The organism is Acidovorax sp. ST3 (assembly GCF_003231145.1).
Classification (GTDB): domain Bacteria; phylum Pseudomonadota; class Gammaproteobacteria; order Burkholderiales; family Burkholderiaceae_C; genus Acidovorax.
In genome coordinates this window covers 911,992-960,070 of record NZ_QKVP01000002.1, presented here as the reverse complement: position 1 = coordinate 960,070, position 48,079 = coordinate 911,992, and the positions used below count along the sequence as shown (strand labels likewise).

Annotated in this window: 41 protein-coding genes and 1 pseudogene (1 of these 42 cut by a window edge); 23 read left to right on the top strand and 19 right to left on the bottom strand. The window is 66.1% G+C overall.

Annotation, left to right across the window (positions count from 1 at the left end):
* Positions 1-134: pseudogene (locus tag DNK89_RS24725) on the top strand (electron transfer flavoprotein subunit alpha/FixB family protein); the annotation flags it as partial.
* A gap of 126 nt (positions 135-260) precedes the next feature.
* Positions 261-1,244: a tripartite tricarboxylate transporter substrate binding protein gene (locus tag DNK89_RS09290; protein ID WP_110959800.1), complete on the top strand. Its 984-nt coding sequence runs from the start codon at positions 261-263 to the stop codon at positions 1,242-1,244.
* A gap of 35 nt (positions 1,245-1,279) precedes the next feature.
* Here the strand turns inward: DNK89_RS09290 and DNK89_RS09285 are convergent, their stop codons facing one another.
* Entirely contained in the window at positions 1,280-2,125 is an 846-nt protein-coding gene (locus DNK89_RS09285) for a MurR/RpiR family transcriptional regulator (RefSeq protein WP_015012602.1), read from the bottom strand.
* A 255-nt stretch (positions 2,126-2,380) separates the two neighbouring features.
* Between DNK89_RS09285 and DNK89_RS09280 the strand changes: the two genes are divergently transcribed.
* From DNK89_RS09280 to tal, 4 genes are all read left to right on the top strand, one after another.
* The gene (locus DNK89_RS09280) at positions 2,381-3,409 is read left to right on the top strand and encodes an ABC transporter substrate-binding protein (RefSeq protein WP_108626587.1); all 1,029 of its coding nucleotides are present in this window, start codon (positions 2,381-2,383) and stop codon (positions 3,407-3,409) included.
* Between the two features lie 99 nt (positions 3,410-3,508).
* Complete coding sequence (locus DNK89_RS09275; protein ID WP_238990748.1) at positions 3,509-5,659, top strand: iron ABC transporter permease; 2,151 nt, start codon at positions 3,509-3,511, stop codon at positions 5,657-5,659.
* Positions 5,660-5,687: 28 nt separating this feature from the next.
* Complete coding sequence (locus tag DNK89_RS09270) at positions 5,688-6,770, top strand: ABC transporter ATP-binding protein (protein WP_110959798.1); 1,083 nt, start codon at positions 5,688-5,690, stop codon at positions 6,768-6,770.
* Positions 6,771-6,777: 7 nt separating this feature from the next.
* Positions 6,778-7,731 carry a transaldolase gene (gene tal, locus DNK89_RS09265; protein WP_110959797.1) on the top strand — a complete coding sequence of 318 codons (954 nt, stop codon included), beginning with the start codon at positions 6,778-6,780 and terminating at the stop codon, positions 7,729-7,731.
* Between the two features lie 80 nt (positions 7,732-7,811).
* Here tal and DNK89_RS09260 read toward each other — a convergent pair whose 3' ends face one another.
* The 4 genes from DNK89_RS09260 to DNK89_RS09245 are packed head-to-tail and all read right to left on the bottom strand — an operon-like array spanning position 7,812 to position 14,816.
* Positions 7,812-9,116 (bottom strand): NAD(P)/FAD-dependent oxidoreductase, encoded by a 1,305-nt coding sequence (locus DNK89_RS09260; RefSeq protein ID WP_110959796.1) that lies wholly within the window; start codon positions 9,114-9,116, stop codon positions 7,812-7,814.
* Entirely contained in the window at positions 9,113-10,633 is a 1,521-nt protein-coding gene (locus tag DNK89_RS09255; protein ID WP_110959795.1) for a TolC family protein, read from the bottom strand. The genes DNK89_RS09260 and DNK89_RS09255 overlap by 4 nt, the downstream gene beginning before the upstream one ends.
* Positions 10,634-10,647: 14 nt before the next feature.
* The gene (locus tag DNK89_RS09250; RefSeq protein ID WP_110959794.1) at positions 10,648-13,710 is read right to left on the bottom strand and encodes an efflux RND transporter permease subunit; all 3,063 of its coding nucleotides are present in this window, start codon (positions 13,708-13,710) and stop codon (positions 10,648-10,650) included.
* Entirely contained in the window at positions 13,707-14,816 is a 1,110-nt protein-coding gene (locus tag DNK89_RS09245; RefSeq protein ID WP_153064275.1) for an efflux RND transporter periplasmic adaptor subunit, read from the bottom strand. The genes DNK89_RS09250 and DNK89_RS09245 overlap by 4 nt, the downstream gene beginning before the upstream one ends.
* 440 nt (positions 14,817-15,256) lie before the next feature.
* Here DNK89_RS09245 and DNK89_RS09240 point away from each other — a divergent pair, with 440 nt between their 5' ends.
* Positions 15,257-16,342 carry an AraC family transcriptional regulator gene (locus DNK89_RS09240; RefSeq protein WP_203422224.1) on the top strand — a complete coding sequence of 362 codons (1,086 nt, stop codon included), beginning with the start codon at positions 15,257-15,259 and terminating at the stop codon, positions 16,340-16,342.
* A gap of 56 nt (positions 16,343-16,398) precedes the next feature.
* Here DNK89_RS09240 and DNK89_RS09235 read toward each other — a convergent pair whose 3' ends face one another.
* Positions 16,399-17,808 carry a sensor histidine kinase gene (locus tag DNK89_RS09235; RefSeq protein WP_110959792.1) on the bottom strand — a complete coding sequence of 470 codons (1,410 nt, stop codon included), beginning with the start codon at positions 17,806-17,808 and terminating at the stop codon, positions 16,399-16,401.
* A gap of 156 nt (positions 17,809-17,964) precedes the next feature.
* A complete protein-coding gene (locus tag DNK89_RS09230; protein ID WP_015012608.1) occupies positions 17,965-18,681 on the bottom strand; it encodes a response regulator transcription factor in 717 nt (238 codons plus the stop codon).
* Between the two features lie 175 nt (positions 18,682-18,856).
* On the opposite strand from DNK89_RS09230, the gene DNK89_RS09225 reads away from it, so the two are divergent.
* The 7 genes from DNK89_RS09225 (at position 18,857) to DNK89_RS09195 (ending at position 26,028) form a co-directional block, all read left to right on the top strand.
* Positions 18,857-20,107 (top strand): ABC transporter substrate-binding protein, encoded by a 1,251-nt coding sequence (locus tag DNK89_RS09225; protein ID WP_015012609.1) that lies wholly within the window; start codon positions 18,857-18,859, stop codon positions 20,105-20,107.
* 123 nt (positions 20,108-20,230) lie between these two features.
* Complete coding sequence (locus DNK89_RS09220; RefSeq protein WP_015012610.1) at positions 20,231-21,349, top strand: carbohydrate porin; 1,119 nt, start codon at positions 20,231-20,233, stop codon at positions 21,347-21,349.
* Between the two features lie 200 nt (positions 21,350-21,549).
* Positions 21,550-22,428 carry a carbohydrate ABC transporter permease gene (locus tag DNK89_RS09215; protein WP_015012611.1) on the top strand — a complete coding sequence of 293 codons (879 nt, stop codon included), beginning with the start codon at positions 21,550-21,552 and terminating at the stop codon, positions 22,426-22,428.
* Positions 22,418-23,287 (top strand): carbohydrate ABC transporter permease, encoded by an 870-nt coding sequence (locus tag DNK89_RS09210; protein WP_110959791.1) that lies wholly within the window; start codon positions 22,418-22,420, stop codon positions 23,285-23,287. Before DNK89_RS09215 ends, DNK89_RS09210 begins: the two co-directional genes overlap by 11 nt.
* 3 nt (positions 23,288-23,290) lie before the next feature.
* Complete coding sequence (locus DNK89_RS09205; protein WP_110959790.1) at positions 23,291-24,352, top strand: ABC transporter ATP-binding protein; 1,062 nt, start codon at positions 23,291-23,293, stop codon at positions 24,350-24,352.
* 273 nt (positions 24,353-24,625) lie between these two features.
* Positions 24,626-25,603, top strand: coding sequence for a glucokinase (gene glk, locus DNK89_RS09200; protein ID WP_110959789.1), 978 nt, complete (start codon positions 24,626-24,628; stop codon positions 25,601-25,603).
* Entirely contained in the window at positions 25,600-26,028 is a 429-nt protein-coding gene (locus DNK89_RS09195; RefSeq protein ID WP_110959788.1) for a VOC family protein, read from the top strand. Before glk ends, DNK89_RS09195 begins: the two co-directional genes overlap by 4 nt.
* Before the next feature lie 85 nt (positions 26,029-26,113).
* Here DNK89_RS09195 and DNK89_RS09190 read toward each other — a convergent pair whose 3' ends face one another.
* The 6 genes from DNK89_RS09190 to DNK89_RS09165 all read right to left on the bottom strand — a co-directional run bounded on the left by DNK89_RS09190 (position 26,114) and on the right by DNK89_RS09165 (position 31,675).
* On the bottom strand, positions 26,114-27,118 hold the full coding sequence (locus tag DNK89_RS09190) for a transketolase family protein (protein WP_110959787.1): 1,005 nt from the start codon (positions 27,116-27,118) through the stop codon (positions 26,114-26,116).
* A complete protein-coding gene (locus tag DNK89_RS09185) occupies positions 27,115-27,969 on the bottom strand; it encodes a transketolase (RefSeq protein ID WP_110959786.1) in 855 nt (284 codons plus the stop codon). Before DNK89_RS09185 ends, DNK89_RS09190 begins: the two co-directional genes overlap by 4 nt.
* A gap of 37 nt (positions 27,970-28,006) precedes the next feature.
* Positions 28,007-29,266, bottom strand: coding sequence for a TRAP transporter large permease (locus DNK89_RS09180; RefSeq protein ID WP_110959785.1), 1,260 nt, complete (start codon positions 29,264-29,266; stop codon positions 28,007-28,009).
* Positions 29,267-29,295: 29 nt separating this feature from the next.
* Entirely contained in the window at positions 29,296-29,811 is a 516-nt protein-coding gene (locus DNK89_RS09175) for a TRAP transporter small permease (RefSeq protein ID WP_110959784.1), read from the bottom strand.
* An 83-nt stretch (positions 29,812-29,894) separates the two neighbouring features.
* Complete coding sequence (locus DNK89_RS09170) at positions 29,895-30,881, bottom strand: TRAP transporter substrate-binding protein (protein ID WP_110959783.1); 987 nt, start codon at positions 30,879-30,881, stop codon at positions 29,895-29,897.
* A gap of 44 nt (positions 30,882-30,925) precedes the next feature.
* On the bottom strand, positions 30,926-31,675 hold the full coding sequence (locus DNK89_RS09165; RefSeq protein WP_110959782.1) for an SDR family NAD(P)-dependent oxidoreductase: 750 nt from the start codon (positions 31,673-31,675) through the stop codon (positions 30,926-30,928).
* 177 nt (positions 31,676-31,852) lie between these two features.
* Here DNK89_RS09165 and DNK89_RS09160 point away from each other — a divergent pair, with 177 nt between their 5' ends.
* Entirely contained in the window at positions 31,853-32,737 is an 885-nt protein-coding gene (locus DNK89_RS09160) for a LysR substrate-binding domain-containing protein (protein ID WP_110959781.1), read from the top strand.
* 59 nt (positions 32,738-32,796) lie between these two features.
* On the opposite strand, the gene zwf is transcribed toward DNK89_RS09160, so the two are convergent.
* Positions 32,797-34,251 (bottom strand): glucose-6-phosphate dehydrogenase, encoded by a 1,455-nt coding sequence (gene zwf / locus DNK89_RS09155; protein ID WP_110959780.1) that lies wholly within the window; start codon positions 34,249-34,251, stop codon positions 32,797-32,799.
* A gap of 174 nt (positions 34,252-34,425) precedes the next feature.
* On the opposite strand from zwf, the gene pgi reads away from it, so the two are divergent.
* The 3 genes from pgi (at position 34,426) to DNK89_RS09140 (ending at position 37,828) form a co-directional block, all read left to right on the top strand.
* Positions 34,426-35,994: a glucose-6-phosphate isomerase gene (pgi, locus tag DNK89_RS09150; protein ID WP_110959779.1), complete on the top strand. Its 1,569-nt coding sequence runs from the start codon at positions 34,426-34,428 to the stop codon at positions 35,992-35,994.
* 113 nt (positions 35,995-36,107) lie between these two features.
* Positions 36,108-37,340 carry an AGE family epimerase/isomerase gene (locus DNK89_RS09145; protein ID WP_110959778.1) on the top strand — a complete coding sequence of 411 codons (1,233 nt, stop codon included), beginning with the start codon at positions 36,108-36,110 and terminating at the stop codon, positions 37,338-37,340.
* Between the two features lie 77 nt (positions 37,341-37,417).
* The gene (locus tag DNK89_RS09140) at positions 37,418-37,828 is read left to right on the top strand and encodes a GFA family protein (protein ID WP_370220890.1); all 411 of its coding nucleotides are present in this window, start codon (positions 37,418-37,420) and stop codon (positions 37,826-37,828) included.
* A 54-nt stretch (positions 37,829-37,882) separates the two neighbouring features.
* Here the strand turns inward: DNK89_RS09140 and DNK89_RS09135 are convergent, their stop codons facing one another.
* Positions 37,883-38,815, bottom strand: a complete 933-nt coding sequence (locus DNK89_RS09135) for an SMP-30/gluconolactonase/LRE family protein (protein WP_110959776.1) — start codon at positions 38,813-38,815, stop codon at positions 37,883-37,885.
* Between the two features lie 101 nt (positions 38,816-38,916).
* On the opposite strand from DNK89_RS09135, the gene edd reads away from it, so the two are divergent.
* From edd to DNK89_RS09120, 3 genes are all read left to right on the top strand, one after another.
* Positions 38,917-40,686 (top strand): phosphogluconate dehydratase, encoded by a 1,770-nt coding sequence (edd, locus tag DNK89_RS09130; RefSeq protein ID WP_110959775.1) that lies wholly within the window; start codon positions 38,917-38,919, stop codon positions 40,684-40,686.
* Complete coding sequence (eda, locus tag DNK89_RS09125) at positions 40,677-41,333, top strand: bifunctional 4-hydroxy-2-oxoglutarate aldolase/2-dehydro-3-deoxy-phosphogluconate aldolase (protein WP_056640906.1); 657 nt, start codon at positions 40,677-40,679, stop codon at positions 41,331-41,333. The genes edd and eda overlap by 10 nt, the downstream gene beginning before the upstream one ends.
* 230 nt (positions 41,334-41,563) lie before the next feature.
* The gene (locus tag DNK89_RS09120) at positions 41,564-41,863 is read left to right on the top strand and encodes a DUF805 domain-containing protein (RefSeq protein WP_015012623.1); all 300 of its coding nucleotides are present in this window, start codon (positions 41,564-41,566) and stop codon (positions 41,861-41,863) included.
* A gap of 124 nt (positions 41,864-41,987) precedes the next feature.
* Here the strand turns inward: DNK89_RS09120 and groL are convergent, their stop codons facing one another.
* The 3 genes from groL to argC all read right to left on the bottom strand — a co-directional run bounded on the left by groL (position 41,988) and on the right by argC (position 45,160).
* The gene (gene groL / locus DNK89_RS09115; protein ID WP_015012624.1) at positions 41,988-43,634 is read right to left on the bottom strand and encodes a chaperonin GroEL; all 1,647 of its coding nucleotides are present in this window, start codon (positions 43,632-43,634) and stop codon (positions 41,988-41,990) included.
* Between the two features lie 96 nt (positions 43,635-43,730).
* Positions 43,731-44,021 (bottom strand): co-chaperone GroES, encoded by a 291-nt coding sequence (locus DNK89_RS09110; protein WP_015012625.1) that lies wholly within the window; start codon positions 44,019-44,021, stop codon positions 43,731-43,733.
* A gap of 203 nt (positions 44,022-44,224) precedes the next feature.
* A complete protein-coding gene (argC, locus tag DNK89_RS09105; protein WP_110959774.1) occupies positions 44,225-45,160 on the bottom strand; it encodes an N-acetyl-gamma-glutamyl-phosphate reductase in 936 nt (311 codons plus the stop codon).
* A gap of 101 nt (positions 45,161-45,261) precedes the next feature.
* Here argC and DNK89_RS09100 point away from each other — a divergent pair, with 101 nt between their 5' ends.
* Complete coding sequence (locus tag DNK89_RS09100) at positions 45,262-46,149, top strand: LysR family transcriptional regulator (protein WP_110959773.1); 888 nt, start codon at positions 45,262-45,264, stop codon at positions 46,147-46,149.
* Positions 46,150-46,195: 46 nt separating this feature from the next.
* On the opposite strand, the gene petA is transcribed toward DNK89_RS09100, so the two are convergent.
* Positions 46,196-46,822, bottom strand: coding sequence for a ubiquinol-cytochrome c reductase iron-sulfur subunit (petA, locus tag DNK89_RS09095; protein WP_110959772.1), 627 nt, complete (start codon positions 46,820-46,822; stop codon positions 46,196-46,198).
* A 366-nt stretch (positions 46,823-47,188) separates the two neighbouring features.
* Here petA and DNK89_RS09090 point away from each other — a divergent pair, with 366 nt between their 5' ends.
* On the top strand, positions 47,189-48,079 hold the 5' portion of the coding sequence (locus DNK89_RS09090) for a sigma-54-dependent Fis family transcriptional regulator (protein WP_110959771.1). 489 nt of this gene lie beyond the right edge of the window; only the first 891 of its 1,380 coding nucleotides appear in the window; it begins with the start codon at positions 47,189-47,191; its stop codon lies off the right edge, out of view.

Below are 48,079 nucleotides of genomic sequence, written 5' to 3'. Positions count from 1 at the left end.
TGGCTGGGATGAAGGACTCCAAGGTGATCGTGGCGATCAACAAGGATCCTGAGGCACCGATCTTCAGCGTGGCTGACTATGGGCTGGAAGCGGATCTGTTCACGGCTGTGCCGGAACTGGTCAAGGCGCTCTGAGCCCCCGCAAATCACAGGCACAGCCCATTCGATGGGATCTGGTTGCTACCAAAAAAAGAGCTATCGACGCTTATGGAATAAGCGCTTTGGCTGCTTTATGCATAAAAATTATCAGGAGACAAAACCATGAGCACATTCCTTTCCCGTCGCAGGCTTGTTCAGGCCACCGGCGCAGCGCTGGCCGGTGCGGTATTGCCAGCGCTGGCCCAAACCAGTTGGCCCAGCCGCCCGATTCGCATCATCGTGCCTTACACGGCGGGTGGGTTCACCGACCAGATGGCGCGTCTGCTGACGGTGGGCCTGCAAAAGCAATTCGGCCAGCCGGTTGTCATCGACAACAAACCCGGTGCGAACAGCATCATCGGCGTGGATGCCGTCGCCAAGTCCGCCCCGGACGGTCACACCTTTGGTGTGGTCATTCCGGCCTTTACCGCCAACACCACGCTCTACCCCAAACTGCCCTACAACCCGCGCAAGGACCTGATGGGCGTGTCGCTGCTGGGTGTTTCTCCGTTGGTGGCGGCGGTGGCGCCCAATGCACCGTTCAAGACGGTGAAGGAACTCGTGGCCTATGCCAAGGCCAACCCGGGCAAGGTGAGCTTTGCTTCGTCCGGCACAGGCTCGGCTGCGCACCTGACCAGCGAGTTGCTCAAGTCACTGACCAAGACCTTCATGGTCCACATTCCCTACCGCGGCGCAGCCCCGGCACTGACGGACTTGCTCGGCGGCCAGGTGCCCTTGTTCCTCGACCCTCCGCCCAACCTGATCCAGCCCGCCAAGGCAGGCCGCATCACCCTCATCGGCGTGGCCAGCGAAAAGCGCTTGCCCATGTTGCCTGACGTGCCGACCTTCATCGAGCAAGGCGTGCCCGGCATGCTGGGCAGCACCTGGGCCAGCATGATTGCACCCGCCGGGACGCCGCGCGACATCGTCAAGCGCATGTCGGACGCGGTGAACGCCATCATCCAGAGTGATGAAACCAAGGCCAAGCTCGACACCATGGGCACCTTTGGTGAGGGCACCACGCCCGAGGCGTGCGACGCCTTTTTGGCGGCCGAGACGACCAAGTGGGGCAAGGTGATCCGCGACGCGGGTGTCACGCTGGACTGAGAAGGCGTGCGCCGGCCTGGCCTGACGGCCAGGATTTACGCGTAGCGCTTGGCCCGCAGGTTCTCTTTCATCTGCTGCAGGATGGGCTGCAGCGAGCTGCCAATGCGCAGCGCCACGCAGGTGGCCAGTACGTCGATGATGAGCAGGTGCATGAGGCGCGACACCATGGGGCTGTAGCGGTCGTAGCCCTCGGGGTGGTCGGCGGCCAAGTGGATCTGGCAGGTGCTGGCCAGGGGCGAGCCGCTGGCGGTGATGACGATGGTGGTGGCACCGTTGCGGCGGGCGATGTCGGCCGCGTCCATCAGGTCGCGGGTGCGGCCCGAGTTGGAGATGATCACTGCGCAATCGCCCGGGCCCAGCAGGGTGGCGCTCATCACCTGCATGTGGCCGTCGCTGCTGGAGATGGAGGTCACGCCCAGGCGAAAGAACTTGTGCTGCGCGTCCTGCGCCACGATGCCCGAGTTGCCCACGCCGTAGAACTCGATGCGCTTGCCCTTCTTCCAGGTGTCCGCAATCGCGTCGGCCGCGCGTTCGATGGCCACGGTGCTGGCCGCGTTGCGGTATTGCAGGAAGGCCGCCACGGCGTTGTCCACCACCTTCACCAGCACGTCGCCGGTCTTGTCGTCGGCATCCACGCTGCGGTGGATGAAGGGCACGCCCTCGCTCACGCTGCCGGCCAGTTTGAGCTTGAAGTCCGCCAGCCCGTCGTAGCCCATGCTCCGGCAAAAGCGCACCACGGTGGGCTTGCTCACGTGCGCGCGCTCGGCCAGCTCGCGCACGGGCAGGCGGGCAAAAGTGCGCGGGTCGGTCAGCACCAGCTTGGCCACGCGCTGTTCGGCGGGGGCCAGCGAGGGCAGGGAGGCGGTGATGCGGTCGAGCATGTCAGTCTGTGAAGGCAGGGCAGGCTGCGCTGGGGGCCTTGGAAAGGGCTTGGGTGGGCGCTTCTTCTACCGGCTGTGTGCGCGGTGGTGGGGCCATCTGCGTTTAATGTAACTCGGTTCCCAAACCTGCGGGGCCCGCGCAATCCCTGCCTTTCAACCTGCTTGCACCGACCCTGGGCGTTTCCCCCCTGGCCCGGGCGGGCCCTGCACGCATAGCATCCTCCACCACGTTATCCAGATACTGAGGAGCCTTCCATGCGCAAACCCTTGCTGACAAAACTTCTGGCCGGTGCGGCCCTGGTGGCTGCTGCGTCGGGCAGCTGGGCCCAGGGCCAGGTCAACATCATTTGCTCGGTACAGGCCGAGTGGTGCAACCTGATGTCCACGGTGTACGCCAAGACCACCGGCACCAAGGTGAACATGACGGCCAAGGGGTCGGGCGAGGCGCTGGCGCAGCTCAATGCCGAGCGCGCCAACCCCAAGACCGACATCTGGTTTGGCGGCACGGGCGACCCGCACCTGCAGGCGGCCGAGCAGGGCCTGACGCTCGAATACAAGTCGCCCCAGCTCGCGCAGCTCTACCCCTGGGCGCAAAAGCAGGCGGCCGATTCGAAGTACCGCACCGTGGGCGTCTACCTGGGGCCGCTGGGCTTTGGCTACAACAAGGAGCTGCTGGCCAAGCGCAAGCTCAACCCGCCCCAGTCGTGGGCCGACCTGCTCAAGCCCGAGTTCAAGGGCGAGGTACAGATGGCCAACCCCGCATCGAGCGGCACCGCCTACACCATGATCGCCACGCTGGTGCAGATCATGGGCGAGGAAAAGGCGTTTGAATACCTCAAGGCCCTGCACCCCAACATCAGCGCGTACACCCGTTCGGGCACAGCCCCGGTCAAAGCGGTTGCACGCGGCGAGACCACGGTGTCCGTGAGCTTTGTGCACGACGTGACCACCGAGGCGGTCAATGGCTTCCCGGTCGGATCGGCCACACCGTCCGAAGGCACCGGCGCTGAGGTGGGCTCCATGAGCATCGTCAAGAACGGCCCCAACACCGAGGCGGCCAAGAAGTTCTACGAATGGGCGCTCACGCCCGGCGGCCAACAGTTTGGCCTGGCGGCCAAGCAGTTCCAGCTGCCCAGCAACACGCAGGTGCCCAAGGACCCGCGCATGACCGATCCGGCCAAGATGAAGCTCATCAACTACGACTACGCCAAGTACGGCGCCAGCGCCGAGCGCCGCCGCCTGATTGCGCGCTGGGAAAAAGACGTGCAGAACGCAACACGCTAAGGGGTGGTGGTGTCGGCAGCAGCGGCGGCAGCGCACGCAACCCCCCGGACCCGGGCTCCCGGTGCCTCGGTCAACCGGCCCTTGTGGGTCTGGCTGGCCATGGGCGTGTTGGGCTACCTGGTGTTCCCCTGGTATGCACAGCAGGACGCCAATGGCCTGCTGGCGGTCGGCCAGGTCTTCAGCAGCGAGCAGGCCGCCAACGGGCTGATGCAGGCGGCCTTGTTCGGACGCCCCTGGCTGTGGCTGGGCCTGGCCGGGCTGGCGGTGGCGGGCCTGGGGGCCTGCCTGCCCGCCGGGCACAAGCAAGGCACGCTGCTGGTGGCGGGGGGCGCACTGGGGCTGGCGGCCCTGCTGCTCAGCGGCTTTGCGATTGGTGCGCGCGGCTGGGCGTTTGAATGGATGAACACCAGCCTGGGCGAACTGGGCGCGCGCCAGCCCGGCATCGGCTGGGGCGGGTTTGTGGTGCTGTCGGCACTGCTGGTGCTGCTGTCGTTCGGTGTGGCGCGGCGCGGCTTCTTCAAGGGCGACCTGTTCGTAGCGGCTGCGGTGGTGGGCTGCGGCAGCCTGCTCGCGCTGTTCATCGTGTTCCCGGTGCTCAAGGCGCTGTCGGCGGCATTTTTTCTGGAAGACGGCCCGTTCTCGCTGGCCGTGGTGTGGGAGCGCATTGCGCACGAGCGCAACTTCAGCCTGTCGTGCCTGGCGGGTGGCCAGCGCTGCGGCGTGGCGTGGAACACGCTGTTCCTGGGCTTGATGACGGCCACCAGCACCACGCTGCTGGGCACCTTCATGGCGCTGATGGCCGAGCGCGCTTCGCGCCGCTATGCGCGGCCGCTGAACATCGTGGCGCTGCTGCCCATCATCACGCCGCCGTTTGTGGTGGGCCTGGGGCTGATCCTGCTGTTTGGCCGCGCGGGGGTGTTCAACCAGTTTCTGGAATACGCGTTTGGCATCACGCCGTCGCGCTGGTTCTACGGGTGGCTGGGTGTGTGGGTGGCGCAGACCTTTGCGTTCACGCCCATCGCTTTCATGATCATGCGCGGCGTGGTGCAGGGCGTGGCGCCTAGCCTGGAAGAGGCCGCGCAAACCCTGCGCGCCAGCCCGCACCGCACCTTCATGACCGTGACCCTGCCGCTGCTCAAGCCCGGCCTGGCCAATGCGTTCCTGGTGGGCTTCATTGAGAGCATGGCTGACTTCGGCAACCCCATCGTGGTGGGCGGGCAGTTCTCGGTGCTGTCCACCGAAATTTTCTTTGCCATCGTGGGCGCGCAGTACGACCAAGGCCGTGCCGCATCGCTGGCATGGATCCTCACCTTCTTTGCGCTCACGGTGTTTGCCATCCAGCGCGGGCTGCTGGGCAAGCAGAACTTCACCACGGTGTCTGGCAAGGGCGATGCGGGCATTGCCATGCCGTTGCCACGGGGCGTGCGCCGCGTGGTGCATTCCATCGCGCTGCCCTGGATGGCGTTCACGCTCATCGTGTACCTGTTTGCGCTGGCCGGTGGTTTTGTGCAGACCTGGGGGCGCGACTACACCATCACGCTGGCGCATTTCCGTACCGCGTTCAGCGTGGAATGGGGCGAGTTTGGTGTGGTGTGGGCGGGCACAGCCTGGAACTCGTTCTTCACCACCCTCAAGCTCGCCGCCATCTCCGCGCCACTCACGGCCACGCTGGGCATTGCCATTGCGTGGCTGCTGGCACGCACCGAGTTCCGGGGGCAGGGCGCGTTTGAGTTTGCGGCGCTGCTGGCCTTTGCCATCCCCGGCACGGTGCTGGGTGTGAGCTACATCCTGGCGTTCAACGTGCCACCGTTCGAGCTGACGGGCACGGCGCTGATCATCGTGTTGTGCTTCATGTTCCGCAATCTGCCCGTGGGCGTGCGCGCGGGCACGGCGGCGTTCAAGCAGCTGGACCGATCGCTGGATGAAGCCTCCGTCATGCTGCGTGCGGGCAGCGTGCAGACGCTGCGCCATGTGGTGCTGCCGCTGCTCAAGCCCGCGCTGGTGGCTGCACTGGTCTACAGCTTTGTGCGCGCCATCACCACCGTGAGCGCGGTGATCTTCCTGGTCACAGCCGAGAACGAGCTGGCCACCACCTACATCATCGGCCGCGTGGGCAATGGCGACTATGGCGTGGCGCTGGCGTACTGCACGGTGCTCATCATTCTCATGTCGGCCTCCATCGGCCTGATCCAGCTGCTTGTCGGCGACCGCAAGCTGGGCCGCCGTGGGGCGGCCCCCGCCGCGCACTGAACACCCTTGCAGAAAAAGAAGAAACGCCATGAACCATAACGACGCGGGCATCGTGTTCCGCAACATCACCAAACGCTACGGCAGCGACAGTAGCGCGGCCCTGGCCGTCAAGGGCATCAGCTTTGAGGTGCCGCGCGGCACGCTGACCACCATCCTCGGCCCCTCGGGCTGCGGCAAGACCACCACCTTGCGCATGATCGCGGGGCTGGAATCGCCCACCTCCGGCGAGATCTTCATCGGCGGCAAGGATGTGACCACGCTGGGCCCCGCGCAGCGCAACGTGAGCATGATGTTCCAGAGCTACGCGCTGTTCCCGCACATGAACGTGGTCGAGAACGTGATGTACGGCCTGCGCATGTCGGGCCAGCCCAAGGAGCAGGCGCGCGCCAAGGCCGTGGAGGCGCTGCGCGGCGTGGGCCTGGTGGGCTATGACGACCGCCTGCCCAGCGAGCTGTCTGGTGGCCAGCAGCAGCGCGTGGCCCTGGCCCGCGCGTTGGTGTTGGAGCCCGAGGTGCTGCTGTTTGACGAGCCCTTGTCCAACCTCGACGCCCGCCTGCGCCGCGAGATGCGCGAAGAGATCCGTGCGCTGCAGCAGCGCCTGTCGCTCACGGTGGCCTATGTCACGCACGACCAGGCTGAGGCCATGGCCGTGAGCGACCAGATCATCGTGATGAACCAGGGCCTGATTGCGCAAAAGGGCTCGCCCCGCGCGCTGTATGAAACCCCGCACAGCGAATTCGTCGCGGGCTTCATGGGCGAGGCCATGCTGTTCCCGGCTGTGGCCGACCCTGACGGCACGGTGGCGCTCGGCCCGCTGGTGCTGCGCCCGCGCATGGCGATGCAGAGCGGCCCGGTGAAGGTGGCGGTGCGGCCGGAGGCCTGGCGCATTCACCGCCAGGGCGAGGGCCTGCTGCCCGCGCGGTTGGACAAGCGGGCCTATCTGGGCGCGGTGTACGAATACACCTTCGAGACTGCGCTGGGCCACATCTTCGTGGTGTCGTCCGACCTGGACGATGTGCTGGCTGTGGGCGATGAGGTGCAACTGAGCCTGGGTGCCCATGGCGTATCGGTGGTTGGTAGTACCGAAGCTGCACGGACCAATGCGGAATAATGGCGCCATGACGAACCAACTCGACGCCCTCAAACAGTTCACCACCGTGGTTGCCGACACCGGCGACTTTCTGCAACTGGCCCAGTTCCGTCCGCAGGACGCGACGACCAACCCTTCGCTGATCCTCAAGGCGGTGCAAAAGCCCGAATACGCGCCGCTGCTGCAAGACACGGTGGCAAAGTTCAAGGGTCGTGCGATGGATGAAATCATCGACCGCCTGCTGGTGCGTTTTGGCTGCGAGATCCTGAAGCACGTGCCCGGCCGCGTGTCCACCGAAGTGGACGCCCGCCTGAGCTTTGACACCAGCGCCACCGTCACGCGCGCCGAGCGCATCATCGAGCTGTACCAAGCCGAAGGCATTCATATCGACCGCGTGCTCATCAAGATCGCCGCTACGTGGGAGGGCATCCAGGCCGCCGCCGAGCTGGAGCGCAAGGGCATCCACACCAACCTCACGCTGCTGTTCGCCTTCTGCCAGGCCGTGGCCTGCGGCCAGGCCAAGGTGCAGCTGATCTCGCCCTTTGTGGGCCGCATTTACGACTGGTACAAGAAGCAGGCGGGCGCCAGTTGGGACGAAGCCGCACGCGCTGGCGCCAACGACCCCGGCGTGCAGTCGGTCACGCAGATTTACAACCACTACAAGCGCTTTGGCATCGCCACCGAGGTGATGGGCGCAAGCTTCCGCAATGTGGGGCAGATCACGGCGCTGGCAGGCTGCGATCTGCTCACCATTGCGCCCGAGCTGCTGGCTCAGCTGGCCGCCAGCGAGGCGCCCCTGCAGCCCGCCCTGAACGCCGAGGCCGCCAAGGCCATGGACTTGCCTGCGGTGAACTACGACGAGGCGGGCTTCCGCTACGCCCTGAACGAAGACGCCATGGCCACCGAGAAGCTGGCCGAGGGCATCCGCGCGTTTGCGGTGGATGCGGTCAAGCTGGAGCGGCTGGTTCTGGCGCAGGCATGATTTTGGAGTGATTTTTGCTGGAAGCGCTAGTGGAATATGTGCTTGCAGCTATAAAAATCATAGTAAACCTTGGGGCCACCTCAGCTCAGCCGTATCCCCGGATGCGTCCAGCCGTTGAGGCTTTCGGTGGCCCAGAGCAGCCCGGTCTTGCCCAGGCCGTGCAGGCTGCGCTGGTAGTTGCGGTAGACCAGCTCGTGGCCCAGGCGGGCCAGTGTGCCGCCCAAGAATTGCCCTGGCAGCAGCCCCGCCTTGCCCACCGTGCCGTATGCGTCATAGCGCCCCAGTGATACCAGCCCGCCCAGGTCGCGGTATGCAAAGGCGGGCAGTGCGCAGCCTTGCAACCAGCCGGGCAGGTGGCGCGCCAGGTGCGTGGCTTGCTGCACCGCCACCTGGGCGCTGGCGGGCAGGGGGCGTGGCTGGTCGGGCAGGGTGAGGGTGCTGCAGTCGCCCAGCGCAAAGATGTGCTCATCGTCCACGCTGCGCAGGGTGGCGTCGATGACCAGTTGGTGGCTGGGGTTGGTGCGCAGCCCCCCCAGGCGCGACAGCACCTCGGGTGCCTTGATGCCTGCGGCCCACACGGTCATGTCGTTGGAGGCGAGGGGCTGGTCGGCGGTCACCAAGCCCTGGGCTTGCGCCGCTTGCACTTGCGTGCCGGTGCGGATGGTGAAGCCCAGTTTTTCGAGTACCCGGTGGCTGGATTCGGACACGCGCTCGGGGAAGGCAGCCAGGATGCGTGGCGCGCTTTCGTAGAGCGTGAGGCGCAGGCGCTCGCGCAAGGTGGGGTCGCCAAAGTGTGCGGCCATTTCCATGAGGTGGCTCAACTCTGCGGCCAATTCGACCCCGGTAGCACCTGCGCCCACGATGTCGATGGTCACCGCCTCGTCCTGCAGCGCGCCGCGAAACAGTTGCCAGCGCAGGCGGTGGTTGAAGGCCTCGGCCTGGGCCTGGCTGTCGATGAAGTGGCAGTGCGCCTGCACACCGGGCACGCCAAAGTCGTTGGCGCCGCTGCCCAGGGCCAGCACCAGCACGTCGTAGGGCACGGCGCGTGGCCCAACCACGGGGCGGTCGCCCGCCGATGGCAATGCTGCCAGGTGCACCAGGCGGCGGTTGCGGCTGAGCCCGCACAGCTCGCCGGGCTCATACGCAAAGCCTTGGGCGCGCGCCTGGGCCAGCAGGCTGACCTTGTGCTGGTGCACATCGCGCGTGCCGGCCGCAATCGTGTGCAGCATGGGCTTCCACAGATGGGTGAGGCTGCGGTCGATCAGCGTGACCTGAGCGCGGCCTTTGCGCCCGAGTTGCTGCCCCAGCCTTGTGGCCAGCAGCAGTCCGGCGGTGCCGCCGCCCACGATGACGATGCGGGGGCAGGGGGAGAAGCGGTGCGTCATGGCTTGGCGGTGGAGGATGTGGCTGCGGCTGCGAGGCGATCAGCGCTTGCGTTGTCGTCGGGCTGCCAGGCGGCCAGGGCCAGTTGCACACGGGCGTAGGCTTGCAAGGCGTCGGCCTGCTGCGCCATGGCGCTGCGGCGTGCCTGCAGCCACTGGGCTTGGTGCTGCAGGGCTTCGGTGGGCGGCTCCAGGCCGGTGTCAAAGCGCTTTTGTGCGTGTTGCGCAGCGCGCTGGGCGGCGCCTTCGGCCTGCGTGGCGTGTTGCCAGGCGGTGCGGGCGGCGCCCCATTGGCGCAGGGCCGATTCGCTGTCGGCCAGGGCCTGCAGCACGGTGTTCTCAAACTGGTGCCAGGCCACTTCGTCGCCTGCCTTGGCAGCCGCAGCGCGGGCGCGGTTGCGGCCTGCGTCCAGCCAGTCCCATTGCAGGGCGGGGCCCACGGCGTAGCGCACCGCGCTGGCCTGGCCCAGGGCGCCAAAGGGGGCGTTCAGGCCCGCGCTCAGGTTCAGGCTCAGGCGGGGCAGGTGGGCGCGGTCGGCCAGCACGGTCTCGCCCAGTGCGGCGCGCAGTTGTGCGTCGGCCCGCGCCACATCGGGGCGGCGTGCCAGCAGGTCGGTGGGTTGCACCACGCCGCTGGTGTCGGGCACGGCGGGCAGGGCCACGCTGGCGGTGGTCTGGGGGGCCAGCAGGGCTTGCCAGGTGCTGTCGGCCTCGGCGGTGGCAGGGGCGCGGCCTGCCAGTACGGCCAGGGCCGCACGGGTGGCGTGCAGCGCGGCCTGGGTTTGGGCGATGGTGGCCAGGGCCTGTTCGCGCTGGGCTTGGGCGGCCAGGGCTTCGCGTTGGTCGGCCAGGCCTGCGCGCTCACGGGCTTGCAGCAGGGTGTGGCGGCGTTGCAGCACGTCGCTTTCTTCTTGCAGCCGTGCCAGGTCGTGTTGGTACAGGCGCAGCAGCACGTAGTGGCGCACCACCTCGGCCTGCAGCAGGGCTTCGGCGCTGTGGGCGGTGGCGGCTGCGGCGTCGGCTTGGCGTTGGGCCACGGCGCTGGCGGTGCCGACGCGGCCAAACAGGTCGATCTCCCACGACACCATCTGGGCGATGGTGCCCAGGCGCTGCTCTGGTGGGCGCGGCTGGCCCTGGTTGTAGGGGTCCACTTCAGCCAGCGAGGGGCGTTGGGCCTGGGCTTGGGCGCTCAGGCTGCCCTGTGGCAGGGCGGAGCGCTCGGCCAGCCCGGCCAGGGCGCGGGCTTGGCGCACGGCGGCCACGGCGGCCTGGCGGTCCTGGTTGTGCTGCATGGCGGTCTGCACCAGGGTGTTGAGCTGCTCGTCTTGCAGGGCTTGCCACCAGTGGCGGCTGGGGGTGCCGGTGGCCAGGCCTAGGGCGGCGGTGGCGGGCAGGGCGGTGCCGTGGCGTTCGGTGGCAGGGCCGATGGCACTGGGGGGCGTGACGCTGGCGCAGCCAGTGAGCGCCAGGGCCAACAACCCGGCCAGGGCCGTGCGGCGGTGGAGAAGGGGGGAGCGCATGGGGTGTTTCTCCTTCAGGCGTTGTTGGGTTGTACGCGGTAGGCGGCGGCATACAGGGCCGGGATCAGGCCCAGGGTGATCAGCGTGCCCAGGGCCAGGCCGCCCATCATCACGACGGCCAGGCTGGTCCAGACCGCGCCGCCAAACAGCCACAGCGGCACCAGGCCCAAGATGCAGACCATCTTGGTCATGACGATGGGGCGCAGGCGCTTGGAAGCGGCGTCTTCAATGGCTTCGGCGGCGGGCATGCCGCTGCGGCGGGCTTCTTCAATGGCGTCGAGCAACAGCACCGCGTTGTTCACGATGATGCCGGCCAGCGCCAGCAGGCCCAGCGTGCCCACAAAGGTGAGCGTGGTGCCGGTGGCGATCAGCGCCAGGGCCGCGCCGATGGATACGAACGGAATGCTGGCCAGCACGATGAGGCTCTTGCGCACGCTTTCAAACTGCCACACGAACAGGATGAACATGGCCACTACGCACACGGGCAGCAGTTGCGCAATGGCGCCGTTGGCGCTGGCACTTTCCTCGATTTCGCCGCCCAGGGCCACGCGCACGCTGCCGGTGGCGTTGCCGGGGTCTTGCAGTTGCTGCAGGGTGCTTTTCACGCTGTTGGCCAAGCCTTGTGCGGTCATGTTCGGGTGCTTGGCCGTGACGGTGATGGCGCGCTCCTGGTTGTAGCGCTGGATCACCGAGGGCTGCGGCGTCAGCTGCACCGTGGCCACCTGGCCCAGAGGTACGCTGCCGCTGCCGTCGGCCTTCTGGATGGGCAGGGCGGGCAATTGCTCGATGCGGGTGCGCCAGGTGGCGTCGCCACGCAGCACGATGGGCAGGACGGTGTCACCCTCGCGGAAGTGCGAGATGGTGGCGCCCGAGAGCACCTGGTCCAGGCTGCGTGCGATATCGCTGCTGCTCACACCGGCGGCTTGCGCCTTGACCTGATCGATGCGCACATCCAGTTGCTGGATGAAGCGCTCGGCGTCGTTGTGCACTTCGCCGATGCCGGGGGTGGCGCGCAGGGCGGCTTCCAGCGCCTCGGCGGCGGCGTAGTGGCTCTTGCCGTCGCTGGCGGTGATGCGGAACACGGCGGTGCCTGCGTCCGAGGAGCCCATGGAGAAGCGCTTGGGGTCCAGGCGCAGTTCAGGGAACTGTTGGCCCAGCCCGGTGCGCAGGCTTTCAATCGCGGCAGCGTGGGTCACGCCAGGTGCCAGGGTGAGCACGGCATACGCCCGGTGGGCGGCGGGGGTGGGCGGGTTCAGCGCCAGGATGAAGCGCGGGCCGCCATCGCCCATGTACACCGCTGCGCTCGCGATCTCAGGGAAGGCTTTCTTGTCGGTCAGTGCGCGGCTGATGGCAGCCGTGGTGTCCAGCGTGTGGCGGGTGCTGGCGTCTGGGGCCAGCTCGATGGCCATTTGCAACTGGCGCCGTTCCGAGGCGGGCATCAGCTCTGAAGGCACCTTGGTGAACAGCCACCCGGCGGCCACCAGCAGGGCCACCATGGCCCCGATGTACAGCGTCTTGTGGCCCAGCACCCAACGCACCTTGCCCCGGTACCAGGCGGTCAGCGACTCCACGGTGCGTGCGGTGCGGCTGAGTTCGGCATGGTGCTTGGCAAAGTACTGGCACAGCATGGGCGTGACGGTGACGGCCAGCACCAGCGACAGCAGCAGCGCAATCGCCATCACGATGCCCATGCTGCGCAGGTATTCGCCCGTTTCGGTCTTGGAGAGCACCAGGGGCATGAAGGTCAGGATGATGGCCAGCGAGGACACCAACAGCGGCACCAGCATCGTGCGCCCGGCTTCGGCGGCGGCTTGGTCGCGCGGCTCGCCCAGGGCCAGGCGGCGTTCCATGTCTTCGGCCACCACGATGGCGTTGTCCACAAACAAGCCCAGCGCAATGATGATGGCCCCCACCGAGATGATGTGCAGATCAATGTTCAGCAGCTTCATGATGGCCAGCGTGCCCAGCACGGTGGTGGGCACGATGGCACCCACGATGAGGCCGGTGCGCAGGCCCAGGAACAACACCACCACTGCCATCACGATGAGGGTGGTCTCCAGAAACACCTGGCCGACCTGTGTGAGCTGCTTGGTCACGATCTGGGCCTGGTCGGTGATGGGCACCAGACTCATGCCCACGGGCAATTGGCTTTCGAGGTGCTGCACCTGCGCACGCAGGTTCTTGGCAAAGCTCACCACGTTCAGGCCGGGGTCCATCGACACCGCAATCACGACCGCAGGCGTGCCATCCACAAACGCGCCGGTCAGCGGTGGGTCTTGCGGCGTGCGCTCGATGCGTGCAATGTTCTTGAGCAGCACCGTACCGCCCTGGGGCAGCGCAATCGGGGTGGTGCCCAGGTCAGCAGGGGTGCGGGCGTCGCCACTCACGGTCAGCGAAATCTCGGTGCCAGCGATGTCCATGAAACCTGCTGCAGCCACCACGTTGCGCGATGCCACCGCGCGTTCCACCGCGCTGGGGCTCAGCCCTTTGGCGGCCATGGCGGCCACGTCCAGCACGATCTGCACCTGTTCGTCACGCACGCCGTGCAGCGACACGCGCTCCACGCCCGGCACCTTGAGCAGGTCGTCGCGCATTGTGCGGGCGTACTGGCGCAGTTCACCCGCCTGGTAGTCGGGGCCAGTCAGGCCCAGGGTGAGCACGGCCACGCGGCCAAACTCGTCGTCCACCAGCGGGCCCAGCGTGCCAGCAGGCAACTGCGGCTGCAACTGGTTCATGCGGGTGCGCAGGCGTTGCCACACCTCGTGCAGGCGGGCAGGCGGCACTGCGGCATCCAGCTCCACATAGGTGAAGGCAAAGCCAGGGCGCACCGTGGTCTTGACGCGCTTGACCTCGGGCAGCCCGAGGATGGACTCTTCGGTGGGGCGTGCAATCAGTTGCTCCATCCGCTCCACGTTGGCGCCGGGCGCCATGCTGAGCACGGTAGCGGTGCGGATGGTGACCGGAGGCTCTTCGGTCGAAGGAAAGTCCAGCGCCAGCCACAGCCCCACGAGCACCAAGGCCAGCATGGTCAGCAACGTGAAGCGCGGGCGCGCCAGTGCAGCGGTAGATAGGCTCATGGCTGGCTCCCGTGGGGTGCAACGGGCAGGACGGCCGTGCCGGGCTGCAGGTGGGCAGCGCCCGCGAGCACCACGCGGTCTGTGCCGACCAAGCCTTGTGCCACATGCACCCAGTCGCCTTGCGTTTGGCCCAGGGTCACGTTCACCTGTTCGGTGGTCTTGCCATCTTGCGCCAGCCGCAGCACATGGCCGTGGCCTGCTTGTGCGCCAGGCACCACTGCACGCAGCGGCACCAGCACCCCGGTGGGTGCAGCGGTGCTGGCGGTGTTGCCCACGGCGGTCGGGATGTGGATGGCCCAGGTCGAGCCGACCATGGCGTTGGCAGGTGCTGCCAGCGTGACGCGCACCGTGCCGCCCGCGTCTTGGCGGCTGGCCACCCGCAGCACCCGGCTGGGCAGGGCTTGTGGCGACGGGAGATCGGCCCGGGCTGGGGTCAGTGTTACCGCTTGCCCCACTTTCAATGGCAGTGTGGCGGGCGCCGTCAACACCAGCTCACGCCCCGTGCCGTCGATGTTCAACACGGGCGCGCCGGGGCCAGCGGTTTGCCCGGCTTCCAGGTGCCGCACGCCCACCACGCCGCTGAATGGCGCGCGCAGTTGGGCCTGGTCCAGAGACCACTGCGCGGTGCTCTCCTGCGCCTGGGCAGCCTTCAGCGCCGCCTCTGCGGCGGCCAGCTCGGCCTGCACGGCGGTCCATTCACCGGCACCCGTGGCACCCGCTTGGTGGGCCTGCCGCACCCGTTCGGCGCGCAGGGCCAACTCGCCCGCCTGCGCCTTGGCGCGGGCCACCTCGCCCGCTGCTGTGGCCCGTTGGGCGCGCAGCGGTTGCTCGTCCAGCTGGGCCAGCACCTGGCCGCGCTGCACCGTGTCACCGGGCTCGACCAGCACGCTTTGCACCCGGCCGCCCACGGCAAACGCCAGCTCGGCGCGTTGTGCGGCGCGAATCTCGCCCACCAGCTGGAGGCTGCTCGCACCCGCATCGCGCACCGGCACCACCAGGGCGGGGCGTACGGATTCGGGCTTGGCAGGTGGGGTGGCTGGGCTGCAACCTGCAGTGAGAACAAGAACGCCTGCAGCCATCGCCCAGTACAGGGTTTGGCGCGGCAAGGGGGCAACGAGTGAAGACAACACGGTAGACCTCGACAGGGATTGAAGTGCGTTGCGGTATCGCGATCCCTGAGGGGTGCGCTACCGGAGGAAACGGTGAACGCACTGTAGGTGGGGGTGGGTCTGTGGCGGGGGTCTCGGCAGGACAACAACGGGACACTTTCGGTCAATGGTCCGGTCATGGTCTTCGGAGGGACCGTCTGCAAGCGTTTGCTAGGTGTCGGGTGTCCCGCCGGCATTGGTGTGGGGGTCTTATTCGGCCAATCGAGGACCCTGTTCGGTCAAATTTCCGCAGAAAGAATCAGTATTCATGTATATAAATCAAATGAAATCAAAGACTTAGTGGCTTTTTGGAAGCGCTGCCTGGGGTCATTCAGCATGACGGGAAGGACATTTCGGGTCATCATGTGCACCGCCTCGTTGTTTTCATGTCACTGGTCATGTCCGTCCTTTCCACCTCCGTGCCCACGCCCACCGCCGTGCCCGATGCACACACTGTGGCCGATATCGTTCCCTTTACCGCGCGCGCCTTGCTGGGTTTGCTGGAGGACCGTGGGGTGTCGCTGGAGCGTCTGTGCCTGGGGCTTGGATTCACCCACACCGACCTGCTTGACCGGCACCTGCTGCTGTCCCATCAGCAGGTGCGCAGCCTCATCCTGCGGGCCCAGGCCCTCACACGCGACCCAGCCTTGGGGCTGGCCTGCGGCGCACGGCAGACGCCCGTGTCCTGGGGGCTGATGGGGCTGGCCATGCTGACGTGCGAGACCTTTGGCGAGGCCATTGAATACGGCATGGGGCAACAGGGGGCCGGTGGGGCCATGCTGCACAACGTGTTCGAGGTGCGGGGGCGCGAGGCGCATCTGGACGTGATGCCGCGTCTGTTCGATCTGGAGATCGAGGGCTTTTTGGTGGAAGACAACTTTGCCGGGGCGGTGGCCGTCAGCCGCTACTTGGTGGGGTCTGAATTTGCGCCGGTTCGCATGGATTTCGCCTTTTCGCGGCCAGCGCATGAGGAGGCCTATCGCCGTTTCTTTCGCTGCCCCGTGCGCTTTGATGCGGGCATGAACCGGATGACCATCGAGTCCCACTGGCTCGGTGCGCGCCTGCCGGGCTATGACCGCATCACCTGCGGGCTGGTGCGAGAGCAGCTCAACACCCTGCTGCACAAGCCGATTGGCCGCAACGACCTGGTGGAGTCATTGGCCAACCGCCTGCGGGTGGGTGTCGACGAGCGCACCCCGCAGCGCGAGTTGGCGCACATGGTCAACGTGAGTGAGCGCACCTTGCGCCGCAGGCTGGAGGCCCAGTCCGTGAGCTACCGGGCGCTGCGCGACGAAACCCGCTTCGAGCGCGCCCGGGACCTGCTGGCCCGCACCTCCATGACCATGGCCCAGGTGGCCGACGCCGTGGGCTATTCGGATGCGCGGGCGTTTCGGCGGGCGTTTAAGCGCTGGTCGGGGCAACTGCCAACAGACTACCGCGCGACAACCGCCGCCCCAGCCCCTGCCATGCCCAGCGTGCCTTGAGCGCCGACCGGGGCAGTGCGGGGCAGTGTGGTGCCCCTGTGTCGTCCTGGTGAACACTAGGCCCTGCCAGCCTGCACTGGTAGCCGCAGGCCCACCCGCAGGCCGCGCATTCCGCTGGCTTCGGCCAAGGTGTTGCCGCCATGCCGCAGCGCAATCTCTTCCACGATCGACAGGCCCAGCCCACACCCGCCCGCCTTGTCCGACCCGCGCCAGAAGCGCGCAAACAGGTCTCCCAGGTGCTCGGCGGGCACGCCGGGGCCGTCGTCTTCCACTACCAGCTGGGCCCAGTGGCCGCGCTCCTCGGGGCGCACGCGCACCGTCACGGTGGCGCCGGGGCCTGCGTAGTGCAGGGCGTTGTCGATGAGGTTGTTGAGCGCCTCGCGCAGCAGCAGCGGGTGGCCCTGCACTTGCAGGCTGTCGTCGCCTTCGTAGCCCAGGTCCATGCCTTGGGCCAGGGCGCGGGCGGCCCATTCGCGGGCCACTTCGCGGGCCAGGGCGGCGAGGTCGATGGACTGCATCTCCACGTTCGACTCCGAGCGCGCCAGCTGCAGCAGCTGGTGCACCAGGTGGGCGCTGCGTTGCGCGGCCGACAGCACCTTTTGCAGGCGGGCCTGCACAGCGGGTTCGTGGCTTTCGTGCAGGGCCAGCTCGGTCTGGCCGATCAGGCCGGCGAGCGGCGTGCGCAACTGGTGCGCGGCGTCGTTCAGAAAACGCTTTTCCTTTTGCTGGCCGCGCGCCACGGTCTCCAGCAGGCGGTTGATGGTGCTGGCCAGCGAATGCACTTCTTGCGGGGCAGAGGTCAGCTCGATGGGCGGCAGCGGCGTGGTGCCCGTGTGGGGCTGTGCGCCGGCACGTTCAATTTGCGCCTCCAGGCGCTTCAAGGGCTGCAGGCCGCGCAGCACGCCGGCGTACACCACGGCGCTCAGGGCCAGGCCCATCAGGCCCATGGGGAACACCATGCGCTCCAGCAGTTCCTGCGCAATGCGCTCGCGCACCGTGAGGCTCTGGGCCACCTGCACGCGCAGGCGCTGGCGGGTGGAGGCGGTGCCGTAGTCCACATCCAGCAAGGCCACACGCACCGGTTTGTCGTCCACCCGCGCCTGGTACAAAAACGCCTCGCCCACCGCCACATCGACCTGGGCGGGCGGTGCTGGCAGCTGCGCGTTGCCCAGCAGAAAGCGGCCGGGCGGGGACGACACCATGTAGGTGATGCGGTCGGCTGGGTCCTGCTCCAGGATGTCCTGCGCGGCCTTCGGAAAGTCCACCAGCAGCCCGTCGCCAATCGGCTTGATCTGCCGCGCCAGCGCCCGCACCGACTGGGTCAGCGTCTGGTCAATGCCCTTCTCGCCGTTCTGCAGCGCAATGCGCCACGCCAGAAACCCGCCCGACAACCACAGCACCAGCTGCGGCAGCAGCAGCCACAAAAGCAGCTTGCGTTGAAGAGAGACCCCGGGTACGTGGCGCATGTTTCAGCAGTCAAAAATAGGCGGCGCTGCGTTGAAAACGGGCTCGGCCCATGCGAGGGCCGCCGCGCAAGGGCCGCCCCGCCGCGCTGGCGGCGTCCCCCTTCCCGCGCACAGCGCGAGAGAAGGGGGAAGCGGCGCAGCCGCTCAGGGGGATGCTCACGGTTTATTCAGCATGTACCCCAACCCCCGGATATTGCGGATCACCAGGTTGGACTGGTCGAGCTTCTTGCGCAGGCGATGCACATACACCTCCAGCGCATTGGAGTTCAGCGGGGCGGCGGTCTGGCCGGGCTCGGGCGGGCTGGCGCGCCAGGCGGCCAGCACATCGTCGCGGGTGACGACCTCGCCGCAGCGGTGGGCCAGCAGCTCCAGCAGCTCCCACTCGCGCTGGGTCAGCTCCAGCAGGTCGCCGTTCAGCGCGGCGGAATGGCTGGCGTGGTCCAGCACCAGCGGGCCGATGGTGGTGTTGGCAACGCCCGCCGCGCTGCTGGCCTGGGTGAAGGCGGGCTGGCGCGCGCGGCGCAGCATGGCTTGCAGGCGGGCCTGCAGCTCCTGCATGTTGAAGGGCTTGGTGATGTAGTCGTCGGCCCCGGCGTTCAGACCCAGCACGCGGTCATCGACGCCGTCGCGGGCGGTGAGGATCAGCACGGGCAGGCCGGCGATGTGCGCGCGGGCCCAGGTCAGCAGTTCCATGCCGTCGGCGCCGGGCAGGCCCAGGTCCAGGATGATGCCGTCCACTGCCTGCGTCTGCAAAAGTGCCATGGCCTGCGCCACGCTGCTGGCGGTGCAGACGCTGTAATCGAGTTGCTTGAGCTGGCCGGTGAGAGCGTCGAGCAGGAGGGCGTCGTCTTCGACAATCAGTATCGTGGCCATGGATTGAGCATAACAAAGGCCCCCGCAACGGCCCCGCTGTGGGGCCGCTGCGACTCTCAGGGAAAGCCCTGAGAATTAAATTAATTATTGTAATTAAAGTACCAACTGCGCTGAACGGCACCGGTATCACGGCGCAGCAATGGATTCTGGAAAACAACGTCGAGGAGACAAGGGTATGTGGAAGATGACAAAGATCGCCGCACTGGCGGTGGGCCTGGCGGCCGCGATGTCTGCCAGCGCAGGGGAGGTCGAGGTCCTGCACTACTGGACATCGGGCGGCGAGGCCAAGTCGGCTGCCGAGCTCAAGAAGATCATGCAGTCAAAGGGCCATACCTGGCGCGACTTTGCCGTGGCGGGCGGCGGCGGCGACAGTGCCATGACGGTGCTCAAGAGCCGCGTGATCTCGGGCAACCCGCCCTCGGCCGCCCAGGTCAAAGGCCCGGCCATCCAGGAATGGGCGTCTGAAGGCGTACTGGCCAATGTCGATGCACTGGCCAAGACCGAGAAGTGGGACGACGTGCTGCCCAAGGTGGTCGCCGACGTGATGAAGTACAAGGGCAGCTACGTGGCTGCCCCGGTCAACGTGCACCGCGTGAACTGGCTGTGGGCCAGCTCCGATGCGTTGAAGAAGGCGGGCGTGGCCAGCATGCCCAAGACCTGGGACGAATTCTTTGCTGCTGCCGACAAGCTCAAGGCCGCAGGCCTGATCCCCGTGGCGCATGGCGGCCAGAACTGGCAGGACTTCACGACCTTTGAATCCGTGGTGCTGGGCGTGGGCGGTGCCAAGTTCTACCAGGACGCACTGGTCAAGCTGGACGACAAGGCCATCAACAGCGACACCATGAAGAAGTCGCTGGAGACCTTCCGCCGCATCAAGACCTACACCGACCCTGGCGCTCCCGGCCGCGACTGGAACCTGGCCACGGCCATGCTCATCCAGGGCAAGGCGGGCTTTCAGCTCATGGGCGACTGGGCCAAGGGCGAGTTCATTGCAGCCAACAAGGCGCCGGGCAAGGACTTCCAGTGCGCAGCGGCACCGGGCACGGCCAATGCGTTCACCTTCAACGTGGACTCGTTCATCCTGTTCAAGCTCAAGGACGCTGCAGCACAGAAGGCGCAGAGCGACCTGGCCAGCTCCATCATGAGCCCCGAGTTCCAGGAGGTGTTCAACCTCAACAAGGGCTCGATCCCTGTGCGCACCGGACAGAAGATGGACAAATTTGACGACTGCGCCAAGCTGTCCAGCAAAGACTTTGCCGACACTGCCAAGAGCGGTGGCCTGGTGCCCAGCGTGGCCCATGGCATGGCGATTGCGCCTGCCACCGAAGGGGCGATCAAGGATGTCGTCAGCCAGTTCTGGAACGACGACAAGGTGAGCGTCGCCGACGCCATGAAGAAGATCGCGGCCGCCGCGAAGACCAAGTAAGCCGTGTACGACACACGTACCTACACGCACTAAAACCAACCCCAGAGGGATCCCATCATGAAGACAAGAAACCGCCTCACGGCGGTGGCTTTGGCCGCCGCATGCGCGAATGGCGCCTTTGCTATGGACGTAGCAGGCTTTGAGTTCAACGGCTACTCCCGCGGTGGCCCGGTGTTCAACCACTCCGACGGCGTCAAGGGCAACCTGACGCTGGGCGGCGAGCTGCAAAAGTACCGCCTGGGCAACGAGGGCGACAACGGCATCGAAGTCAACTTTGCCAAGGGCTTCGAGGCCGGCGGCATCAACTGGAAGGTGAACTACATGCCCGCCAAGTGGGGCAGTGGCGACATCAGCACCGAACAGGCTTTTGTGGAAATGAGCGGCTTCTCGTTCTCGCCCGAGGCCAAGTTCTGGGTAGGCCAGCGCCGTCTGCGGATCCAGGACGTGCACATCGTCGACTACTTCCTGCTGAACTACGGCGACAACATCGGCGCCGGTGTGACCGACGTGCCCGTGGGTGGCATGAAGCTGGGCGTGGGCGTGTTCTCCGGCGACAAGTTTGACGGCGGCCTGCCCAACAATGTGAAGGCGCATCGCATCAACGCCGACCTGTCTGACATCAACACCAACCCCGGCGGCAAGCTGCGGGTGCTGCTGACGGCTGTGGGGGGCAAGAACCAGGTGGGCGGTGGCTCGGGCTCCGGCATCTCGCTGATGCACACGCAAAAGGAGTTCCTGCTGCCCAGCATCACCAACACGCTGTACCTGCAGACATCGCGTGGCCATGCCCGCATCGACGGGGAGTTCGAGGCCATCGAGGGCACCAGCGCAGGCAAGCGCGCCACCCGCATCGCCGACTCCATCAACTGGCAAAGCGGCCCGTTTGGCGGCCAGGCCCTCATTGGCTACCAGACCAACAAGGCGGACCTGACCGGTGTGGAGACCAAGGACTTCTCGCTGGGCGGCCGTGGCTCGTACGCGTTCACCAAGAACTTCAAGGGCCTGGTCGAACTGTCCACCACCACCCGCAAGGGCAGTGGTCCGGACCAGCGCCTGTCCAAGGTCACGCTGGCGGGTGCCCTGGCACTGAATGAAGACTTCTGGTCGCGCCCAGAGCTGCGTCTGTATGTGACCAAGGCCAACTGGAACCAGGCGGCGGCGGTGGCCAACGCAGGCACCTTTGGCGCCAATGGCAAGACCTCGCGCACGCTGGTGGGCGTGCAGTACGAGGTGTGGTGGTAAGAGAGTGAGTAGCGAGTTAGTTTGAGGTAAACACTTTGTTCATTGGGGGGTGCTCTGTGCGCACCCCCCTTTTTTCATGTGACACAAAGTGAATGTGTGAATGAGTGAAACGGTGATTCAGTGACTGATCGAGACACCGCGTACAGCGCCTACCGCGCACGCAGCGTGTGCAGTGCGTACGCAAGAGAGATTCGCAAGCAATGAAGAATTCCTTTGAAACCTGGCTGCCCAGGCTGGTGGTGACCCCGGCGTTCGTGCTGGGTTTTGCCTTCATCTATGGCCTCATGGTGTGGAACGGCGTGCTCAGCCTCACCGCATCGCGCATGCTGCCCAACTACGAATGGGCGGGCCTGGCGCAGTACGAGCGCCTGTGGGAGATGGACCGCTGGTGGGTGGCCCTGAAGAACCTGGGCATTTTTGGCGTGGGCTATGTGGGCGGATCGCTGGTGATTGGAGTGGTGCTGGCCGTGCTGCTGGACCAGAAGATCCGCGCTGAGGGCGCGTTACGCACCATTTACCTGTACCCCATGGCGCTGTCGTTTGTGGTGACGGGAACGGCCTGGAAGTGGCTGCTGAACCCCGGCCTCGGCATCGAGAAAATGGTGCGCGACTGGGGCTTCACGAACTTTGAATTTGGCTGGCTGGTGGATACCGAGATGGCCATCTACTGCGTGGTCATTGCCGGCATCTGGCAGAGCGCCGGATTTGCCATGGCGCTGTTCCTGGCGGGGCTGCGCGGCATTGACGACAGCATCATCAAGGCCGCGCAGGTCGATGGTGCCTCGCTGCCGCGCATCTACTGGCGCATCGTGCTGCCTGCGCTGCGGCCGGTATTTTTCTCCACGCTCATGGTGCTGTCGCACCTAGCCATCAAGAGCTTTGACCTGGTGATGGCACTGACGGCCGGCGGCCCCGGCTTTGCCACGGATGTGCCCGCCACCTTCATGTACACCATGTCGTTCTCGCGCGGCCAGATCGGCCTGGGCGCGGCCAGTGCCACCATGATGCTGGCCACCGTGGCGGCCCTGGTGATTCCTTACCTTTACAGCGAACTGCGGAGCAAACCCCATGACCGCTAAGCCCTCTGTGTTTCCGTCCGTGGGCCGCCTGCTGGTCTATGGCGTGCTGGCCCTGGCCACCGCGTTTTTTCTGCTGCCGCTGTACGCCATGCTGGTCACCTCGTTCAAGGACGCCGAGGAGATCCGCAGCACCTCGCTGCTGGCGCTGCCGGGATCGCTGAACTGGTCGGCCTGGGGCACGGCCTGGTCCACCGCCTGCACGGGGGTGGATTGCAATGGCCTGCGCCCCTTCTTCTGGAACTCGGTGGCCATGGCCGTGCCGGCCGTGCTGATCTCTACCGTGTGGGGCGCGCTCAACGGTTATGTGCTGAGCCTGTGGAAGTTTCGCGGCAGCGACACCTTGTTTGGCCTGCTGCTGTTTGGCGTGTTCATGCCCTTCCAGGTCGTGCTGCTGCCCATGAGCCAGGTGCTGGGCTGGCTGGGCTTGTCCAGCTCCATCACCGGGCTGGTGCTGGTGCACTGCCTGGCCGGGCTGGCGGGCACCACGCTGTTCTTTCGCAACTACTACGCGGCCATCCCCAAGGAGCTGGTGAATGCAGCACGCATGGACGGTGCGAGCTTCTGGCAGATCTTCTGGCGCATCGTGCTGCCGTTGTCCACGCCCATCGTCATGGTCACGCTGATCTGGCAGTTCACCAACATCTGGAACGACTTTCTGTTCGGCGTGGTGTTCTCGGGCACCGAGTCCAAGCCCATCACCGTGGGCCTCAACAACCTGGCCAACACCAGCAGCAGCGTGAAGGCCTACAACGTGGACATGGCGGCCGCGATCATTGCGGGCTTGCCCACGATGGTGATCTATGTGCTGGCTGGTAAATTTTTTGTGCGCGGGCTGACGGCCGGCGCGGTGAAGGGATAAATCATGGCGTCATCACTCGACATTGCAGGCATCAACAAGCGCTTTGGCAAGGGCGACAAGAGCGTGGAAGTGCTGCGCAAGGTGGACATCCACGTCGCGCCCGGCGAGTTCCTCATCCTGGTCGGCCCCTCGGGCTGCGGCAAGTCCACGCTGCTCAACATCATTGCGGGGCTGGACGAGCCCACCGAGGGCGAGATCCGCATCGGCGGCAAGAACGTGGTGGGCATGCCTCCGCGCGATCGCGACATCGCCATGGTGTTCCAGAGCTACGCGCTGTACCCCACCTTGAGCGTGGCCGACAACATCGGCTTTGCGCTGGAGATGCGCAAGATGTCCAAGGCCGAGCGCCAAAAGCGCATCGACGAAGTGGCCACGATGCTGCAGATCAGCCACCTGCTGGACCGCCGGCCCAGCCAACTCTCGGGCGGACAGCGCCAGCGTGTGGCCATGGGCCGGGCGCTGGCACGCCAGCCGCAGCTCTTCTTGTTTGACGAGCCGCTGTCCAACCTGGACGCCAAACTGCGCGTGGAGATGCGCGCCGAGATCAAACGCCTGCACCAGGCCAGCGGCATCACCAGCGTGTACGTCACGCACGACCAGGTGGAGGCGATGACCCTGGGCTCGCGCATTGCGGTGATGAAGGGCGGTGTGGTGCAGCAGCTGGGCACGCCGGACGACATCTACAACCGCCCGGCCAACACCTATGTGGCCACCTTCATCGGCTCGCCCACCATGAACCTGCTGCGCGGTGCGGCCACGGGCGGGCAGTTTGGCATCCAGGGGGCAGCGCTGAACCTGGCCGCTCCCGCCAGCGCCAACGAAGTGCTGCTGGGTGTGCGTCCCGAGCACCTGGTGATTCAGGAGACCGCCCCCTGGCGCGGCCGCGTCAGCGTGGTGGAGCCCACGGGGCCTGACACCTATGTGATGGTGGACACGGCCGCAGGCAGCGTCACGCTGCGCACCGACGCCCAGACCCGCGTGCAGCCTGGCGACGCCGTGGGCCTGGCGGTAGAGCCCGCCAACGCCCACTGGTTTGACGCCAGCAGCGAGAATCGGCTGGCGTGAGCCGCGCGGCGAATGCGCCGCCGGATCGTTGCATGTAGTGTGCCGTCCCGCAAATATCTGCACATGAAATCGCGTCCTCACCCCCAGGGCTGCGTTGCAAATCCTCGCGATAGCTACGGCTATCACTGCGGTTTGCGCCTTGCCCTGGGCGCGATGCCATCGATTTCATTTCTTGCAGCTATTTACGGGAAAGCACACTGGTTGCTATTGAAACAATAGCTGCTAGCGCATGTTCTACTAGCGCTAGCAGCTGTTTTTGCTTAAAAACATCGCATGACACCCCTGCGCCTGCTGGCCGACATCGGCGGCACCAACATTCGCCTGGCCTGGCAAGACCAGCCCGATGGCCCCCTGCACGACACCCGTGTGTTGCCCTGCGCACAGTTCCCCACAGTGGATGCTGCCCTGTCGGCCTACCTGGCCGAGGTGAACATCGCTACGCCCCGCGAGGCGGCGTTTGGCATCGCCAACCCGGTCACGGGCGACGCGATCCGCATGACCAACCACAGCTGGAGCTTTTCGCAACGCGCCGTGCGCGAGGCGTTTGGGTTTGAGCGGCTGGTGGTTATCAACGACTTCACCGCGCTCGCGCTGGCGCTGCCCCTGCTCACGTCCGCGCAACTGCGCCCCGTGGGCGGTGGCGAGGCCGTGCCGGGCGCCGCGATTGCGCTGCTGGGCCCGGGCACGGGCCTGGGCGTGTCCGGCCTGGTGTTTCCGCCCGGCTCCAGCCTGGGCGTGCCGCTGTCGGGCGAGGGCGGCCATGTCACGCTGGCCGCGCAGACCCAGCGCGAATTCGATGTGCTGGGCATCCTGCAAGAGCGCTACGGCCACGTGTCGGCCGAACGCGCCGTGTGTGGCGCCGGGCTGGTGGACCTGTACCACGCGCTGCGGCGGCTGGCCCAGCGCGGCGGCAAGGAGGTCAGCTCGGCCGCGCAGGTGACTGAGCTGGCACTGCAAGCCAACGACCCGCTGGCGCTGGAGGCGCTGGAGCTGTTCTGCGGCTTCTTGGGCAGCGTGGCGGGCAATCTTGCGCTCACGCTCGGCGCGCGCGGCGGCGTGTTCATCGGCGGCGGCATGGTGCCGCGCCTGGGCACGTGGTTTGACCAGTCGCCGTTCCGCGCACGGTTTGAATCCAAGGGGCGGTTCCAGTCTTACCTGGCGACGATTCCCTGCTGGGTGATTGACCCCAGCGCCACACCCGCGCTGTTTGGCGCATCGCGTGCGCTGGACATTGCGGGCTCGGATGCATGAGCAGCGACAGCGCACCACCGCCCACGCTGCGGCCCATCGGCGTGCACCATGTGGCCGTCATTGCCAGCGACTACGCCCGCTCCCGCCGCTTCTACACCGAGGTGCTGGGCCTGCAGGTGGTGCACGAGCACTACCGCGCCGAGCGGCAGTCGTACAAGCTGGACCTGCAACTGCCCGATGGCACACAGGTAGAGCTGTTTTCGTTTCCGAACCCACCTGCACGCCCGTCGTACCCCGAGGCCTGCGGTCTGCGCCATCTGGCCCTGCGCGTGGCCGACATGCAGGCCAGCGTAGCTGCTCTGGTGGCCCATGGCGTGGCCGTGGAGCCGGTGCGGGTGGACCCGTTCACGGGGGCACTGTTCACGTTTTTTGCCGACCCGGATGGGTTGCCGATCGAGCTGGTGGAAGAGGGCAGGGCGCGTTAACCTGCACATCGCTGCAACGCCACAGCAACACGGAGTGGCCATTGCGCTGGCGCAGAGAGCGCGGACCTGCCCCTCGGATACGGCCCTATTTCAACCACGCCTTGACGCGCGCCGACAACGCCTCGGTGCTGATGCCGTAGCGGTCGTGCAGCGTGGGCAAAGCCCCCGCATCCAGGTAGGCATCGGGCAGCCCCGCCAGGCGGAACCGCGCGGGCTGTACGCCGTTTTGCAGCAGCGCGCTGGCCACGGCCTCGCCCAGGCCGCCGACCACCGAGTGGTTCTCTGCCACCACCACCAGGCGGGGCTTGCGCTGCACCTCGGCCAGGATGGTTGCTACATCGAGTGGCTTGATGGTGGGGCAATGCAGCACGCCCACGCCGATGCGGTCGGCCTGCAGCGCCTTGGCCACCTCCAGCGCGCGCATGGTCATGATGCCGCTGGAGATGATGAGCACCTCGTCGCCATCCACCAGGCGCTTGGCCTTGCCCAGCTCGAACTGGTAGTCGTACTCGTCCAGCACCAGCGGCACATTGCCACGCAGCAGGCGCATGTAGACGGGGCCGTTGTGGGCGGCCATCTGCGGCACGGCCTGTTCGATGTCGAGCGCATCGCAGGGGTCGATGATGGTCAGGCCGGGGATGCCGCGCATCATGGCCAGGTCTTCGGTGGCCTGGTGGCTGGGGCCATAGCCGGTGGTCAGGCCGGGCAGCGCGCAGCACATCTTTACGTTGAGGTTTTCTTCGGCGATCACCTGGTGGATGAAGTCGTACGCACGGCGTGTGCCAAACACGGCGTAGGTGGTGGCAAAAGGAATCAGGCCTTCCTTGGCCATGCCGCCCGCCGCGCCCATCAGCAGCTGTTCGGCCATGCCCATCTGGTAAAAGCGCTCGGGGTAGGCCTGCGCAAACAGGTGCAGGTCGGTGTACTTGGCCAGGTCGGCGGTCATGCCCACGATCTCGGGGCGGGTGGCCGCCAGTTCGACCATGGCCTTGCCAAACGGTGCGGCTTTGACGCGCTGCCCTTCGCCCGCGATGGACGCGATCATGGCGGAGGTGGTCAGGCGCGGCTTTTTCTCGGCAACGGTGTTCATGCGGCGACTCCTTCGGGGGCGTTCTGGTCGAGGATGGCGAGGGCCTGCTGCCACTCGGGCGGATCGACGCGGATGAAGTGGTTCTTGTCACGCGTCTCCAGGAAGGGCACGCCCTTGCCCATCAGCGTGTTGAACAGGATCACGCGTGGCTTGGGCTCCGTCAGATGGCGGGCGGTGTCAAAGGCCGCCAGCACGGCAGCCAGGTCATTGCCATCAACACGCTGCACATGCCAGCCAAAGGCCAGCCACTTGTCGGCCAGCGGCTCGAAGCCCAGCACCTGGCTGCTGGGGCCGTCGGCCTGCTGGTTGTTTATGTCCACCAGGCAGATCAGGTTGTCCAGCCGGTGGTGCGCGGCCGACATGGCGGCCTCCCAGGTCGAGCCTTCGTCGAGTTCGCCGTCGCTCATGGAGTTGTAGACGAAGGCGGGGGTCTTCTTCTGCTTGAGCCCCAGTGCCATGCCCACACCGATCACCAGGCCCTGGCCCAGTGAGCCGCCCGAGATTTCCATGCCCGGTGTGTACGTGGCCATACCGCTCATGGGCAGGCGGCTGTCGTCGCTGCCGTAGGTTTCCAGTTCCTCCTGCGGAATCACGCCGGCTTCGATCAGCGCTGCGTAGTGGGCGATGGCGTAGTGGCCGTGCGAGAGCAGAAAGCGGTCGCGGCCCTCCCAGGTGGGGTCTTGGGGTTGCAGGTTCAGTGCGTGGCCGTAGGCCACGGCCAGCACGTCGGCCCAGCCCAGTGCCTGGCCGATGTAGCCCTGGCCCTGAACCTCACCCATGCGAACGGCGTAGCGGCGGATGCGATGGGCGCACCGGGCCAGCGCCTGCAGTTTGTCTGCGGCGGAAGTCATGGAGTTCTCCTGTGTGAAAGCGGGGGAAGAAAAGCGGTCAGCGAAGGATCGAGGCCGGCACGTAAGACACCAGCGCCAGCACCAGGAAGGCCACGAAGTAGAACGGCCCCAGCTCGCGCACCGTCCGGCCCACCTTGACCTTGGCCAGTGCGCTGGTGATGAACAGCGTGGTGCCCACGGGGGGGGTGTAGAGGCCCACAGCCAGGTTCACCACCATCATGATTCCCAGCTGCACCGGGTCCATGCCAATGCTTTCGGCCAGGGGCAGGAACACCGGGGTCAGCAGCAACACGGCGGCCGGCAGGTCGATGAACATGCCGATGAACAGCATCAGCAGGTTCATGATCAGGATCACGATCCAGCCCTGGCTCACGTTCTGCTGGATCCAGTGGGCCACACCCGTGGGCATCTGGTCGTAGGTCAGCAGCCAGCCGATGGCGGCAGAGGCCATGATCACCAGCAGCACCACGCCGGTCGCCAGGCCCGCATGCACCACGGCATCGTTCAGGCGCTTGAGCGACAGGTCGCGGTACACCACCACCGACACCGCAGCGGCGTACAGCGTGGACAACACGGCCACCTCGGTCGGTGTGGCAATGCCAAAGCGTAGGAACAACACGATCAGCACCGGCAGCAGCAGCGCGGGGGACGAGTACAGCAGGTGCACGCGGAATTCACTCCAGTTGATGGGGGTGGTGTCGCGCGGGAAGTTACGGCGCTTGCCGACCCACCAGCACATGAACATGAAGCCGACGCACATCAGGATGCCGGGCAGGATGCCCGCGACAAACAGTGCCGCGATGGAGGCATTGGCCGTCAGGGCGAACAGGATCATCGGGATTGAGGGAGGGATCAGGATGTCGATGGTGGCCGCTGCAGCCAGCGTGGCGGCAGAAAAAGCGGGCGGATAGCCCAGGCGCTTGTGCCAGGGGATCAGCAGCGAGCCGATGGCCGAGGCATCGGCCACCGCCGAGCCCGACACACCACCGAACAGCGTGGACGACAGCACGCCCACCTGCGCGGGTCCGCCGTGAAAGCGGCCGATCAGCGTGCTGAGCACGCCCACCAGCGCTGCCCCCAGGCGGCCGCCCATCATGAGCGAGCCGGTGAGCATGAAGAACGGGATCGCGATCAGCGGAAAGCTCTGCACCTGCGCCACCATCTGCTGCACCAGCAGATCGAGCGGCACGCGGTCGGAGGTGGCGGCGGCCGCCATGGCCGCGACCAGCAGCGCATGGGCAATAGGCATGGCCAGCACGGCCGCGCCGAGAAAGACAAAAAGAATGAGGGCGCTCATGGTGAGATCCTTGGCAGGGGTGGCGGGGCTTACCAGTGCGCCTCGGGCACGGCGGTCTCGGCATCGGGGGCGCTGGGCACCGGTGGCGTGGCCCAGGCGTTCCAGGCCGACTTGAGCGCCAGCAGCGCCAGCATCACCAACCCACCCATCACGCAGCCATAGGTGAGCGACCCGGGCACCTGCAGGATGGGCGACTTCTCGTCGTGCACGATCTCCAGCATCTGAAAGGTGGCCCGAGCGAGCGTGCCGTACAGCGCTGCCACCACCAGCCAGCTGCCGATGGCCGCCCAGCGGCGCAGCGCGGGCGGTACGGCGTCCATCAGAAAGCTGGTGGTGATGTGGGCACCGTGCGCTGCCGCCAGCACTACGCCAGACATGACCAGCCATGGAAACAGCAGCTCCGGCACCTCATTGGCCCACTGCAGGCTGGTGCCGGTGGCGTAGCGCAACACGGTGTTGGCCACCAGGATGATGAAGATGACGGACGTGCTGATCCACAGCAGCACTCGGCACACGCCGACAACGGCCCATTCGATGAGGTTCATCGGGAGACTCCTTGGGCTGCAGGGCCGGGGCCCGTGCAGCGGCTTCGGGAAAATGAGGACAGGCGCCGCAGCGCCCGGAACGGTCAGCGCGCGGCGGCGATGACTTTCTTGAGGTACGGGCCGATGGGCGTGGTCAGCCACTTGGCGTCCACCGCAGCCGTGGCCTTGGCAAATGCGGCCTTGTCCACCGTGGTCACTTGCACGCCCTTGGCCTTGAGGTCGTCCAGCAGCTTGTCGTCGGCCTCTTGCGACATCTTGCGCTGCAGTGCCGTGGCCTCTGCAGCCGCCTCGGTCACGGCCTTGCGGTCCGCATCGGACAGGCGGTCCCAGGTGCGCTTGCTCATGAGGAATGGCGTCATCTGGAACATGTGGCTCGTCAGTGCCAGGTGCTTTTGCACTTCGTACAGCTTGCTGGCGTGGATGTTGACCAGCGGGTTCTCCTGCCCATCGACCACGCCTTGCTGCAGCGCCACGTACAGCTCGGCAAACTTGATCTGCTGTGCCTCGGCACCCAGCGCCTGCATGATGTCCACCAGCACCGCGTCCGGCGGGGTGCGCATCTTCAGGCCCTTCATGTCTTCGACCTTGGTGATGGGGCGTTTGCTGTTGGTCATGTGGCGGATACCGTTGTCCCAATAGCCCAGCACCACCATGCCCTTGTCGACCGACTTCTGTGCCAGTTCCTGGCCCAGCGGGCCGTCCAGTAGCTTGAAGGCCTGCGCGGGGGTGGAGAACATGAACGGCATGCCGTAGGCGGCGTACTCGGGCACGGCCACCGACACGGCGCCTTGCGAGTTCGCCGTCATGTCCAGCGCGCCGGTGCGCACGGCCGTGACCATCGCGGCATCGTCGCCCAGCTGGGCGGAGGGCGCCACCTGTACCTCGATGCGGCCTGCGGTTTTGGCCTTGAGGGTTTCGGCGAATTTGACGGCAGCCTCGTGGCGCGGATTGCCGGGGGCTGCGCCATGGCCCAGCGTGAGCTTCATGGCCTGCGCCTGCGCGAGCCCGGGCAGTGCCACTGCCAAGGCAGCGGCTGTCAGCAAGGTGCGGGTGAAGGTTTTGCGTTGCATGGTTTGTCTCCTGGTTTATGTTTGTTGAGAGGTAGTGCAGGCGGTCAGTGGATCAGCATGCCGCCGTTCACATCGAGCGTGATGCCGGTGCAGTAGGTCGACAGCGGGCTGGCCAGGAACACGCAGGCGCCGGCAATGTCGTCGGCCCGGCCCAGGCGGGCCAGCGGAATGGTCTCTGCGATCTCGGCCTTCTTCTCTTCGGTCAGTTTGCCCTTGATGATGTCCGTGCCGATCAGTCCGGGTGTGATGCAGTTGACGCGGATGTTCTCGGGACCGAACTCGCGGGCCATGGCACGGGCCAGGCCCAGCACGCCCGCCTTGGCGGCCGAGTAGTGGGGCCCGCCCAGAATGCCGCCGCCGCGCTGGGCCGACACCGACGAGATGCAGATGATGGAGCCGCTTTGCTGCGCGCGCAGTGTGGGCAGCACGGCCTGGGACATGTACAGCGTGCCGCGCAGGCTGACATTAAGAATGCGGTCGTAGTCGGCGCCGGTGATCTCCAGCGTCTTGACGGGCTGGGTGATGCCGGCGTTGTTGACCAGCGTGTCGATGCGGCCGAAATGCGCACGCACCTGGGCGGCAGCGGCTTCGCACGATGCCTTGTCGGTCACATCGGCCACCAGGCCCAGGTGGCCCTCGCCCAGCCGCGCGGCGGCGCCTGCGGGGGCGGCGGCTTCGAGGTCGAGGATGGCGACTTTGGCGCCTTGCTCGGCCATCAGTCGGGCGGTGGCAAACCCGAGGCCGTTGAGTCCCGCCCCTCCGGTAATGATGGCAACCTGGTCCTTGAGCAGCATGTGTCTTGTCTCCTGTGGTGTGAAGGTGCAGGAGACTTGCGCGCTGCCCGTGAGGGCGGCTGTCAAAGCGGTGTCTCCTGTTCTGGGAGCCGATTCTCAAAGCCGCTCAAGATGATGACAAGCGATGAATCATCAGCGTAAGATGACATTCCGTCATCTAACGTCAGGGTTCACCCCATGCCCACCTTGCCGCCCATTGCCAATCTGCAGGCCTTCGAGGCCGTGGCACGCCGCCGCAGCTTTGCACTGGCCGCGGCGGAGCTGAACCTCACGGCCTCGGCCATCAGCCACCAGGTTTCGCGGCTGGAGGCGCAACTGGACATTCGCCTGTTCGAGCGCAGCGCCCATGGGGTGCGCCTGAGCCCTGCGGGCGAGCATTACCTGATGCACGTGGGGGCTGCGCTCAACGCCATTGCCACGGCCACCGACGATTTGCGGCATGGCATCCGCAACAGCCTGTATGTGCACACGGCACCCAGCATCGCCAGCCTGTGGCTCATGCCGCGCCTGCACCGCTTTGCACAGGCCTACCCAGAGATATCACTCAACCTCTCAGCCGCCCACACGCCCAGCGATTTCGCGCTCGGCCAGGCCGACATCGACATCCGCTATGGCATTCCGCAGTGGGGCGATCTGGTGGTGGAGCCGCTGTTCGAGGAAGCGATCGTGCCGCTGGCCAGCCCGGCCTTCATCAAGGTGCACAAGCTCAAGCGCGCGGAACAGCTGCTGGACCTGCCGCTGATCCAGAGCAATGTGAGCATCGTGCAGTGGTCGGACTGGTTTGGCCGATTCACCAAGCTGCGGGCGCCCGACCGTTTCTCCCTGCGGTTTGACCGCGCCCAGATGTCGCTGGATGCCGCCACGCAGGGATTGGGCGTGGCCCTGGAGAGCGCCGTCAACGCAGGCGGGCACTTGGCCGATGGCCGACTGAAGGCCCCGTTCGGCATGGACCAGGCCGTGCGGGTGAAGGCGCATTTTGCGGTGTACCCCGAGCGGCACGCCAAGCGCCCGGCGGTAGAGGCCTTCCTGTCGTGGCTGCACAGCGAGGCTGCGCAGACCTGAAGAAAACAAGGCCCAGCGACCGGGGCTGCGAATGTCTGCAGCCACCGGTGACAAGGCTCTCACATCTCCTCGCTCCAGCAATACCCGTCGCGCGCAATCATCGCGCTGGCGGCACGCGGGCCCCAGCTACCGGCGGGGTAGGGGCGCGGGCCTGCCGGGTCGTTCTTCCAGTACTGCAGGATGGGCTCTACCCAGCGCCAGGCTTCTTCCTGCTCGTCGCTGCGCACAAACAGGTTCAGGCGGCCCGCAATCACGTCGAGCAGCAAGCGTTCGTAGGCGCCCACGCGCTCGGTGCCAAAGCGCTGGTCAAAGTCCAGGTTCAGGTGCACCTGCGACAGCGCGGGTTCGGTCTGGTGCTGGGCGGCGCCCTGCGCCATCAGGTGCAGCTCCAGCCCGTCCTTGGGTTGCAGGTTGATCACCAGCCGGTTCGCGGCGCCTGCAGGCGTCTTGAAGATGGGGTGGGGCACGGGCCGGAAGTTGATGACGATGTGCGCGTCGCGCCCCGCCAGCCGCTTGCCAGTGCGGATGTAGAACGGCACGCCCGCCCAGCGCCAGTTACTGATCTCGGTGCGCAGCGCCACAAAGGTCTCGGTGGTGCTGCTGGCGGCCACGCCTTTTTCTTGCGCGTAGCCGGGCACGGGCTGGCCCTGGTGGTTGCCGGCCGCGTACTGCCCACGGATCACATGCTGGCCGATGGTCTCCAGCGTCCAGGGCTTGAGCGACTGCAGCACCTTGAGCTTTTCGTCACGGATGGCGTTGGCGCTGGAGTTGATGGGCGGCTCCATGCCGATGGCGCACAGCAGCTGCAGCGCATGGTTTTGCACCATGTCGCGCAGCGCGCCGGTTTGGTCATAAAACGCGCCGCGCGATTCCACGCCCAGCTCTTCGGCAATCGTGATCTGGATGTTGGCGATGGTCTCGCGGCGCCACAGGGGCTCGAACAGCGCGTTGCCAAAGCGCAGCGCAAACAGGTTCTGCACCGAGGGCTTGCCCAGGTAGTGGTCGATGCGGAAGACCTGTTCTTCCTTGAGCACGCGGCGCAGCGTGTCGTTGATGGCCTGGTTGGACTGCAGGTCGTGGCCCAGGGGCTTTTCCAGCACCACGCGGGTGGTGGGACCGTTCAGGCCCACGGCGGCAATCTGCTCGCACACGTTGGTGAACAGGCTGGGCGCGGTGGCCACGTACATCACCACCGAGTCGGCGCCGCGCGCTTTCAGCGTCTCGGCCAGGCGCTCGTAGTCCTGGGTTTTGGACAGGTCCATGCGCAGGTAGTGCAGCAGCGCCGCAAAGCGTGCAAACTCGTCCGGGCTGGGGCGCTTGGCCAGTTCCACGCTGTCGAACCGCGACTGGATCAGGCTGCGGTATTGTTCGTCGCTCAGGTCGTCGCGTGCGACCGCGATGATGCGCCCCCCCTCAGGCAGCGTGCCATGCCGAAAGGCCTGAAACAATGCGGGCATGAGCTTGCGCCAGGCAAGGTCGCCGGTGCCGCCGAACAGGACGAGGTCAAAACTCATGGTGTCTCCGTGATGGGGTGGTTCGTTTTGTTGCGTGGGATTGTAATCACGTTACATGATTTTCCAAAGAATGCTGCCTTGTTACTACTGCGTGTAACTCAAAAGAACCTGCCAATAAGCCATTTGATTGTGTAATCAAGTTACTATCTCGGCGCTTTTCACCCTACCTGTTTGATGACCATGCCCCTCCGTTGCGACCAGTCTGCGCTGTGGCCCCAGTTGGCCGCCCACTATGCCTCCCACGGCCAGCACCTGGACATGCGCCAGGCGTTTGCGCAGGACGCCCTGCGGTTTGCCGCCTTCAGCCAGTCGGCTCCGCATGTGTTTGCCGACCTGTCCAAGAACCTGTGGGACCAGGGCACCCAAGCGCTGCTGCTGGACCTGGCCCGCGACTGCGGCCTGGCGCAACACCGCGATGCGATGTTTGCGGGCGAGGCCATCAACACCACCGAAAACCGCGCCGTACTGCACACGCTGCTGCGCCGCCCTGCAGGCGTGGCCCTGCCCGGTGATGTGCCCGAGACCGCGCAGCGCCTGGCCGATGTGCACCACACGCTTGACGCCATGCTGCAGTACGCCGAGCAGGTGCGCAGCGATGCGGCCATCACCGACGTGGTGAACATCGGCATTGGCGGGTCGGACCTGGGCCCGCACATGGCCGTGCGTGCGCTCGAAGAGTTCCGCATCCCCGGCAAGCGCTTTCACTTTTTGTCGAACGTGGACGGGCACGAACTGCACCATGTGCTCAAGGGTTTGCGGCCCGAGAGCACGCTGTTCCTCATTGCGTCCAAAACCTTCACCACGGCCGAGACCATGACCAACGCGCGCTCGGCGCTCGCTTGGTTTGCTGCCCAGGGCGGTCGCGATGTGGCCCGCCACTTTGCAGCGCTCACCACCAACATCGAAGCCGCTGGCGCCTTGGGCATCACCACCACCTTCGGTTTCTGGGACTGGGTGGGCGGCCGCTACTCGCTGTGGTCGGCCATTGGCCTGCCGATCGCCATCGCGATTGGTGCGCAGGGGTTCCGCGACTTCCTCGCGGGCGCGCATGCCATGGACGAGCATTTCCGCACCGCGCCGCTGGCGCAGAACCTGCCCGTGCGCCTGGGCCTGCTCGATGTCTGGTACCGCAACTTCCACGGCTTCACCAGCCGCTGCATCGCGCCGTACCACGCGGCGCTGGGCCGCTACTCGGCCTACCTGCAGCAGCTGGAGATGGAAAGCAACGGCAAGCGCGTGGCGCAAGACGGCAGCACGCTGGCGTGCGTGACGTCGCCCGTGCTGTGGGGCGAGCCCGGCACCAATGGTCAGCACGCGTTCTTCCAGATGCTGCACCAGGGCGCCGACGTGCTGCCGCTGGAGATCGTGGCCGTTCGCAAGGCCTCGCACCCGTTGCCGGGCCACCAGCAAAAGCTGCTGGCCAACGCGCTGGCGCAAACGCAGGCGCTGATGGTGGGCAAGGCCAGCGACGACGGCCACCGGCACTTTCCGGGCAACCGTCCCAGCACGCTGATGCTGCTCGAATCCCTCACCCCCACCTCGTTGGGTGCGCTGATTGCGCTGCAGGAGCACCGCGTGTTTGTGAGCGGCAGCCTGTGGGGCATCAACAGTTTTGACCAATGGGGCGTGGAGCTGGGCAAGGTGCTGGCCAAGGACCTGGAAGCGCGGCTGGAGAGTGGCGATGTGTCGGGGCTCGATGGCTCCACAGCGGGCTTGCTGGGCCTGCTGTGCAACGCGGCCTGACCCTCACGGCACTGCGCCGTCCTCGGGGTAGCGCTGGCGCGAGACCAGGCGCCCCACTGGCAGAAACCAGCGCGGTTTCTCGCTCAAAGCCCAAAGAAAAGGAGACACACGCCATGGCGATTCCGCCCCTGCCAGACTTCCGCTCTGCTGCCTTTTTGCGCCAGCATCTGCGGGACACCATGGCGTTCTACGACCCCGTGGCTACCGACCCGAGCGGCGGGCAGTTCCACTTCTTCCTGGACGATGGCACGGTCTACAACCCGCGCACCCGCCACCTCGTCAGTGCTACGCGCTTTGTCGTCACGCACGCCATGCTGTACCGCACCACCGGCGAGGCGCGTTACCAGGTGGGCATGCGGCACGCGCTGCACTTCCTGCGCACCGCATTCCTCGATCCTGCTACGGGTGGCTATGCATGGCTGATCGATTGGCAGGATGGCCGCGCCGCCACACAAGACGCCACGCGCCACTGCTATGGCATGGCCTTTGTGATGCTGGCCTATGCCCGCGCTTACGAGGCCGGAGTTCCCGAAGCCCGCGATTGGCTGGCTGAGGCTTTTCAAACGGCTGAGAAGCACTTCTGGCAACCCGCCGCAGGCCTGTATGCCGACGAGGCCAGCACCGATTGGCAGTTGACCAGCTACCGGGGCCAGAACGCCAACATGCACGCCTGCGAGGCCATGATTTCGGCCTTCTGTGCCACGGGCGAGCGTCGCTACATCGAGCGTGCGGAGCAACTCGCACAAGGCATCTGCCTGCGGCAGGCCGCGCTGTCCAACGCTGCCCTCGCTCGCGCCGCTGAAGGGTGGGTGTGGGAACACTTCCACGCTGACTGGTCCGTGGACTGGGACTACAACCGCCACGACCGCAGCAACATCTTCCGCCCCTGGGGCTACCAGATTGGCCACCAGACCGAATGGGCCAAGCTGCTGCTGCAACTCGACGCCTTGCTGCCCGCCGACTGGCACCTGCCCTGTGCGCAGCGCCTGTTCGATGCGGCTGTGGAGCGCGGCTGGGATGCCGAGCACGGCGGCCTGTACTACGGCATGGCGCCCGACGGCAGCATCTGCGACGACGGCAAATACCACTGGGTGCAAGCCGAAAGCGTGGCGGCTGCGGCGGTGCTGGCGGTGCGCACGGGCGACGAGCGCTACTGGCAGTGGTACGACCGCATCTGGGCCTATTGCTGGGCCCACTTTGTGGACCACCAACACGGCGCGTGGTTTCGCATCCTGCACCGCGACAACCGCAACACCACCCGCGAAAAGAGCAATGCGGGGAAGGTGGACTATCACAACATGGGGGCGTGTTATGACGTGTTGGGAGTGGTGGCAGCGGGGACTTGAGCGCGGAGAATGGCGACTACTGCCATTTCCAAGGACGAGGTTTGTGTATGAGCGAAATCGCCACTGAGAGTCGGCCCATGTACCAAGCGGCCTGTCATTGCGGTGCAGTTCGGTTTGAGGTACGGCTCACAGACGGCTTGCGCAGTGCCCGTAGATGCAATTGCTCCTACTGCAGCATGCGTGGCGCGGTGGCTGTTTCTGCCAACTTGAGCGATATGAAGGTATTGCAGGGCGCGGATGTACTGACCCTGTACCAGTTCAACACGCGTGAGGCCAAGCACTACTTTTGTTCCCGCTGCGGCATCTATACCTTTCATCAAAGCCGGTCCTCTCCTCATCAATACGGGATCAATGTTGCGTGTATCGAAGGAATGAGTCCTTTCGACTTCGAAGAGGTGCCCGTCAGCGAAGGGCGGATGCATCCCAAGGATGCTGGTGGACGCAGCGGAACGATTGCTGGCTGGCTGCGATACACGGCCAATCGGTAAGCCGGGAAAACGGGCCTGCAAGCATTGCCGCTGGGCACGCTGGATCACTCCTTCTTATGCACGTTGGAATGCATTGACTGGCAGTCCTGCCACCTCCACCCGCACGCTGAACAGCGACCCCGCCGGAATCGCCGCTTCCTGCTCCTCCACAGGCCTCCCCGCCCGCGCCGACGTAATGAACAACGTCCGCAAATCCTCCCCCCCAAAACACACCATGGTCGGGCACTGCACCGGCACCGCAATGCGCTGCAGCACCTCACCTGCTGGCGAAAGCTGCAACACGCAAGCCCCTTCGTACATCGCCACCCAGTAGTTCCCCTCCACATCCACCGCTGCCCCATCGGGCCGACCACCGTAGGGCTGGCCTTCCACCTTGCGGTCAAACTGCACCCAGGGGCGGCGGTTGGTGATCTCGCCGGTAGACACATCAAAGTCGAACTGGTCAATGCGGTGTTCGGGTGTGTTGGACCAGTACATCGTGCGGTTGTCGGGGCTGAAGGCCAGGCCGTTGGCAGTGAAGTTGTTGCCCGCCATGTGGCGCACGCGGTAGCCGGTGGCGCTGGCGGCGTCGGCCTGCAGGCACCACAGCGCGGCATGGGGGGCGGTGCGCGGCGTGATGACCGAGCCCGCCCAGAACCGGCCAGCGGTATCGCAGCGACCGTCGTTCAGGCGCAGCACGGCGGTATCGTGCTGGTCAGCGGGCAGCAGTGCCAGGCAGGTGAGGGCGGTGGGGTCTGCGCTGTCCTTGGCAGTGTCCAGAAGATAGAAACCGTTTCGTAACCCGATTACCAATCGTCCATCACCCGCTGGCGCGCAACAGCCGGGCTCGCTGGGCATGCGCCATTGCCGGTGGTGGCCGCTTTCGGGATGCCATGCGTGCACCGCTTGTCCCTGAATGTCACACCAGTAAAGGGATTTTTCCGTGGGGTGCCAGAAGGGCGATTCGCCCAGTTCGGATGGCGGCAAGGGCAAGGTTTGCAGGGACATGGGTTGAAGCGGGGTGGTTATCGAGTTACATTCTAGGGCCTCAGATAACAGGCGCCGGGCACATCGCCCCGGGGCCTTGCCACCCACCGATGGAGACTTCCATGCACCCAGTTGTAGCGCGCGTGACCGAGCGCATTGTCCAGCGCAGCGCAGACACCCGCGGCGCTTACCTTGCCGGCGTTGACGCCATGATCGCCCGCAAGCCCGCCCAAGACCGCATGGGCTGCGCAAACCTGGCCCATGCCTATGCGGCGTTGCCGGGCTCTGACAAGTTCAAGGTCACGGTCGAGAAGGCGCCCAATATTGGCGTGGTGACGGCCTACAACGACATGCTCTCGGCCCACCAGCCGTACCAGGGCTACCCCGCCGTCTTGCGCGACGAAGCCGCCCAGCTTGGCGCCACGGTGCAAGTGGCAGGCGGTGTGCCAGCCATGTGCGACGGCGTGACGCAGGGTACGCCCGGCATGGAGCTGTCGCTGTTCTCCCGCGATGCCATTGCCATGGCCACTGCGGTAGCGCTGTCCCACGATGTGTTCGATGGTGCGCTGCTGCTGGGCGTGTGCGACAAGATCGTGCCGGGTCTGCTGATCGGCGCGCTGCACTATGGCCACCTGCCCTGCGTGTTTGTGCCTGCAGGCCCCATGGGCACGGGCCTGTCGAACAAGGACAAATCCAAGGTGCGCGAGCAGTACGCACAAGGCCTGGTGGGCCGCGACGAGCTGCTCAAGGCCGAGTCCGCCGCGTACCACAGCCCTGGCACCTGCACCTTTTACGGCACGGCCAACAGCAACCAGATGCTGCTCGAAGCCATGGGCCTGCATGTGCCCGGCGCGGCGTTCGAGTCGCCCGGCACCGAGGCGCGCGAGGCCTTTACGCGCCAGGCGCTGCGCACCGTGCTCGGCATCGGCAAGCGCGGATCGCGTTTCACCCCCATCGGCAAGCTGGTGGACGAGCGCTGCATCGTCAACGCCATGGTCGCGTTGCTGGCCACGGGCGGCTCTACCAACCACCTGATCCATTGGGTGGCTATTGCACGCAGTGCAGGCATCCTGATCGACTGGACGGACTTTGACGAACTCTCGTCCGTGGTGCCCTTGTTGGCCCGCGTGTACCCCAATGGCGATGCCGACGTGAACCAGTTTCAGGCCGCAGGCGGCCCGCCGTGGATCCTGCGCGAGCTGCTGGCGGGCGGCTTCATGCACCCCGATGTATTGAGCGTGAACGCGGGCGGCATTGCCGATGGCGGCAAGAGCGCACCCGCCGTATCGGGCGACACCTCGGTGCTGCGGCCTGTGAGCGAACCCTTCTCGCCCACGGGCGGCCTGCGCCTTCTGCAAGGCCGCCTGGGCCGTGCGGTGATCAAGGTCTCGGCCGTGCCCGAAGACCGCCACATTGTCCAGGCCCCGGCGCGTGTTTTCGATTCGCAAGAAGCCCTGCTCGCCGCCTTCAGCGCGGGCGAGGTCAACCAGGACATGGTGGCCGTGGTGCGTTTTCAGGGGCCGCAGGCCAATGGCATGCCCGAGCTGCACAAGCTCACGCCCCCGCTGGCGGTGCTGCAGAACCAAGGCTTCCAGGTGGCGCTGGTGACTGACGGTCGCATGAGCGGCGCATCGGGCCGTGTGCCTGCTGCCATCCACGTCACGCCCGAGGCACTGGCCGGTGGTCCGCTGGCCAAGGTGCGCGATGGCGACATCGTGCGGGTGGATGCAGTCGCTGGCACGCTCGATGTGTTGGTGGACGATGCCGAGTGGGCCGCTCGCGCCCCGGCACCCTTCAACGCCCCATCACCCATCGGCTTTGGCCGTGAACTCTTCACCAACTTTCGCCGCCACGCAGGCGGTGCCGAACAAGGAGCCTGCACATGGCTGTAACCCCTGCTTCCACCCCCATGAATCCCCTCGACATCGCCAGCCATGGCCCCGTCATCCCCGTCATCGTGATCGACCGCGTGGAAGACGCTCTGCCCCTGGCCGAGGCCTTGCTGGCCGGTGGCGTGAAGGTGCTGGAAGTGACACTGCGCACCGCCGCGGGTCTGCCCGCCATCGAAAGCATCGCCCGCCATCTGCCCGAGGCCGTGGTGGGCGTGGGCACGGTGCTCAATGCCGATGACGCCCGCCGCGCCAGTGAAGCCGGTGCGCGGTTTGCCGTGAGCCCCGGCTACACGTCGGCCGTGGGCAGCGCCTGCAAGGGCCTGAACCTGCCGCTGCTGCCCGGCGTGGCCACGTCGAGCGAGATCATGGCGGCGCTGGCCGATGGGTTCTCGTTCCTCAAACTGTTCCCGGCCGAGGCCGTGGGTGGCATCCCGCTGCTCAAGTCCTGGGCCAGCCCGTTTGGCCAGGTGAGCTTTTGCCCTACCGGCGGCATCACCAACGCCACCGCTTCCAACTACCTGGCGCTGCCCAATGTGCGCTGCGTGGGGGGCTCGTGGCTCACGCCCACCGACGCGGTGCGTGCGGGCGACTGGGCGCGCATCACGCAACTGGCGCGTGACACCCAGGCGCTGCGCAAGGCGGCCTGAGGGATCGCTGGCGCTGGGTTTGCGGCCAAAAGCGCCCCATGCGCTAGTGCATTAAGCGCTGGCAGCTATAAAAATAATAGCGTCTAACTTTAAAAAATCCGTGGCGCGGGCGGCACAGCGTGGCCGCTGTGTGTGTCGAGCCGGCTGGACTTGTCGCAACGCCCCTCTATCATGGCCACGCGGGGATACCCCGTGACCGAGCAACGATTGTTCAAGAGAGGGAGTTCGCTATGGATTTTGTTTCGGCTGTCAAAAGCTGCTTCGCGCAGTACGCCGGGTTTTCGGGCCGTGCGCCACGCTCCGAGTTCTGGTGGTTCGCGCTGTTCCAGCTCGGCGTGCTGGTGATTGCCACCATGATCAGCCAGGTGCTCTACGGCATTGCCGCCTTGGCCCTGCTGCTGCCCGCGCTGGCGGTGGGCGCACGCCGCTTGCATGACATTGGGCGCTCCGGCTGGTGGCAGCTGCTGTCGCTCACCGGTATTGGTACCCTGGTGCTGATTTACTGGTGGGTGCAGCCCAGCGGGGAGTAAAGCCGCCGCAAGCTGACGCCCCGCGTTGGCGCCCATGAAAAAAGCCCGCAGACCGTAAGGCCTGCGGGCTTTTGTGTTGTGGACTGCGCAGCGAGCACCGGGCTGCTGCGCAGGGGCCGGGCAATTACATACCCATGCCGCCCATGCCACCCATGCCGCCCATGTCGGGCATGCCAGCAGCAGGTGCGTCGTCCTTTGGAGCCTCAGCCACCATGGCTTCGGTCGTCAGCAGCAGCGATGCCACGGAAGCGGCGTTCTGCAGGGCTGTACGGGTCACCTTGGTGGGGTCCAGGATACCCATTTCGATCATGTCGCCGTAGGTGTCGTTGGCAGCGTTGAAGCCGTAGTTGCCCTTGCCGTTCAGCACAGCGTTCACCACCACCGATGGCTCGCCACCAGCGTTGTAAACGATCTCGCGCAGAGGGGCTTCGATGGCCTTCAGGATCAGCTTCACGCCAGCGTCCTGGTCGGGGTTGTCGCCCTTGATCTCGCCAGCCGCTTGGCGTGCGCGCAGCAGGGCCACGCCACCACCGGCCACGATGCCTTCTTCCACCGCAGCGCGGGTAGCGTGCAGGGCGTCTTCCACGCGGGCCTTCTTTTCCTTCATTTCGACTTCGGTCGCAGCGCCGACCTTGATCACTGCCACGCCGCCGGCCAGCTTGGCCACGCGCTCTTGCAGCTTTTCACGGTCGTAGTCGCTGGTCGCTTCTTCGATCTGGATGCGGATTTGCTTCACGCGGGCTTCGATGTCGGCAGCGGCACCAGCACCGTCGATGATGATGGTGTTTTCCTTGCCCACTTCGATGCGTTTGGCTTGGCCCAGGTCGGCCAGCGTGACCTTCTCCAGGGACAGGCCCACTTCTTCAGCGATGACCTTGCCGCCCGTCAGAATGGCGATGTCTTCCAGCATGGCCTTGCGACGGTCGCCGAAGCCAGGAGCCTTCACAGCCACAACCTTCAGGATGCCGCGGATGGTGTTGACCACCAGCGTAGCCAGGGCTTCGCCTTCGACTTCTTCAGCAATGATCAGCAGGGGACGGCCAGCCTTGGCAACTTGCTCCAGCGTGGGCAGCAGGTCGCGGATGTTGCTGATCTTCTTGTCGAACAGCAGCACGAAGGGGTTGTCCAGCAGAGCGGCTTGCTTTTCTGGGTTGTTGATGAAGTAGGGCGACAGGTAGCCGCGGTCAAACTGCATGCCTTCCACGACATCCAGCTCGTTTTGCAGCGACTTGCCGTCTTCCACGGTGATCACGCCTTCCTTGCCGACCTTGTCCATGGCGTCAGCAATGATCTTGCCGATGGACTCGTCGGAGTTGGCCGAGATCGAGCCCACTTGGGCGATTTCCTTGGAGGTGGTGGTGGGCTTGGAAGCCTTCTTCAGCTCTTCGGTCAGGGCCAGCACGGCCTTGTCGATACCGCGCTTCAGGTCCATGGGGTTCAGGCCAGCGGCCACGTACTTGGAGCCTTCGCGCACGATGGCTTGGGCCAGCACGGTAGCGGTGGTGGTGCCGTCACCAGCGTTGTCGCTGGTCTTGGAAGCCACTTCCTTCACGAGCTGGGCGCCCATGTTCTGCAGCTTGTCCTTCAGTTCGATTTCCTTGGCCACGGACACACCGTCCTTGGTCACGGTAGGGGCGCCGAACGAGCGCTCCAGCACCACGTTACGGCCCTTGGGGCCCAGCGTGACCTTGACCGCGTTGGCCAGGATGTTCACGCCTTCAACCATGCGTGCGCGGGCTTCGCCGCCGAAAACTACGTCTTTTGCTGCCATTTTGGAGCTCCTGAAAATTGGGTTCAAATTGGCTGCTAGCGCATGATTAATCAGCGCAAGCAGCTATGAAAAGATGAGTAACGCAGGGGTGAGAAATTACTTCTCGACCACGGCAAACAGATCGTCTTCCTTCATGACCAGCAGCTCGTCGCCGTTGACCTTGACGGTCTGGCCCGAGTACTTGCCGAACAGAACGCGGTCGCCGACCTTCACGTTCAGGGCGATCACTTCACCCTTGTCGTTCTTCTTGCCAGGGCCCACGGCCAACACTTCACCTTGATCGGGCTTTTCGGCGGCGTTGTCAGGGATCACGATGCCGGAGGCCGTCGTGGTTTCGCTTTCAATACGCTTGACGATCACGCGATCGTGCAGAGGGCGAAGGTTCATTGCATTGCTCCTGTTTTCAGTAAAAAAAGCTGATGGATTCAATCAGCCCCGGCCATCCGGGGCCACCAAACTGCCAGCAGGGAGCGCGGTGTTAGCACTCGTCTGCGGTGAGTGCTAATGATACGGGCATTTGTGGCCATTTCAAGACACCCCCCCAGAACATGGGGAAGAAGGCTTCTCCTCTCCGGTTCTGCCCGCGCCCGTCAGGTCGTGCCGCCCAGCATCAGATCCAGGTTCTGCACCGCCGCCCCCGAGGCGCCCTTGCCCAGGTTGTCAAACACGGCGGTCAGCAGCACCTGGCCGTGGCGGGCGTTGCTGAACACCCCCAGCCGCAGCTGGTTGGTGCCGTTCAGGGCCTGTGGGTCCAGGTGCTCGGCCGCTTCGGTGGCGGCGGGGGGCATCACCTCGACAAAGGGGGCGTCGGCATAGTGCTGCTGCAGGCAGGCGTGCAGGTGTTCGCCTTGCGTACCGGGCGCGAGCTGCCGCAGATGCAGCCCGATGGTCAGCACGATGCCCTGGCGGAAGGCGCCGTACGAGGGGAGAAAAAACGGGCGCTGCGACAGCCCGGCGTGCTGCGCGATCTCGGGCGTGTGTTTGTGCTCCAGCGGCAGCCCATAGACCTGGAAGGCGGGCGCATGGCCTGCCTCGGGGCCTTCGTGGGCTTGCACGCGGGCACGCCCTCCGCCGGAGTAGCCCGACACCGCATGGATGTTGAGCGCATGGTCGGGAGGCAGCAAGCCGGCCTGCACCAGGGGCCGCAGCAGGGCGATAGCGCCTGTGGGGTAACAGCCGGGGTTGCTGACGCGTTGCGCGCTGGCGATGCGCGCGGCCTGCGCCGCATCCATTTCCGGAAAGCCATAGACCCATTGCGCGTCCGTGCGGTGGGCCGAGCTGGCGTCGATCACGCGCACAGCGGGGTTGTGGATGGCGGCGACTGCTTCGCGGGCGGCGGCGTCGGGCAGGCACAGGATGGCGATGTCGCAGCTGTTGATGGCTTCGGCGCGGCGGGTGGGGTTCTTGCGGTCGGCCTCGGGCAGTGTCAGCAGCTGCAGGTCGGTGCGGCCGTGCAGGCGCTGGTGGATTTGCAGGCCGGTGGTGCCTTGGTCGCCGTCAATGAAAACAAGGGGCTGGGTGGTCATGGTGCGGATTCCTGGCATGGGGGGATGTGGAATCTTCGGCGCCGGTCTAAACTTTGGAAAGTTGAATTTCACAAACTTCAAGATCAGTTCTGCTGAACGTCATGCGCGAACTCAATCTCGACCGGCTGCGCACCCTGGTCACCATCGCTGACCTCGGGTCTTTTGCCGAAGCGGCCCGCACGCTGCACCTGGCGCCGCCCACGGTCAGCCTGCACATTGCGGACCTGGAGGCGTTGATTGGTGCGCCGTTGCTGGTGCGCAAGCGGGGCGAGGTGCGGCCGTCCGGCGCGGGAGAGGTGCTGGTAGAGCGAGCCCGGCGCCTGCTGGCCGATGCCGACGAGGCCATGGACCTGGTACGGCGCCAAGTGCAGGGGCTGGAGGGGCGGGTGCGGCTGGGCGCGTCCACCGGCGCCATCGCGCACCTGCTGCCCCAGGCGCTGGAGGTGCTGGGCCAGCACCACCCCGGCATCGATGTGCAGGTGGTGGTGCTCACGTCACAGGAGACCGTGTCGCGGTTGGCGCTGGGCACGCTGGACGTGGGCCTGGTGGCCTTGCCCATGGCGTCGGTGCGCGGGGTGACGATGATGCCCTGGCGGCGCGACCCGGTGATGGCGTTTGTCCCCTCGGCCTGGGCGGCACCCCGCAGGGTCACGCCCCAGTGGCTGGCGGGGCAGCCGTTGATCCTGAATGACGATGGCACCAGCCTGTCACGCCTGACGAGCGAATGGCTGGCCCTGGCGGGCGAGCAGCCCAAGGCGCGCATCCAGCTCAACTACAACGATGCCATCAAGAGCCTAGTGGCTGCGGGCTACGGAGCCACGCTGCTGCCGCACGAGGCCTCTACCGCCACGCCGCTGGACCCGCGCATCCGCATGCTGCCGGTGCAGCCCCGGCTGTGGCGCCCCCTGGGCATTGCCCACCGCGCGGGCCCGGTAGAGCGCGCCACCCAGCATGTGCTGGATGTGCTGTGGCAGCAGAAGCAGGTCTGACGCGAAGTGGCACCGGCAATGCGCCGCCCCAGGCGGCTGCCATCGATCAGGCTGCGTCGTCCCCGATGAGCAACCGGGTGTCAGACACGTAGCGGTGCGGCGGCACCTCCAGGTTGGTGGGCGCGGGCTTGTTCTTGAAGACGCGGCCTGCCAGGTCGAAGGTGGAGCCGTGGCAGGGGCAAAAGAAACCACCCTGCCATTGGTCTCCCACGCTGGGGTTGCTGGTGCCTGCGGGCACGGCGGTGGGGGAGCAGCCCAGGTGCGTGCAGATACCCACCGAGACAAACACCTCCGGGCGGATGGAGCGTTGCGGGTTGCGGGCGTACTCGGGTTGCTGGTCCTTGCGCGAGGCCGGGTCGGCCAGCGCGGCGTCTTGCTGGGGCAGGGCGGCCAGCATTTCGGGTGTACGTCGCATGACCCACACGGGCTTGCCGCGCCATTCCACCGTCTTCACGCCACCGGGCGCCAGGTCGCTGATATCCACCTCCACACCGGCGCCCATGGCCCGTGCGCGTTCGCTGGGGGCCAGGCTGGACACCAGGGGCACGGCAACCCCTGCTGCCGCCACGCAGCCCGTGGCCGCCGTCAGCAGCACCAGCTGCCGACGCTCTGCGGAGGGATCGCTGTCGGTGCCTGGAAGGGAGCCATTGGGAGTAGCGGGGTGGAGGGCCATGGGGTGCTTTCTGAGAGAGAGGTAGGACTGGCCGTGGCGCCGAGACCGAGAGAGGGCTCGACGGGGTGACGGCCACCGCCCGCAACGCAGCGGGCGGCAATGCTTTACCGCAAACGACGTGCCATCACCCGCAAGACCGGCCTGCCATGACGCGTCCCGCATGAAAAGCCTTTGAATTCAACAGGTTGCGCGCGCATATCGTGTGAGCGGGCGCGCCGCAGGCCCGGCCCCAGCCGGATGGACTGCTACTCCGTCTGCCAAATTAACTGCCAACTGCCATCCATTGCAGTCCGCATGGCATAGATCAAAGGCCCGTCGGCGAAACCGGTGCACCGTCAGGGCCTTTGCCTGCACCGAGGTGTTGCCATGCCCCGTCTTCCCACGCCGCCCGCCGAACTGGTGTCCTTTCTGGAGGGCCTGCCCGATCCACACATCCTGCTGGACGACCGCTATCGCATCCTGGCGGCCAATGGGGCCTATCGCCGCCAGTTCGGTGCATCGGGCGGTACGGAAGGCGGTGCGGAGGGCAGTGTGGTGGGGCGCACCTGCCATGCCGTGTCTCACCATGCCAGCGTGCCGTGTGACCAGGCGGGCGAGTCCTGCCCACTGGCGCTGGCGCGCGCTTCGGGGCAACGCGAACGGGTGCTGCATGTGCACCACACGGCCCAGGGTGAGGAATATGTACAGATCGAGCTGGCGCCGGTGGCGGGTGCGGACGGCACCACAGGGTTCTTTGTCGAAAAGATGGTTCCTTTGCCGGTGGCGGCGCAGCCGGTGCCGTCGGCGCAGGGGCTCATCGGGCGTTCGCCCGCTTTCCAGAAGATGCTGGGGCTGGTGGCGCGGGTGGCACCCTCGCGGGCTGCGGTGTTGTTGCAGGGCGAGTCGGGCACGGGCAAGGAGCTGGTGGCCCATGCCGTGCACCAGGGCAGCCTGCGCGCGCGGCGCGCACTGGTGCCCGTGGACTGCTCCAGCCTGCCCGAGGCGCTGTTCGAGTCCGAGCTGTTCGGGCATGAGAAAGGGGCGTTCACCGGCGCGGCCCAGGCCCGACCGGGGCTGGTGGAGGCGGCAGACGGCGGCACGCTGTTTCTGGACGAGGTGGGCGACATCCCCCTGCCGCTGCAGGTCAAGCTGCTGCGCATGCTGGAGACCGGCACCTACCGCCGCGTGGGCAGCACCGAGCTGCGGCATGCCGACCTGCGCGTGGTATCGGCCACGCACCGCAACCTGCAGCACATGGTGGCCGCAGGGCGCTTTCGT

Bases quoted from the DNA above. Each gene is read 5' to 3' on its own strand.
- DNK89_RS09100 (WP_110959773.1), top strand. From the start codon at position 45,262: ATGCGCGAACTCAATCTCGACCGGCTGCGCACCCTGGTCACCATCGCT.
- DNK89_RS09165 (WP_110959782.1), bottom strand. From the start codon at position 31,675: ATGCTGCTCAAGGACCAGGTTGCCATCATTACCGGAGGGGCGGGACTC.
- DNK89_RS09240 (WP_203422224.1), top strand. From the start codon at position 15,257: ATGTCCGTCCTTTCCACCTCCGTGCCCACGCCCACCGCCGTGCCCGAT.
- tal (WP_110959797.1), top strand. From the start codon at position 6,778: ATGACGAACCAACTCGACGCCCTCAAACAGTTCACCACCGTGGTTGCC.
- DNK89_RS09220 (WP_015012610.1), top strand. From the start codon at position 20,231: ATGGACGTAGCAGGCTTTGAGTTCAACGGCTACTCCCGCGGTGGCCCG.
- DNK89_RS09175 (WP_110959784.1), bottom strand. From the start codon at position 29,811: ATGAACCTCATCGAATGGGCCGTTGTCGGCGTGTGCCGAGTGCTGCTG.
- DNK89_RS09290 (WP_110959800.1), top strand. From the start codon at position 261: ATGAGCACATTCCTTTCCCGTCGCAGGCTTGTTCAGGCCACCGGCGCA.
- DNK89_RS09135 (WP_110959776.1), bottom strand. From the start codon at position 38,815: ATGTCCCTGCAAACCTTGCCCTTGCCGCCATCCGAACTGGGCGAATCG.
- DNK89_RS09180 (WP_110959785.1), bottom strand. From the start codon at position 29,266: ATGAGCGCCCTCATTCTTTTTGTCTTTCTCGGCGCGGCCGTGCTGGCC.
- DNK89_RS09235 (WP_110959792.1), bottom strand. From the start codon at position 17,808: ATGCGCCACGTACCCGGGGTCTCTCTTCAACGCAAGCTGCTTTTGTGG.
- DNK89_RS09270 (WP_110959798.1), top strand. From the start codon at position 5,688: ATGAACCATAACGACGCGGGCATCGTGTTCCGCAACATCACCAAACGC.
- DNK89_RS09255 (WP_110959795.1), bottom strand. From the start codon at position 10,633: ATGCGCTCCCCCCTTCTCCACCGCCGCACGGCCCTGGCCGGGTTGTTG.
- DNK89_RS09225 (WP_015012609.1), top strand. From the start codon at position 18,857: ATGTGGAAGATGACAAAGATCGCCGCACTGGCGGTGGGCCTGGCGGCC.
- DNK89_RS09190 (WP_110959787.1), bottom strand. From the start codon at position 27,118: ATGAACACCGTTGCCGAGAAAAAGCCGCGCCTGACCACCTCCGCCATG.
- DNK89_RS09145 (WP_110959778.1), top strand. From the start codon at position 36,108: ATGGCGATTCCGCCCCTGCCAGACTTCCGCTCTGCTGCCTTTTTGCGC.
- DNK89_RS09185 (WP_110959786.1), bottom strand. From the start codon at position 27,969: ATGACTTCCGCCGCAGACAAACTGCAGGCGCTGGCCCGGTGCGCCCAT.
- DNK89_RS09230 (WP_015012608.1), bottom strand. From the start codon at position 18,681: ATGGCCACGATACTGATTGTCGAAGACGACGCCCTCCTGCTCGACGCT.
- petA (WP_110959772.1), bottom strand. From the start codon at position 46,822: ATGGCCCTCCACCCCGCTACTCCCAATGGCTCCCTTCCAGGCACCGAC.
- DNK89_RS09110 (WP_015012625.1), bottom strand. From the start codon at position 44,021: ATGAACCTTCGCCCTCTGCACGATCGCGTGATCGTCAAGCGTATTGAA.
- DNK89_RS09250 (WP_110959794.1), bottom strand. From the start codon at position 13,710: ATGAGCCTATCTACCGCTGCACTGGCGCGCCCGCGCTTCACGTTGCTG.
- glk (WP_110959789.1), top strand. From the start codon at position 24,626: ATGACACCCCTGCGCCTGCTGGCCGACATCGGCGGCACCAACATTCGC.
- DNK89_RS09285 (WP_015012602.1), bottom strand. From the start codon at position 2,125: ATGCTCGACCGCATCACCGCCTCCCTGCCCTCGCTGGCCCCCGCCGAA.
- DNK89_RS09280 (WP_108626587.1), top strand. From the start codon at position 2,381: ATGCGCAAACCCTTGCTGACAAAACTTCTGGCCGGTGCGGCCCTGGTG.
- DNK89_RS09205 (WP_110959790.1), top strand. From the start codon at position 23,291: ATGGCGTCATCACTCGACATTGCAGGCATCAACAAGCGCTTTGGCAAG.
- zwf (WP_110959780.1), bottom strand. From the start codon at position 34,251: ATGAGTTTTGACCTCGTCCTGTTCGGCGGCACCGGCGACCTTGCCTGG.
- DNK89_RS09140 (WP_370220890.1), top strand. From the start codon at position 37,418: ATGTACCAAGCGGCCTGTCATTGCGGTGCAGTTCGGTTTGAGGTACGG.
- eda (WP_056640906.1), top strand. From the start codon at position 40,677: ATGGCTGTAACCCCTGCTTCCACCCCCATGAATCCCCTCGACATCGCC.
- argC (WP_110959774.1), bottom strand. From the start codon at position 45,160: ATGACCACCCAGCCCCTTGTTTTCATTGACGGCGACCAAGGCACCACC.
- edd (WP_110959775.1), top strand. From the start codon at position 38,917: ATGCACCCAGTTGTAGCGCGCGTGACCGAGCGCATTGTCCAGCGCAGC.
- DNK89_RS09195 (WP_110959788.1), top strand. From the start codon at position 25,600: ATGAGCAGCGACAGCGCACCACCGCCCACGCTGCGGCCCATCGGCGTG.
- DNK89_RS09215 (WP_015012611.1), top strand. From the start codon at position 21,550: ATGAAGAATTCCTTTGAAACCTGGCTGCCCAGGCTGGTGGTGACCCCG.
- DNK89_RS09160 (WP_110959781.1), top strand. From the start codon at position 31,853: ATGCCCACCTTGCCGCCCATTGCCAATCTGCAGGCCTTCGAGGCCGTG.
- DNK89_RS09120 (WP_015012623.1), top strand. From the start codon at position 41,564: ATGGATTTTGTTTCGGCTGTCAAAAGCTGCTTCGCGCAGTACGCCGGG.
- DNK89_RS09170 (WP_110959783.1), bottom strand. From the start codon at position 30,881: ATGCAACGCAAAACCTTCACCCGCACCTTGCTGACAGCCGCTGCCTTG.
- DNK89_RS09260 (WP_110959796.1), bottom strand. From the start codon at position 9,116: ATGACGCACCGCTTCTCCCCCTGCCCCCGCATCGTCATCGTGGGCGGC.
- DNK89_RS09210 (WP_110959791.1), top strand. From the start codon at position 22,418: ATGACCGCTAAGCCCTCTGTGTTTCCGTCCGTGGGCCGCCTGCTGGTC.
- groL (WP_015012624.1), bottom strand. From the start codon at position 43,634: ATGGCAGCAAAAGACGTAGTTTTCGGCGGCGAAGCCCGCGCACGCATG.
- pgi (WP_110959779.1), top strand. From the start codon at position 34,426: ATGACCATGCCCCTCCGTTGCGACCAGTCTGCGCTGTGGCCCCAGTTG.
- DNK89_RS09275 (WP_238990748.1), top strand. From the start codon at position 3,509: ATGGGCGTGTTGGGCTACCTGGTGTTCCCCTGGTATGCACAGCAGGAC.